Annotated in this window: 42 protein-coding genes, 1 tRNA gene, 1 rRNA gene and 1 pseudogene; 24 read left to right on the top strand and 21 right to left on the bottom strand. The window is 38.6% G+C overall.

Features of this window, described 5'->3' with window-relative positions; all coding sequences use genetic code 11:
* Nucleotides 1-95: 95 nt before the first annotated feature.
* Nucleotides 96-329, bottom strand: a complete 234-nt coding sequence (locus H0Z31_14330) for a DUF378 domain-containing protein (protein ID MBO8178606.1) — start codon at nucleotides 327-329, stop codon at nucleotides 96-98.
* Between the two features lie 149 nt (nucleotides 330-478).
* Here H0Z31_14330 and H0Z31_14325 point away from each other — a divergent pair, with 149 nt between their 5' ends.
* The 4 genes from H0Z31_14325 to H0Z31_14310 all read left to right on the top strand — a co-directional run bounded on the left by H0Z31_14325 (nucleotide 479) and on the right by H0Z31_14310 (nucleotide 4,100).
* A complete protein-coding gene (locus tag H0Z31_14325) occupies nucleotides 479-1,642 on the top strand; it encodes an iron-containing alcohol dehydrogenase (GenBank protein ID MBO8178605.1) in 1,164 nt (387 codons plus the stop codon).
* Nucleotides 1,643-1,849: 207 nt separating this feature from the next.
* Nucleotides 1,850-2,047 carry a cold-shock protein gene (locus H0Z31_14320; GenBank protein MBO8178604.1) on the top strand — a complete coding sequence of 66 codons (198 nt, stop codon included), beginning with the start codon at nucleotides 1,850-1,852 and terminating at the stop codon, nucleotides 2,045-2,047.
* A gap of 189 nt (nucleotides 2,048-2,236) precedes the next feature.
* Entirely contained in the window at nucleotides 2,237-3,586 is a 1,350-nt protein-coding gene (locus tag H0Z31_14315; protein MBO8178603.1) for a glucose-6-phosphate isomerase, read from the top strand.
* 106 nt (nucleotides 3,587-3,692) lie between these two features.
* On the top strand, nucleotides 3,693-4,100 hold the full coding sequence (locus H0Z31_14310; protein ID MBO8178602.1) for a YugN-like family protein: 408 nt from the start codon (nucleotides 3,693-3,695) through the stop codon (nucleotides 4,098-4,100).
* On the opposite strand, the gene H0Z31_14305 is transcribed toward H0Z31_14310, so the two are convergent.
* On the bottom strand, nucleotides 4,101-5,102 hold the full coding sequence (locus tag H0Z31_14305; GenBank protein MBO8178601.1) for a potassium channel protein: 1,002 nt from the start codon (nucleotides 5,100-5,102) through the stop codon (nucleotides 4,101-4,103).
* Between the two features lie 791 nt (nucleotides 5,103-5,893).
* On the opposite strand from H0Z31_14305, the gene H0Z31_14300 reads away from it, so the two are divergent.
* Nucleotides 5,894-6,802, top strand: coding sequence for a tyrosine-type recombinase/integrase (locus H0Z31_14300; protein MBO8178600.1), 909 nt, complete (start codon nucleotides 5,894-5,896; stop codon nucleotides 6,800-6,802).
* Between the two features lie 134 nt (nucleotides 6,803-6,936).
* Here the strand turns inward: H0Z31_14300 and H0Z31_14295 are convergent, their stop codons facing one another.
* On the bottom strand, nucleotides 6,937-8,115 hold the full coding sequence (locus H0Z31_14295; GenBank protein MBO8178599.1) for a PD-(D/E)XK nuclease family protein: 1,179 nt from the start codon (nucleotides 8,113-8,115) through the stop codon (nucleotides 6,937-6,939).
* 617 nt (nucleotides 8,116-8,732) lie between these two features.
* On the opposite strand from H0Z31_14295, the gene H0Z31_14290 reads away from it, so the two are divergent.
* Nucleotides 8,733-9,059: a hypothetical protein gene (locus H0Z31_14290; protein MBO8178598.1), complete on the top strand. Its 327-nt coding sequence runs from the start codon at nucleotides 8,733-8,735 to the stop codon at nucleotides 9,057-9,059.
* Here the strand turns inward: H0Z31_14290 and H0Z31_14285 are convergent.
* On the bottom strand, nucleotides 9,049-9,249 hold the full coding sequence (locus tag H0Z31_14285) for a transposase (GenBank protein MBO8178597.1): 201 nt from the start codon (nucleotides 9,247-9,249) through the stop codon (nucleotides 9,049-9,051). The two genes, H0Z31_14290 and H0Z31_14285, sit on opposite strands and share 11 nt — an antisense overlap.
* Nucleotides 9,250-9,450: 201 nt before the next feature.
* A complete protein-coding gene (locus tag H0Z31_14280; GenBank protein ID MBO8178596.1) occupies nucleotides 9,451-10,488 on the bottom strand; it encodes a DNA adenine methylase in 1,038 nt (345 codons plus the stop codon).
* Nucleotides 10,489-10,665: 177 nt separating this feature from the next.
* On the opposite strand from H0Z31_14280, the gene H0Z31_14275 reads away from it, so the two are divergent.
* The 4 genes and pseudogenes from H0Z31_14275 (at nucleotide 10,666) to H0Z31_14260 (ending at nucleotide 15,369) form a co-directional block, all read left to right on the top strand.
* Nucleotides 10,666-12,636 carry an ATP-binding protein gene (locus H0Z31_14275; protein MBO8178595.1) on the top strand — a complete coding sequence of 657 codons (1,971 nt, stop codon included), beginning with the start codon at nucleotides 10,666-10,668 and terminating at the stop codon, nucleotides 12,634-12,636.
* A 63-nt stretch (nucleotides 12,637-12,699) separates the two neighbouring features.
* Complete coding sequence (locus H0Z31_14270) at nucleotides 12,700-14,124, top strand: DNA double-strand break repair nuclease NurA (protein ID MBO8178594.1); 1,425 nt, start codon at nucleotides 12,700-12,702, stop codon at nucleotides 14,122-14,124.
* A gap of 661 nt (nucleotides 14,125-14,785) precedes the next feature.
* Nucleotides 14,786-15,113, top strand: a pseudogene (locus H0Z31_14265) (HNH endonuclease).
* A 183-nt stretch (nucleotides 15,114-15,296) separates the two neighbouring features.
* Nucleotides 15,297-15,369, top strand: a tRNA-Ala gene (locus tag H0Z31_14260).
* A 295-nt stretch (nucleotides 15,370-15,664) separates the two neighbouring features.
* On the opposite strand, the gene H0Z31_14255 is transcribed toward H0Z31_14260, so the two are convergent.
* The 6 genes from H0Z31_14255 to H0Z31_14230 form a co-directional block, all read right to left on the bottom strand.
* Nucleotides 15,665-17,242 carry a SagB family peptide dehydrogenase gene (locus H0Z31_14255; GenBank protein MBO8178593.1) on the bottom strand — a complete coding sequence of 526 codons (1,578 nt, stop codon included), beginning with the start codon at nucleotides 17,240-17,242 and terminating at the stop codon, nucleotides 15,665-15,667.
* A 22-nt stretch (nucleotides 17,243-17,264) separates the two neighbouring features.
* Nucleotides 17,265-19,208, bottom strand: a complete 1,944-nt coding sequence (locus H0Z31_14250) for a TOMM precursor leader peptide-binding protein (GenBank protein MBO8178592.1) — start codon at nucleotides 19,206-19,208, stop codon at nucleotides 17,265-17,267.
* Complete coding sequence (locus H0Z31_14245) at nucleotides 19,205-21,160, bottom strand: putative thiazole-containing bacteriocin maturation protein (protein MBO8178591.1); 1,956 nt, start codon at nucleotides 21,158-21,160, stop codon at nucleotides 19,205-19,207. The genes H0Z31_14250 and H0Z31_14245 overlap by 4 nt, the downstream gene beginning before the upstream one ends.
* A 170-nt stretch (nucleotides 21,161-21,330) precedes the next feature.
* Nucleotides 21,331-21,603, bottom strand: a complete 273-nt coding sequence (locus H0Z31_14240) for a heterocycloanthracin/sonorensin family bacteriocin (GenBank protein MBO8178590.1) — start codon at nucleotides 21,601-21,603, stop codon at nucleotides 21,331-21,333.
* Nucleotides 21,604-22,267: 664 nt separating this feature from the next.
* Entirely contained in the window at nucleotides 22,268-22,672 is a 405-nt protein-coding gene (locus H0Z31_14235) for an ion transporter (GenBank protein MBO8178589.1), read from the bottom strand.
* A 91-nt stretch (nucleotides 22,673-22,763) separates the two neighbouring features.
* Nucleotides 22,764-23,132, bottom strand: coding sequence for a VOC family protein (locus H0Z31_14230; protein ID MBO8178588.1), 369 nt, complete (start codon nucleotides 23,130-23,132; stop codon nucleotides 22,764-22,766).
* A gap of 333 nt (nucleotides 23,133-23,465) precedes the next feature.
* On the opposite strand from H0Z31_14230, the gene H0Z31_14225 reads away from it, so the two are divergent.
* The 12 genes from H0Z31_14225 (at nucleotide 23,466) to H0Z31_14170 (ending at nucleotide 37,303) form a co-directional block, all read left to right on the top strand.
* Nucleotides 23,466-24,206 (top strand): amino acid transporter, encoded by a 741-nt coding sequence (locus H0Z31_14225; GenBank protein MBO8178587.1) that lies wholly within the window; start codon nucleotides 23,466-23,468, stop codon nucleotides 24,204-24,206.
* Between the two features lie 180 nt (nucleotides 24,207-24,386).
* Nucleotides 24,387-25,661, top strand: coding sequence for an MFS transporter (locus tag H0Z31_14220; protein ID MBO8178586.1), 1,275 nt, complete (start codon nucleotides 24,387-24,389; stop codon nucleotides 25,659-25,661).
* Nucleotides 25,662-26,408: 747 nt separating this feature from the next.
* Nucleotides 26,409-26,858, top strand: coding sequence for an Lrp/AsnC family transcriptional regulator (locus H0Z31_14215; protein MBO8178585.1), 450 nt, complete (start codon nucleotides 26,409-26,411; stop codon nucleotides 26,856-26,858).
* Nucleotides 26,859-27,219: 361 nt separating this feature from the next.
* Entirely contained in the window at nucleotides 27,220-28,161 is a 942-nt protein-coding gene (locus H0Z31_14210; protein MBO8178584.1) for an ABC transporter permease, read from the top strand.
* Nucleotides 28,161-29,087, top strand: a complete 927-nt coding sequence (locus tag H0Z31_14205; protein ID MBO8178583.1) for an ABC transporter permease — start codon at nucleotides 28,161-28,163, stop codon at nucleotides 29,085-29,087. The genes H0Z31_14210 and H0Z31_14205 overlap by 1 nt, the downstream gene beginning before the upstream one ends.
* Before the next feature lie 22 nt (nucleotides 29,088-29,109).
* On the top strand, nucleotides 29,110-30,642 hold the full coding sequence (locus H0Z31_14200; protein MBO8178582.1) for a glutathione ABC transporter substrate-binding protein: 1,533 nt from the start codon (nucleotides 29,110-29,112) through the stop codon (nucleotides 30,640-30,642).
* 8 nt (nucleotides 30,643-30,650) lie between these two features.
* The gene (locus H0Z31_14195) at nucleotides 30,651-31,658 is read left to right on the top strand and encodes an ABC transporter ATP-binding protein (protein ID MBO8178581.1); all 1,008 of its coding nucleotides are present in this window, start codon (nucleotides 30,651-30,653) and stop codon (nucleotides 31,656-31,658) included.
* The gene (locus H0Z31_14190) at nucleotides 31,624-32,625 is read left to right on the top strand and encodes a dipeptide ABC transporter ATP-binding protein (GenBank protein MBO8178580.1); all 1,002 of its coding nucleotides are present in this window, start codon (nucleotides 31,624-31,626) and stop codon (nucleotides 32,623-32,625) included. Before H0Z31_14195 ends, H0Z31_14190 begins: the two co-directional genes overlap by 35 nt.
* Nucleotides 32,622-34,232 (top strand): gamma-glutamyltransferase family protein, encoded by a 1,611-nt coding sequence (locus H0Z31_14185; GenBank protein ID MBO8178579.1) that lies wholly within the window; start codon nucleotides 32,622-32,624, stop codon nucleotides 34,230-34,232. The genes H0Z31_14190 and H0Z31_14185 overlap by 4 nt, the downstream gene beginning before the upstream one ends.
* A 37-nt stretch (nucleotides 34,233-34,269) precedes the next feature.
* Nucleotides 34,270-34,830, top strand: a complete 561-nt coding sequence (locus tag H0Z31_14180; protein MBO8178578.1) for a chromate transporter — start codon at nucleotides 34,270-34,272, stop codon at nucleotides 34,828-34,830.
* Nucleotides 34,827-35,357: a chromate transporter gene (locus H0Z31_14175; protein ID MBO8178577.1), complete on the top strand. Its 531-nt coding sequence runs from the start codon at nucleotides 34,827-34,829 to the stop codon at nucleotides 35,355-35,357. The genes H0Z31_14180 and H0Z31_14175 overlap by 4 nt, the downstream gene beginning before the upstream one ends.
* Before the next feature lie 668 nt (nucleotides 35,358-36,025).
* Nucleotides 36,026-37,303: a peptidase gene (locus H0Z31_14170; GenBank protein MBO8178576.1), complete on the top strand. Its 1,278-nt coding sequence runs from the start codon at nucleotides 36,026-36,028 to the stop codon at nucleotides 37,301-37,303.
* Between the two features lie 42 nt (nucleotides 37,304-37,345).
* On the opposite strand, the gene H0Z31_14165 is transcribed toward H0Z31_14170, so the two are convergent.
* From H0Z31_14165 to H0Z31_14125, 9 genes are all read right to left on the bottom strand, one after another.
* Nucleotides 37,346-37,996 carry a DUF1906 domain-containing protein gene (locus tag H0Z31_14165; GenBank protein MBO8178575.1) on the bottom strand — a complete coding sequence of 217 codons (651 nt, stop codon included), beginning with the start codon at nucleotides 37,994-37,996 and terminating at the stop codon, nucleotides 37,346-37,348.
* Nucleotides 37,997-38,136: 140 nt separating this feature from the next.
* Entirely contained in the window at nucleotides 38,137-38,322 is a 186-nt protein-coding gene (locus tag H0Z31_14160) for a DUF4083 domain-containing protein (GenBank protein ID MBO8178574.1), read from the bottom strand.
* 114 nt (nucleotides 38,323-38,436) lie between these two features.
* Nucleotides 38,437-39,246: a tryptophan synthase subunit alpha gene (locus H0Z31_14155; protein ID MBO8178573.1), complete on the bottom strand. Its 810-nt coding sequence runs from the start codon at nucleotides 39,244-39,246 to the stop codon at nucleotides 38,437-38,439.
* Entirely contained in the window at nucleotides 39,227-40,441 is a 1,215-nt protein-coding gene (gene trpB, locus H0Z31_14150) for a tryptophan synthase subunit beta (GenBank protein MBO8178572.1), read from the bottom strand. Before trpB ends, H0Z31_14155 begins: the two co-directional genes overlap by 20 nt.
* Entirely contained in the window at nucleotides 40,422-41,075 is a 654-nt protein-coding gene (locus H0Z31_14145) for a phosphoribosylanthranilate isomerase (protein MBO8178571.1), read from the bottom strand. Before H0Z31_14145 ends, trpB begins: the two co-directional genes overlap by 20 nt.
* Nucleotides 41,059-41,823 (bottom strand): indole-3-glycerol phosphate synthase TrpC, encoded by a 765-nt coding sequence (gene trpC / locus H0Z31_14140; protein ID MBO8178570.1) that lies wholly within the window; start codon nucleotides 41,821-41,823, stop codon nucleotides 41,059-41,061. The genes H0Z31_14145 and trpC overlap by 17 nt, the downstream gene beginning before the upstream one ends.
* Nucleotides 41,804-42,829: an anthranilate phosphoribosyltransferase gene (trpD, locus tag H0Z31_14135; protein ID MBO8178569.1), complete on the bottom strand. Its 1,026-nt coding sequence runs from the start codon at nucleotides 42,827-42,829 to the stop codon at nucleotides 41,804-41,806. Before trpD ends, trpC begins: the two co-directional genes overlap by 20 nt.
* Nucleotides 42,826-44,337, bottom strand: coding sequence for an anthranilate synthase component I (locus H0Z31_14130; GenBank protein ID MBO8178568.1), 1,512 nt, complete (start codon nucleotides 44,335-44,337; stop codon nucleotides 42,826-42,828). The genes trpD and H0Z31_14130 overlap by 4 nt, the downstream gene beginning before the upstream one ends.
* 251 nt (nucleotides 44,338-44,588) lie before the next feature.
* The gene (locus H0Z31_14125; protein ID MBO8178567.1) at nucleotides 44,589-45,272 is read right to left on the bottom strand and encodes an MgtC/SapB family protein; all 684 of its coding nucleotides are present in this window, start codon (nucleotides 45,270-45,272) and stop codon (nucleotides 44,589-44,591) included.
* Between the two features lie 141 nt (nucleotides 45,273-45,413).
* Between H0Z31_14125 and H0Z31_14120 the strand changes: the two genes are divergently transcribed.
* Entirely contained in the window at nucleotides 45,414-46,331 is a 918-nt protein-coding gene (locus tag H0Z31_14120; GenBank protein MBO8178566.1) for a DMT family transporter, read from the top strand.
* Between the two features lie 40 nt (nucleotides 46,332-46,371).
* Here H0Z31_14120 and H0Z31_14115 read toward each other — a convergent pair whose 3' ends face one another.
* Entirely contained in the window at nucleotides 46,372-46,548 is a 177-nt protein-coding gene (locus H0Z31_14115) for a hypothetical protein (GenBank protein MBO8178565.1), read from the bottom strand.
* Between the two features lie 318 nt (nucleotides 46,549-46,866).
* Between H0Z31_14115 and H0Z31_14110 the strand changes: the two genes are divergently transcribed.
* Nucleotides 46,867-46,938: ribosomal RNA gene (locus tag H0Z31_14110) — 16S ribosomal RNA — on the top strand; the annotation flags it as partial.

Below are 46,938 nucleotides of genomic sequence, written 5' to 3'. Positions count from 1 at the left end.
TGTGTATTTTTTTAATAAATAAAAAATGAAGAGGGGCTCCAAAAAGTCAGTTACCCTGACTTTTTGGACAGCCCCTTGGTTATTTCAATATGATATTAACGTGTTGGTTTTGCTTGCGCTTCACGTTCTAATCCCTCATTAGGCTTAAAGAGTAAACCAAGGTTGATTAAGCCGGCAATTCCTACTAAGCCATAAATGACTCTTGCTAGGGCACTATCTTGGCCACCGAAAATAGCAGCTACAAGATCAAATTGAAAGAATCCGATTAGTCCCCAGTTAATGGCGCCAATAATAGTAAGAACTAGTGCAATACGTTGAATCGTGCTCATGTTGATTTCCTCCTTTAAGATGATTCGTTTACTATCATGTGTGTTTCTTCAAAAAATATACATGTGAAATTGTAAATTTTCTCAAGTAAGCAAAAAATTTTGTCACATCGTTCCAAATAGACCATAATAAAAGAGAGGAGGGATCATTAATGAATCAATTTACGTTTCACAATCCAACGAAATTAATTTTTGGAAAAGGTCAATTAGAACAATTAAAAACTGAAGTACCACAATACGGGAAAAAAGTATTGCTTGTTTATGGTGGAGGAAGTATTAAACGAAACGGTTTATACGATGAAGTACGTACATACTTAGACGAAATTGGTGCAGAAGTGTTCGAATTATCAGGCGTCGAGCCAAATCCACGCCTTTCCACTGTGAAAAAAGGTGTAGAGATTTGTAAACAAGAAGGCATTGAATTTTTATTAGCTGTTGGTGGCGGAAGTGTCATCGATTGTACGAAGGCGATCGCTGCGGGTGCGAAATACGATGGCGATCCATGGGATTTCGTCATTAAAAAAGCCGAAGTGAAAGAAGCATTACCTTTAGGAACGGTATTAACGTTAGCCGCAACCGGCTCAGAAATGAACAAAGGTTCCGTCATTACGAACTGGGAAACAAAAGAAAAGCACGGTTGGGGAAGTCCAGTAGTGTTCCCGAAATTCTCTATATTAGATCCGACCTACACGAAGACGGTACCGAAGGAGCATACGGTGTATGGCATTGTTGATATGATGTCCCATGTGTTTGAACAATATTTCCACAACGTAGAAAATACACCGCTTCAAGACCGGATGTGCGAAAGCGTATTAAAAACTGTCATCGAAGCAGCTCCGAAGCTTGTGAATGACTTAGAAAATTATGAGCTTCGTGAAACGATTATGTATAGTGGTACCATCGCATTAAACGGGATGCTTTCCATGGGGGTTCAAGGGGACTGGGCGACCCATAACATTGAGCATGCGGTTTCGGCTGTGTATGATATCCCACATGCTGGAGGACTTGCGATTCTCTTCCCGAACTGGATGAAGCATGTGTTACATGTGAATCCGCAACGCTTTAAGCAGTTAGCCGTTAATGTATTTGATGTAGATCCAGCAAGAAAAACAGATGAAGAAGTAGCTTTAGAAGGAATCGAAAAACTTCGTGCATTCTGGACAAGTATCGGTGCTCCGTCTCGCTTAGCGGATTACGGTATTGATGATAGTCAATTAGAACTGATGGCCGAAAAAGCGACCGTATTTGGCGAATTCGGTCACTTTAAAAAATTAAACAAGGAAGATGTACTCGCGATTTTACGTGCATCGTTATAGAAAAAAAGAGGAAGGCGTATGCTTTCCTCTTTTTTTGAAAAAAATCATAAAAGTTCCTTGTGTTTTATGATGAACTATGGTAACATTAATTTAATGTTTTTGTTCGAATCATTTGAAAGAGTAAGGCATTTATCGCTTTTCGTCTTGAAAGTTGAGGCAGAACAGAAATAAATATTTTTTATGTGTTTACATTTAGGAGGAAATGAAATGGTAACAGGTAAAGTAAAATGGTTTAATTCTGAAAAAGGCTACGGATTTATTGCTGTAGAAGGGAAAGACGATGTATTCGTTCATTATTCTGCCATTCAAGGCGAAGGGTTCAAAACGTTAGAAGAAGGTCAAACGGTCAGATTCGAAATCGAGCAAGGTGCTCGTGGCCCACAAGCTGCAAACGTACAACTATAAGTGAACTTGAAGGAAAAGCTGTTCACCCAATTGGGGGTTGGACAGCTTTTTTGATGTCCTGACAAATAGAAAAAGGAAAATGGAAGAAAAATATTATTGGATACGCTTACATTTAGTCGCCTTTCTTGATAATTGGAGGCCATTTCGATAAAGTGAAAGGAGAAGAAAACTTTAGTTGGAGGAAAGAAAATGACACATATTCGTTTTGATTATTCGAAAGCGTTGTCGTTTTTCGGAGAGCATGAACTTACATATTTACGTGACGCTGTAAAAGTCGCTCACCATTCGTTACATGAAAAAACGGGAGCAGGAAACGACTTTTTAGGATGGATTGATTTACCTGTGAACTATGATAAAGAAGAATTTGCCCGTATTTTAAAAGCGGCCGAAAAAATTAAAAACGATTCCGATGTGCTTGTAGTCATTGGGATCGGTGGTTCCTACTTAGGGGCGCGTGCAGCAATTGAAATGTTAAACCACAGTTTTTATAATGCCCTTCCAAGTGAAAAACGCCAAACTCCACAAGTGTTATTCGTTGGAAACAACATCAGCTCTACGTACATGCGCGATGTAATGGACTTATTAGAAGGAAAAGACTGGTCCATTAACGTTATCTCAAAATCAGGTACGACAACTGAACCAGCGATTGCCTTCCGTATTTTCCGCAAATTATTAGAAGATAAATATGGCAAAGAAGAAGCGCGTCAACGTATTTATGCAACAACGGACCGTCAAAAAGGTGCGTTAAAAACATTGGCTAATGAAGAAGGCTATGAGTCATTCATCATTCCTGATGATGTCGGGGGACGTTATTCTGTGTTAACAGCGGTTGGTTTGCTACCGATAGCGGTTAGTGGAATCGACATCGAAGCGATGATGAAAGGAGCCCAAAAAGCTCGTGAAGATTTCAGCCATTCTGAGCTAGAAGACAACTTAGCATACCAATACGCCGCGGTTCGTAACATTTTATACAACAAAGGAAAAACAATCGAAATGCTCATTAACTATGAGCCAGGCTTACAATACTTTGCCGAATGGTGGAAACAATTATTCGGCGAAAGTGAAGGAAAAGACCAAAAAGGAATTTTCCCAGCATCTGCGAATTTCTCTACGGACTTACACTCTTTAGGTCAATATATCCAAGAAGGTCGTCGTGACTTATTTGAAACGATCATTAAAGTAAATAACCCACGTCACGAGCTCGTTATTGAAGAAGAGGAAAGCAATCTCGACGGCTTAAACTATTTAGCTGGAAAAACAGTCGACTTCGTGAACAACAAAGCGTTCGAAGGAACACTTCTTGCGCACACTGACGGAGGCGTACCGAACTTAGTGGTAGAAATTCCAGCGATGGATGCGTACACATTTGGTTATTTAGTCTACTTCTTCGAAAAAGCATGTGCAATGAGCGGTTACTTATTAGGGGTTAACCCATTTGACCAACCTGGTGTAGAAGCATATAAAGTCAACATGTTTGCCCTACTTGGAAAACCAGGATACGAAGAGAAAAAAGCGGAACTTGAAGAGCGCTTAAAATAAACGAAAAGGACCTGCTCCTTGAAGGGAGAGGTCCTTTTTATATGTACGGATGAAATAACCGAAAATGAGGGAAACTAATCTCACAAAAGGTGAGGAGGTACAAAAAATGATTGAAATTCCCTCAGAACTAGAAGGTCGGCATTTTGATTTATATAAGCTCGAAAAATTAATGAAACCGCTTGGTTATGAGATTGGCGGTAACTGGGACTACGACCACGGTTCGTTTGATTACAAAATTGCGGATGAAGTAGGCTATCAGTTTTTACGTGTACCGTTTCAAGCGGTCGATGGTCAATTAGATTCCCGGGGAACCGTTGTGGAGTTCAAACGACCGTACTTGCTTTCTCATAGGTATCAGCGAGGGTTAGACGACTATGCGAATACAGGAACATTTTCGGGTTCAATTAATCAATTTTCCGAACCGGCCGATTCGGATGCACAGTTTCCGGAAAAGTATATTGAAACTGGGAAACAACTTGTCAAAGATCTTGAACAAATGCTGTTAAACGAATAATTACACATTCGAAATGATAAGGAGTTCATCACATTTTGACATTTGGATCGAAAGCGGGGGATTGATGTATGTCTGTCCCTCTTTTTTGACGCCTAATAGTAATATTTGTTGTTCGAGTAAATGCGAGCTCAATTCTTGAAACGATAAAGGTTGCCACTCTTCCTTTACCGGAATGAATTTAATTTTGCTTCCTTTTAATTGATCTAAAATTGATAATATCGTGTTCGAAATCCCGTTCGATAAAATACTATTGAGCATGAAAAAGCTTGATTGCTTGTTTGTTTGAATAATTTCATCCGCTCCCGCCCGCTTAGCATTCGTTGTATTTTCTTCTTTTAAAATTTCTACAATGCAATATAAGTCACGTTTCAACCCTTTAGCGGCTAATAATGTTAAAATGGAATACATATCTGCTTGGTGCTCGTCTTTATTTTGATCGGCCGTAATCAATAATATCGACGCATGACGAATGTTGGCTTTTAACAAGGAGGTGTCTAAATTTGGTTTTCCTTTAATAAAATGTACATGATGGTCTGTGTACGGATTTTTATCGAGCGTCTCATCGATCAACGTAATCATCGTTCCGTTCTTTAAAAGAAGCAGTTGATCTATGACCTCTTTCGCCCGCTCGTTCCAACCAACGATGACCGTATGATTTTTTCCTCGAAACATTCCTTTTCCCTCCAATTGGGCATTTTGTGTCGCCACCGCCGCACTCGCCAGCGATACAAAATACGTTGTCAAAAACCCGACTCCACTTAAGATGACAAGCATAGCGATTAACCGACCGAGAATTGACTCGGGTACATAATCGCCATATCCAACGGTCGACATCGTCACGATTGCCCACCAAACACCGTCAAACACCGTCGGAAACTTCTCTGGCTCAATGAGATGGATAACGCCCCCAAACAAAAAAATAATTGCCATTGCTATTAAAAAAACACGTAATGATATTGGAAATCGTAAAAATATTTGATAAACCAGATGCATCACGCTCATCTCCTTCAAACCATCCCATTGTTACAGTATGGACGAAAGGTAGACTCCACAAACATAGGTATGGTAAAATTAACCATATACGATAGGACAGAGTGAAGAAACTGCATAAGAAAGACGGGAAAGTGCAAAACAGAGGCTGGGAACTGCAAAAGAGTAGCGTCAAACTGCAAAAAGATGTGCAAAACAGCAAACCAAAGGTAGGTAAATGCAAATCAGAGGTGGAAAAGTGCAAAACAAAAGGTTGAGACCTTCTAAAGTAAAGTGGCAAACTGAAAAAGAGGTGACAATCTCGAATTATTGATGTTAAACCTAAATATGGGCGAAACCGAGAAAAAATCATCGGAACTTAATGAACAGCGTCAAACCAGTAATAAAGTTGGTTAACTGGAAAAAATACTTTAAACTGGTAATAATTCCGATTGAATTCGAAAAAAATAATCCAACTGTAATAAAGGAGGTTCGTATATTATCTATTAAACGTTAATATAGTCGTGAATGTAATATTTTTAAGTAATAATATAACAGGTATTTTGCTTTTTATTATTTCCTCTTGCCAATGACAGTTATAAAACGTTATAATATTCCTGACGCAATGAGGGAAAATGTTAAAAAAATAATACGGGGCATTAGCTCAGTTGGGAGAGCGCTACGCTGGCAGTCGTTCGGTTGCTTAAATCTCTCTCATTTGCTGGGATAATAGGCTCCAATGTCTAAATCAGCTAAACAATCATTTATAGACCATAATTGAGACAGTAATTGACCTTCTTACGAAATCGTAAGGAGGTTTTTTAATGCTTATTGAAATGGCTTTTAAGGAATTAATTGCGGAGAAAAAATTTCAAGGTTTAACTGAAAACAGTCTTAAATCATATGTAACCTTATTCAGCGTTTTAGGTGAATGGTTCAGAACTCAAAAAATTGAACACACTCAAGACCTATCCCCTGCTGTAATAAAATCATTCTTACGACACTGTATGGAAAAAGGTAATAAGCCTAAAACCATTAATTCTAAATTGAAACTACTTAGAGCATGGTCGAAATGGATGGTTGAAGAAGGAATTATCGAAAATGACATTTGTAAAGGAATCAAATTAATTCGAGAAGATGATGCTCCAAAAATTGTACGGGAAGAAGATATTCAACTTGCTTTAAGGCACTTGAGGAGAAAAAAGAGATGTGAAGACAGCTTTTACTCCATTCGTAATTACACTATCATGGTTACTCTCATTGGCTCAGGTTTAAGGGTAAATGAGCTTGTAAATCTAGATTGGGATGATATTAATTTTGCTGACAGCTTAATCATTATTCGTAAAAGTAAAAGCAGAAAACAAGGTTCAGTCCCTCTTTCCGAATCCTTAGCCAAAGAACTTAGCTCATGGAAGACTTATATTGAAAATAAACTCGGGGAAACACCCGTACCTGTGTTTGTTAACCTTAAAGGCGAACGATTAACTAAAAACGGGGTACAACTTTTCATTAAAAGATTGAAGCGGGACTTGGGAATACAGGGACATTTTTCACCGCATGCTATGAGAAATGTTTTTATTAAGCGGTTGTTGATGAATAAAGCGAATTTAAGGGAGATTCAGCTACTTGCAAGGCATTCTAAAATTGAAGTGACAAGACAATATATCGGATACTTTCAGCATGAATTAAAGGATGTGTTAGATGAGCACGACCCGCTCAGGGGATTAATTTAGCCTTACAGTTATGAGCTGTGATTTATAAAACGAAGCACTTGCAAAAGCAAGTGCTTTCCTATGTGTTACGAATTAACCAACAAGATTAGTCAGTTAAAAATTGCATCATAAGATACTACATTGAAACTGTTTATCTATAAATTATTTGCTATTACCTCTTCAATCCCAATTAGGTCATCTTTAATAAAGCTATTCATCTCATTTTGAATCTTTTCTTTTATTAATTCAAAATCATATTTCTCTGAATAATTTTTCTGTAGTATTTCCTTTTTATAAATCGTTGTATATTGTACCCCTAAGCTATTAGAACTTCCTTTGAATATCCCTTTATACTTTTGGCTAATATTAAACAGCTTTTCTCGCCATAAACGCTCTCCAGGTCCAATAATCAGTTTTAATACAAGTTTTTCGTCTTTATTTTGAAACTCCCATAGTAATATTCTTTTACTATTTGTCCATCCCTCTCCTACTTTTGGAATAAGGTCGTCTAGTTTATTCGTTGTAAAACGTATAAAGCTTTTGTTCGAAACATCCATTATTAACTTTATGTTTTTATTTAAAAGGTTTTCGAGATAATTGTACACATCAGAATATATATCAGGTTTATACTGGAAAATTAAATCTAGAGCCTTCTGATGTTTATAATAAATTTCTCTACATAACTTTTCTAACTCTTTGTCCCCCACAATATACCTCCTCAATACTTGGATATATTGTTCTATAAAGAACTGTACACTGCTATTTAAGATATTCTGCTTAAATTTCAAAGCCTTTTCTACGATATCTAATATAGTAGTATAGTCTATGCTTATCCAGTTTTCTCCATCACTTGCTTCGTCTCCATATGGAGTTAAAAATATAAACATCTTGCGGTATGTAGGATATTCCTCGTTGACAGTCTTAAAGTATTTATTTAATTGGTTTTTAGATTCTTTACTCCAAATTTTATTCTCAATTACTAAAACAAACTCATCTTCATCAGAGACAGCTAAAATATCTATATTTCTCCATTCTCTTCTAGTATGGAAATTATAATAATCCATTAGAGAAACATCATATAATGAAATTTCTTTAAAAGAATCTTTGTATTGGTGGTAAACAGTTTGAATAAATTTCTTTAAAACAAAATCTCCTAGTCCATGATTTTCCTTAGGAGAAAGAAGCCATGCTAGCACATTGCTGTGGCGTATCTCTGTATTTACTATTCCTAAAGTTTCGAATGCATTAAAGTTAGCTAATTTTGATTCGATCTTATCTAATACTTCAATGTCTAATAGTAGCCTAGAAATTGCATCATAGTTTTCATTCATCATAACCCCTCCGCACTTCTCTTTAAAAGCTACTCACGACTCCGAATAACCTTATAGCTTCTCCTTTTTTTCTTTACCTCCCCTATCTAAACTATTAAAAACATCATATAACCTTATATTACCAAATTAATCACAAAAAGTAATATAGTCTGCCTTTTATATCCATAAATAGTTACTAGACATTTAGGAAATAAGTTATTAAGATTTTTTTGCAATTCTAGGAAGCCTAATTTCTCTTCCAGCTATATGTTGTTTTCACTAATACTTTTTTTAGTAAAATTACCATATACTTTCTTGTCACACTAGGTAAAAAATTAGACTACATTACCACAAGTAATGTAGTCTAACCTTTCCTTCTATGACATGAACATAACCTATCACGAGCGGGGGATACTTTACAGTAATATCATTTTTACCATCAGCGATTACCGTATGAACAGTTCCAGCCACAAAAGCGACACAAATATATTAGCGATACGAACGAATATGTTTATTATTAACTGCGAAAATAGTTTTACCGATGAAAAAAGTCTATTAAAAAAGAACAATATTGATTTTTATATTATGTTAAAATACATTTTAGGCTCTATAGTTAACAATAAAAGAGGTAGGTAAAAAATATGTTCAATTTCTTTAAGAAGAAATGGAACCATACTTCTTATAAAATGGAAGCAGAAATTCATGCCGACCCTATTTGGTGTGCAAAATGCGGAAAAAATCTTGATATTGATGATTTTCCTTTTTCACAAGAATTAAAAGAGGAACTTTTTGAATGGGTACGCCAATACGGTAAAATTTTAGAGGAATCTGATTATGTTGCTTACATTACAGAAGAAACTCGCAACGCCATAAAAGAACACAATGATAAAGGTTTAATCTTATTTAATAAAGTTAAACAGGAACTTGGTGAAAACTTTAACATAGAATACGTACCAACTACTCTGTAAAGGGAATGCCCTGTTTTCTCTCCAGACCTTTCATTCCTTCATTTTCGTAGTATTTACCCCAACAACGTACCATAGAATGGCCAATCCCTAATTCTTTAGAAACAGTTTTATAACCCGTGCCCTCTTGAATATATAAATCTACAGCTTTCTTTTTAAGCTTTACATCATATGTTTTTCGTATTTTTCCCATAGAAAAATCCCCACCATAGTAAACCGATTAATTGGCTTTCTTTTTTCTGTCTACTATGAGGGGATCATATCATTTTTAAGGGTGGTCTTTAATTTGTTTAATATCAACAATGAGCTTTAACAGACACTCATACCAATAATAATTGGCACATCGATGAATCGAATAACCTTAGAAGTTATCCGCAGTTATTCAGAGTAGAATCTATATTTTAAAATTTGAAATAAACAACTCTTTTCCCACTCGGTCCTTTTTATTAGGATTGATTGAATAAATCCAACTTTCCTGGTTTATATAAAAGTTTTCTTTTCCATATATATTCCTTACTTCTGGACAATCGTCGATTGTTAATAGAAAGTTGTGTTTTGTTTCTGCAAGTAAACGTGCTAGTTTAACATGCTCATCATGGGACATACTAACTGGATATAGCCTATCCCCTTGTTTATAGTATGGTGGATCAATAATCAATAATACATCATCACCTGGAGCTAACAATACATCAACAAAATCTAGGTTAGTTATTTTCACCCCTTGTAATTTTTTAGAACAATCTAACACTCTTTTACATAGTGTTTCTGCATTCCAACGACAATCGATTCGGTATGCTGAGTTTTGTTCCATACCTCCTAGTGGATTAGCAGTATATATTCCTGAAAAATTTGTTCGGTTAAAAAATAGGAAGTCAAAGGCTCGATCCACAATATTATCATATTCCGTTCTCTTCCTTTTTTCTTTCCAAAGTTCTAAGGAAGGCTTTGTTTGTAGTATCTTCTTACATAACTGTTCAGGGTAATCTCTCATTGATACAAAGAAAGCATAAACGTTTGGATCCTTATCATTTAACCAATTATTACTCACCTTGTCTTTTCCAAAAAAGATTGATCCGCCACCAACGAATGGTTCTCTATATTCAACATGAGATTTATTGAAATAGGGATAAAAACGTTTAAGGACTCTACTTTTAGAACCGGGAAAACGCAGAGGTGAGGTTGGAAATGTATTTTTTTTGGTGTTATTTATCTTTAAACTAGCTAAAGCTAGTTTTATATCTGTGTCCCTAAGACCTTTTTGTTTTAATTTCTTTATTTGTAAAAGTGTATCAATTGTTTTATCACTATAGTAATTTTTTCTCCCAACTGCTTTTTCTACAGTTATGAAATCTTTGTATGTTTCTAACCATCTATATAAAGTACCTTTTGGGATTCCAGTTTTAGTAAGTAGATCTTTTGCCGATATTTTCATCCTTAGATCACACCCATTATGAGAACATTGAAGTATCCCTTAGCAAAAAGTTAACTACTCATTGAATTTTAGCATAAAAGTTTCACTTTGGCCATAGAATAGATACACTTTAATTGGTATAATTTGTATTGTGATATAAAATTTGGGGGGATTTTTGTGAGAGCAAATTTTAACCAAATGTTAAAAAGTGACCCGCTAGTTAAGATTGTACAAAAGGATTCTTTTGTTGGCTGGGTCTATTCAATAGAATATGATGTTGCTTATGTAATGACAAATGACTTATGGAAGAATAATGCTCTAGGTATACCACATAATTCATTCTTAATTGCAACTTCCCTAGACCCAGAGAATTATAGTAGTGCAACAAGTGAGGATAAGCAGGTTATATTATTACGAGTAATAGGATCAGCTAAACTACCTCAAGATGATGATATAGTAAAAATGAAGATAGATTATTTCCAGAATCAAACTGATATAAACTTAAATGAAGATTATGATGACATAACAAAAAACCAGGTTCAGTTTGGTGGTTTGAAATGTAGGGTTATTGGGACATTTTACACCAAAGACGGAGAGCTATTTCTTGGAAGCGATTTAGAATCATTCTATATGTCTACTAGGTTATCAGTTTTTAGACCAAGAAAAAAAGCGCTTGAGATGATTGTAAATCATATTGATCCTATACAGAAAAAAAAATCTATTGATGATGCCAAAGAACAAGGCTTTGAAAAGCCTTTAGATCCTTTTCAAATCGGAACGGTTAGATATACTTCAACAGATAGACTGCATAGAGGATCAGAAGAGGAACTTGTTCCATTTACTATCTCACCTTACGATTTTCTTGCTCGCAGAACAGCAGTGTTAGGAATGACTCGTACAGGTAAATCTAACATGATTAAGAAAACCGTTTCCGTAGTGAAAAAAATAGCAGATGCGGGAAATGTAAATATAGGTCAAATTATCTTTGATATTAATGGTGAATATGCCAATGCAAATAAACAAGATAAGGGTTCTATTGCTGATGTTTATCCAGAAGATACTATTAGATATAGAATGCTAGAGACAGAAGGATTTGAAGATTTAAGAAATAACTTCTATTATCGAACTGTTGAAGGCTTCAACACTATTGTAAGAGACCTTAAGGCTGCAAATAAACTTGATTCAAACTACATAAGAGAGTTTGTAAATATGTCACTTGAACGGCCTGAAGGCAATGATTACACGGATGATGTGAAAAATTGGATGAAAAGGGTAGCAGCCTACAAAGTATTATTATATAAGGCCTCCTTTAAGCCTCCAGCAAACTATACAGTTTCTTTTTACGCTAATAGCAATATAAGGAATGCTGTTAAAGAGAAGTTGGGTGAGGTAGAATTACCTTCATTAGATGTCAATCCTAAAAATGGAAAAGTAACCATGAATTTAGTGGATGCATATAGATGGTTCATCGCATTAAGAGAGGCTAATAATGAACAAAAACTAAGAGCGTCTAATGGTGAGGATTGGGTTGATGATAGTTTAAGTAATTTGCTAGATATGATAGCCCAAAAGTCTCCTGCAGGTACTTTTATTAGCGGATATAAAATTTTAGCGGATTCACGAAAGTATCACTCACCTTCTAGAACTAGCAATGAAGTTGCACGGGAAATTTATGACCATTTAAAAAATGGAAAGATAGTAATTTTAGATTTATCTGTTGGCGATCCAACTGTAAGAGAGACAATTAGTACAGAAATTGCAAAGGAAATTTTTAATAGATCAATGGGAACCTTTATTGAAGGAGAAATGCCTCCAAATATAGTGGTTTATATAGAAGAGGCGCACAACCTAATCGGGAAAAAACTAGATTTAACAGAAACATGGCCAAGACTTGCTAAAGAGGGAGCAAAATACAGAATAGCTTTGGTATATGCTACACAAGAGCCTTCGTCTGTACACCCCAATATATTAGCTAATACTGAAAATTGGTTTGTTACTCATTTAAATAATGAAACAGAAGTGAAGGAGCTAGCAAAATTTTATGATTTCAGTGATTTTAGTAAATCGTTATTAAAAGCACAAGATGTTGGATTTGCTAGGGTTAAAACCTTTTCAAGTCCATATGTCGTACCGGTTCAAATTGATAAATTCGATCCAAATAATGCTTGATTTAAATAAGGGGAAAAATCTTTCCCCTATTTTCTATGATAATTTCTAAGATGGAGTGATTTTATGCCTTACGAAAATCAGTATGCAGATAAGTCATCGCATTCTAATTTGATAAAAAGTCCAGATGTGCATAACTTTCTTGCTAGATGTCAAACGTTAACTGAACCTAGTTTAGAGGAAGCTGAAAGATTAGCAACTCACTTTAAAGAAGTAGATATTAATCATGAAGAATTACCTGAGAGTATAGTAGCTGTTGATGGAAGTTTATATGAGGCTAGTATTGATGAATTTCTCCCAAGTACAAAAATTGGCTATGTAAAAATCGGGAGTCTACTAATAAATCTTTCACAGTTTAGATCATTACGGACTAGTAACAACAAATTTGTGAATCCCTTTGCAGTGGCAAAACTTCAAGAAAACAATGATTCAATTCCTTTTCCTCTTCCAAGCGCAAATGTAATTTTAGAGGGGTTTAATTCTGTTAGAGATAGCTTTAGAGCTGAGGTTGATAAGAGATTATATGAATACCGAATTGATGATAATGACCCAAATACTAGTCTAAGAACTACCTTATTTCATTTAGCATCTAGACGACCAGTAGGTGACAAGGATGATCAACTTGGGACAAATGATCCTGACAAATTATATATACACAAATGTCCTAATGAAAATTGTGATGAAAAGAAAATAGAAGTATTAAATATTGAGGAACAACAAACCTGCCCTAAATGTAAAGAACCTATATTTCCTTCTGATTGCTTGCGATTATGGGAAGAGGTATATGAATATCAATCCAATACAACAGCTTTATCAAGGTTTATGCAAGTAGTCGAGCATTTAATACCAATTCATTATATTAGATGTCTGTATGAAACTGGCTCCCTTAGTGTGATAGGAAAAATAGCTTTTATAGTGGACGGTCCTTTAGCTATATTTGGTCCACCAGCATGGTTACACGCAACAATATTGAAATTTATTCATGATATTAATAATACTTTACGAGAAAAAAATTACGAAGAAGCTTTTATAATGGGCATTCAAAAGACTGGACAAGTAGTTGAATACATGAAGTTAATAGATAAATATATTCCTAAAAATAGAATATTTGCAGTTAGTGACGATTTTAGATATAAATATATTAGTCCTGGTCGTGAAAAGGCGAAAAATGGATATGGATATGAAACTTATTATGGTCAAGACATCGTTTATAAGACATCTACAAATCGAACTTTTGTTTTTAATTTAATATATCCCTTTCCAGATAAATCATCAATAAAAAGAGACTCTTTTATTCAAGAAAAATCAAATTTAAATAATTATAAACAGTTGAATAAAGCTTTAAACATTATACGAGAGTTTGAGTTTGATTTATACGAAAATGCTGTAATCCCTGTTGCACTTGCTCATAGATATACGGCAATTAGTTTAAAACCAGGTGGGAAAGTATTAGATCTTCTTACTAAAAGCGCTTTTAATAATAAGAGATAAAAAATGTTAACTATTGATATTTATCAGATATTTGTTGTAACGTATAAAAAATTTTATTCATATTAGGTCTGGCAATGTGGCCGGCTCTCGTATCTTGTGCTAAATTCTTTATATGTTGTAATTCGCTAATAACTAAATCAGCTAATTCAGAAACATATTTTGATTCTCTTTCAATGTGATATTTCTCATGTCGAATTAATCCAATAAGATATTCAAGTATTTCGTTACGGTTATTAGTAGAATCTATTTATTAAGCTCTCCAGTACTTTTAATGTGCTTAGAAAGCTTATCACCTCAACCTTTAGAGGACTTTTTTCTGGTGCCATAATTAGTGCCAAGTTTCGTGCCGAAATGGTGCCATTCGATTTATTCGGTATAACCTATCATATTTAAGATTTGGAGAAACTTTGATATATCAACCTTTTTCAAATATTGATGGTCTTACCTATAATCAATAAAATTATAAAAATCGCTTATTTCGCTTTGACAGGATAGAAGCCGTAGTGAGGACTTTTCTCCTTTTATTTATCTCTTGATCGAAAGGAAAAATTTATTTAATAGTACATAGCTTCCTATGAAGACATAGTGAGGTATTATTTTTGCTTCAAGATAAAGAATCTGAGGAAGTAGAGATATATGAACTAGAGTTGAGGGGACTCCTATAAATTATTATGGTAGAAAATATGAAAGAGATGGAACTAATCGTAAAAATGTATTGAAATTTTTTGTTTAAACTGTGTCGCTTGTGGATTCAATTTTAAGAAGTTTTATGGTGAGCGGGGAAAAGATTTTATTGAGGTTCATCATGTAAAACCGCTAAGCACGATTAAAGAAGAAGTGGAAATTAACACTGAAACAGACTTAGTTCCTGTTTGTGCTAACTGTCATAGGATGATACACAGAAAGACGATATTTACAGTATTGAAGCAATGAGGGCTATTATAAAAAAAAATTTGATTAAGGTTTATAATAATTCAATCAATTTGTAATCTTTAGGTCTTGCTATATGCAAGACCTCTCTTGTCTCGATACTAACACTCTTGACATATCCTAACACAACGCTATACAATACAGACAGACTACATTACATTAAAATTTCTGAAAAATTCCTGTAAGAAGGTCAAAATGTTTCAATTGTTGGTCAAAATATTGATATATCAATATTTATCCATGGGGCATTAGCTCAGTTGGGAGAGCGCTACGCTGGCAGCGTAGAGGTCACCGGTTCGAGCCCGGTATGCTCCATACTTATACACAAGCGAAAAAAACCTTGATATATCAAGGTTTTTTCTTTTATTTTTGTTTATATAGCACATAGAAACTCTTGCTAAACTAACTCTTTGGTCATATACGTATTATTTAATAAATCCAACAATTTACTGTTCTTTACTAGACTTATAGCCTCTATTGTTTATCCTAAGGTGGTAGGACAGGAAGTGGATTCATTCAATCCATTAAAGTTTAGGGCTAATTTTTAACGGTGAAAGCTGAATAACACATTTACTCATAGCAGAACCAATGCTTTCATTCTTCTTCTTACTTAGCTATGCAAACTTCCCTTCAACCAAGCGCGAGGTCGATATGGACCGATCGGAATTTGGATTAGGGTGGTTTTTCCTTGTGAACCCATTTTGTAAATCGCATCACATAAGTTCGCATCAAACCCTAGGAGTGGGTGCCCCCCCAGCCCGAGGGCTGCCGCCGCTAACAATAACCGTTGCACGAGCATTCCAGCTTCCATCTGTTGGATACGATAACCTCTATATCCCAGTTCCGTTATGAAGTGATCCTTGTCCCCTGCTACATGTAGGCAGAGCGGTACTTGGAACAAATTCACATTATGTCCAGACATTCCGTATTGTAACTGGAGTCGATGATCTCCGAGATGTATCTGTCGTAATGTATGGGCAGCGCTATCATAATGATATGCACCATTCGGAATACCTTCAATATTATACAAACAGCCATACAATGAGACACGGGACTCATGCATCTTATGTGCTTCATCCAAATCATTTCGATACGAGAAGGAAGCCGTTGCCTCCTGAAGTAGTGCGGCCAATTGCAGTTGACTTACCTTTCCCAAAACGAAATCCATGTCCGGTGAATATCGTATTCGACAGACCGACGCCAAATCATAAGATAGCCGCTTCACGTGAGGTAGAGCCACCGATTCACCTTCACTATTCATCCTTTCCTTCGCCTTGATCTGTCGAAACGATCGCGTTGATTCCAGTATGGATGCTTCATTCATTTTAGTTAACATCGGATAGTCGATAATCCTCCGTGACCGGACATAGTGATTACAATGAATTGCTGTCAACTCTTGGCATAATTCGTCGGAAGAAACAATCTCGTCTATATTACTCCTGTTCGTAAACAAGACTGTAGGTTCCACCGATAGCGGAATAACCGTATACACGCTCTCTTCCTGTTCGGATAGCCCAAGGAGATGGTTGATGGCCCGATCAAGAAATTGGAAGTACACCCCCGATGCAAAGCCGAACCGTTTTGCCACTTCTAGTAACTGTCCAATCAGCACACCAGCATCCAGTCCTTGCAGACGGTAGGCAAAGTTATTGTATTTAAAGAAATTTTTCCAAAACATAGTCGACACAAACACAGTACCGAAACAAGCAGACACGTCACAGCGATTACCGAGAGCACGGGCAATATATGAATCGAATTTCCCTTCTCGTAACAATACCAAGCGATGATGCGCTACATCATAATGGTACACTCCAGCAGGCAAATCCTCTATCTTTAGATATACGTACAATTCGTTTGGATATAACGCCCCGCCGGAAGGAACAAATCGTCGATATGACTGCATGAGGTCGGCCTCTTGTTCTGTCGAATCCAAAGGAAAGACTGACTGACAAAATTGAGTGAGACCGTATACATACCAGAGAAAATGACCGATTTCACGAAGGTCAGGCGTTGCGGGAACTTTTCGTCCTTCAAGCGTCATTGGTACTTCCAGAGAAAGAGGAACTACAGGCAAACCGCGATAGAGCTTATACGCAAGCGGTGCATCTTTCCAATCCACTTCCCAGTCCGGTGGGCTTGCCTTCTCAATGTCAAAATGTAGATTGTGTAGAAATGCTTCAAGACTCATCCTCGTACCTCCTAGTCTCCACTTATGGAAACGGATGCGGATATGGATTGAGCTGTTCAAGTGTCAGTGGTTGTTTCGCATACCCGAGTTCCATTGGTACCTTCAACACCCTTTCCAGCCCTATTAATCGAGTAAGGTGATGTCCAAATGTCATCGGCAACATCCCCGGAATCAGCACTTTCACACAATACAATCCGTTTCTTAAGGTTTCCGATGTGGTCTGGTCCACCACAATCACATCAAGGTTCAATCCACGAAATACCTGAAGAATGTCCTGTAGATCATCGGTCAGGTCTGTATGTCTCGCCTTCCACTTAAATTCCTCGTGAAACGTTCGCAACGGACGACTATCATCCAGCAAAAACTGTAGGCGCTCTTCCGCTTGTGGTAAACCGTACAGCATTCCATGATCATCCATCTTCTGGACAAGGGAAGAATCTTGTAACATTCGCACATACTCCTCCTGGTTGGCTTCTAATTTCTCGTCAAGCGTCAGCATCATACCAGCCAACTCGTGAACCGCACTTTTCACCGCCCGTACCGGGTCTGGATGAGCTCCAGCCGCACAAATGATATTCAATCCCTTTTGCTTCCTATTTTTCGCTAACGCCCAAACGCTTGGAATTCCATGCTCCATCGTCGAGTTAAACAAATGCAGATCATATCCCGCCACCGCCCTTACACGGTCGACCATCAACTGCAATTCTTGATCGTTAGCAGAATAAGGGTCAAGACGCGGGAGAGACAGCTGCGCGTACCAAGTCATCAGGAACGAATCACGTTCCACCACTTCCAAAATACCGTAGAAAATAGCCTCCTCCAAACTCCCGCCTAACGCGCATCCGTTGGACGTTTCATAGACAAACCCCTGCCCGCAGCCCAAGCTGTAATAGGCAAGCAACTCTGGAACCAGAATCGGACGCTCTTGTAAAAACGAATAGCCCCATACCCAATTCATTGGGCGATCAGGATGAAACGGTTTAAATGGAAAACCGGGCTGTTCATACTGTTCCTTCGCGTGTACCCCTACTTTGACAGGATTGAGAGCTTGATCTCTCAGATTACGGAAACTATCATGCACCACTGTCCGTTTTCCACGGGGGGCGATACCGCAGGACCGCTCCAAGCCTTCCAAAATGGCAGTTAACTCGCTTACCGCATATGAATGAGTCCGGCCTGCTACTCCCTCATCTGCCGTGAACAAAGGTAGGTTTACGATGACATCAGCAAACGGCGTCGCGAATTCATATATTTTACCATTCAAAAATCCGGTCCGGTGATCTAGATAGTCTTTACGCAGAACTTTATTGAGATCGTCCATCGTACGGCAACGGTAACTATCGGGGCTGATTTTTGGACTTGGTTTCAGTGAAATTTGGGCTGCTGTCGATGAATCGTCAGGTAAAGGACTACAGACTGCACACAACGAATCGGGTAGAATAAAGTGGCATGAGTTCTCCAGTGTTTTTAGGTTGAGCAAAAACACCCGTCCTTCCGAGCGGGGCAAGCTGCCTTGTAAGATCCTCTGTGCCTCCTCCGCTAGCAGGTAAGCCACCTGCAAAAGTCCCGTGCGAGATACCCACGCGTCACACGATATTCCTCCTTGCTTCGCCAGCTTCTGTTGCATCTCCCACATCTCTTTACGGTCGCGTCCTGCCATTAGTAGACGCGTGTCTGCACACTGGGAGCACCCCGGCGTACCCGGGCTTACCAGTGGACCAATCACCCCCTCACCAAATGAAACAAAGCCTCGCAGCCAAGGGATACCGATTGGTCGTAACACCTCTTCCGCTTTTTTATGAACCGATGGATTCCAGCCATCGTGCAATACTAGAACCAAATCGGTTGCTTCCGGTACGCCTGCCTCGAAATCGGTTCGACGAACTACCTGGTATTGGGTAGGCAGTTTTTCGCACACAAAATCAGCCAATAACCCTTCTCCGACAACCACCACTGTAGCACTCACCGGGATTCCTCCTCTCGCACCAATACACCAAACACTCCTGCCAATTCCTTTCTCAAAAATGGTTCCAGCGCTAGTTCAAAGACCAAGAGCCGCTTGTGGTTCCGTTCCAACACCTGCATTGCGGACTGTAAGACCTCAGATTGTGTCGTCTCTTCACACGTAGGGATTAAAAGGCTTAGCGGCACCTTTTTTTCCAAAGGTACGGATGAAACCTCCAAAGCTTGTATCGTGAGACAATCCACTTCGTTTTGTGCTTTCATAAGTGCCTGTTGTAGCGCTTTCTGTAACGCCAATGTTATATTCAAACCTACACTACCATACCAGCGACCATTCGTTCCAACCCATACCACAGGGAAGCCGGCCACTTTCTCTCCTAAGCCGATTATTGGTGCTCCCTGCATTGTTGTCAGTGCTTGCAAATAAAACCGGCAGCGCTCATCTTCTACCGTACTCAACTGCACCCGAGAGACAGGATTCTTCTGAGCGATCTGTTGCTTACTAAGTTCCTCAGCCAAATATTTTTGTAACCCACGGCAAACACCTTCCGCAAACGTTTCACCCGCTCCAACACCAATAAATTCCTGGGGTTCTACCATAGTACGCTGTTGTGGAGGTAGAACCGTAACGAGCTCACTGATCATTCGCGACACATACGCTTCAATTCCGGCCAGGCCGGCTTCTCGACGTGCCTCCTGATGTGTCAGACCTGTACATACAATACTTGGCAACAGCTCAGCCGGTCCCTCCGATAACGGGTCAATTGTCTGAACGCGGCACTGGGCTAACGGCAGCTGCTTTAAATTCCCTTCCTCCCAAATATGGAAAATCCCCGATTTCTCCGATGTCAACTGGCTAAAGTAAAGAAACAATTCGCTCGGTTCACCTCGGCTTGCTCTCTGTTCGAGCCGCAAATCGAAATCTTGAACCCATTCGGCTGTCACACGTCCAGTCACCAACGGATGAGGCATGAACGAATGCCAGTTTCCTTCCAATGTATCCAAATCAAGCAGGAAGAATTGATTCTTTTGTTCCGATTCGATCACTCCGGTAACCTTTTTAAACAATTCAAACACAATCACATTGGCCAGCATCGCTCCTGCTGTTGAAGAGAAAGTGTCTAATGGCTGATCTTTGCTAAGCGCGGATTGGTGCAGGCAGCGCCATGCAGACTCCCAACATCCTTCAGAGTCTGGGGAGACTAGCGGACCTGCCAGTCCCACCTGCTTCAGACATATGGCGGGGAGGAACATCTTCTTCTCTTCTCTACAAACCGTATGAAGAAGTCGTAGTTCCTCTACATCGCGATCCTGCGACACATACAAAATTGAATCAAACGGCTGCACAATCTGCCGCCAAGAACGTTCCCCCTCCTTCTGCAGTGTGACCTCTTCTATCACTACCTCGGGGTCCGTTTTACGGGCATGTAACACCAGTTCCACTATCCGCTGCCGATTAGTCGGCACAGTTTCCGTAACCAACACGTGAAACTTGGACAATCCAGATTCAATCAACGCAAAAACCAACGAGATAAAAAAAGGGCCAGAGCCGATCGCCAACACTTTGGCCTGACGATAGGCTTGAAAACGGTACGCGCCCGAATCACCGAAACTGTCCAAAAATTCAATTTGAGAAGCATACTTTTTAAGAATCTGATCCGCTAATTGATGCGGACGGTCTTGGCTCACGTCCCTAACAAACCCGTTTCGGTACAGCACTTCTGCAATTTCATACACCCGATCCCGATATGGTCCCGGCAATCCGTCTGTCAAATCCCCCAACGTGTACTCCCCATTGAACATCGGTATCAGTTTTTCAATCCACTTATCGATCATACTGCCTTTCATACGGAACGAACTTAAGTTGTTTCGAATATACACACCGCTGTTTGAATCAGGGAGAAAAAACGTATCCCTTTTCACTTTCAGACGCATAGAAGGGGTCAAATTTGTCATTCTGCTCCTCCTTACCTGTAAGCTGTTCTCGAATCTGCATCAATTACTTTCACTATCATCCTATGAACCGCATTTTGTCTGTTATGTCTAAACTTAAAGAGAAGAGCCCCTGCAACAACTCATGCAGGGGCTTCTTAGGCAATAAGGTTTTCTTTAGAAAACTGGAATGATTAACCACCGCAGCGATTGCCACAACGACCACCGCAGCGATCACCGCAACGACCACCACATCGATCACCGCAACGACCGCCGCAACGAAAACAATTAGAGCAGTTAAAGCAAAAAAAGCAACTAAAAAAGCAACTAAAAAAGCAACGACCAAAACCACCGCATTGTCGAGCCGAATCAATATAATAGTTTTGGTTCCAAGGAACTGCCTCACTCGCCTGGAAATCACCAACATTCAACATTTGAAGTTCCCTATGGAAATTATTCATTTTCATACCTCCGTATTTAAATTCATAAGGGTTGCCAGCAACACGAAAAGGGAAACAGAGCGAATATCCTCTGAAAAACAATTGTTTAACAGATAAATCTGACAATACTTCGAGTACTCTCCCCAACAAAATATGTATGATAATTGGGTATTGTTACTGATAGAAAGGCCTATTTTTACTGAGTTTTCGTAAAACAGTACAAAATGGAAATGAGATGGGGATGATCACATGATCAATAAGGCTGCAGATTTTCAGAAAAACCAAGACTAAGTTAGTAAGCCTGGGGATACAAGTAACTTATTTCAACGTCTAATGTGGGGCATCTTTAAATTCTTATGTAATCGATTATCAAGCTTTGGCACAAACCTCATTTACTTATGATACGGTTCTCCTTAATCTCTCTAACAATGATTTATTATTATTATTAGTGATTACTTTTCATAAAATAGCGAAGACCATAAAAACTTGGGAAGCTCATATTTTATAATACTTTTAACACCTTATAAAACCAAAAGCAGAGAGTACGAACCATAAAATCAAGAACATTAATAAAAAAGACCTTCCAATTAATAAAGCCAACCACGGTATACAAAAAGCTAGTGGTAGTCACCACTAGCTTGATTCCTATTTTGTAAGGGATCCGACCTTTGCATCTTTACAATCAACCGTTTTAATTCGGAATTTCGTTTCGTAAAGCAGCTGATTCTTCCTCTGGAGATGTTGTTTTTTTAGCATCTGTTTCATCATTCATGTCATGTGCTTTTTCAACATTATTGACAATAACTCCGACGAACAAGTTAAAAATAATAAAAGTACCAAACAAGATAAAGGTGACAAAATACAGCCAAGACCATGGAATTTCCTCAAAAATCGGTCTCATTCCACCGCTAGCCCATGATTCCAATGTCACCACTTGGAACAACGTTAGTAAACTTAAGTCTAGTGACCCCAAATATTCTTTTGACACCTTAGCAAACAGAATTGTTCCTAACACAGAATAAATGTAGAAAAATAGTCCAAGAAGGAGCAGAATATTTCCCATTGCCGGTATCGTTAATAAAAGTGCATTCACCATCCGGATTACTTATAAATAGGGATGAAGTTTCTAAACACAAAAAAACTGCAGAAGTATCCTACAGTAGTTAACCTTTTATAAATATAATTTTTTAATTATGGACTTGAAGCTTGTTACCAGTTGGGTCATAAAAGTAAAAAAAGTGATGTCCATTATCCATTTGTATTTCATCAACTTCTATACCGTGATCAGATAAATGTTTATGTAATTTTTCGATTTCTGAAGTCGTGAACCCTACTGAAAATTCAGGTTGGTCATTTATAGTAAAATGCCCGCGGGAATCTTTATCTGCTTGAACCAAAACTAACAATGGACCCGTCTTTAACTCCAAAACAGCTAAGTCGCCTCTATTATGTCTTAATTTGAAACCTAAGCATTCCGTATACCACTTTACGGATTCACCTAAATCAATAACAGGAATTCTAAAGTAGTGGATTCCATTGATTAAAGATTCGCTCATTAAAACATCCTCCTTTGGGAATTGTTTACTGTTATTTCCTATAATATGGTTTGAAATCCTTTATATTCAGAATTAATTGTTTTAACATGTTTACCGAAAAGTCTCCCACCTCTAAGCGAAGTGTAGATAGGAGAGGTTCATTCAGTACGTACAGATATGATGATGCATTAATGGTAACTGAAAGAAAACCATAATAGAAGACTATTTAAAGAGAGAAATTATCGCCAAAAACATTTTGTTTAGTAGGTAATAAATCTGTAGAAAGTTCCCCAGTTCCTAATCTATAATATCTTCAAATTCAACTTTATAAAAAAACATTTAAAAGGTGATTATATGCTGGAGCCTATTGTACATGGAGTACTATTAGCTTTTGGGCTTATTTTACCATTAGGTGCCCAAAATGTTTTTGTATTTAACCAGGGGGCAACACTAAAGCCTTTTATCAGGACTGTACCCGTCGTATTAGTTGCATCATTATGTGACACGTTACTTATTTCTTTAGCTGTTTTAGGAGTTTCTGTGGTTGTTCTTACATTTGCTTGGCTAAAACTAGGAATTTTTATAATCGGTTTCTTATTTTTACTTTATATGGGTTGGAGCATTTGGAACAGTGATCCTTCATCAACAGATAATAATCACCGCCAAATGACAATAAAGCAACAAATACTGTTTGCTATGTCTGTTTCTTTACTAAATCCTCACGCTATTTTAGATACGATTGGTGTTATTGGTACAAGTTCATTAAATTATGAGGGACCGCAAAAGTTAGCTTTCAGCTTAGCCTGTATTTTTGTATCCTGGTTATGGTTTTTAGGGTTAGCTGTTGCTGGTTATGTAATTGGGAGAATTGATACACAGGGAACATGGTTAAGACGGTTAAATAAGGTTTCAGGAATCATCATTTGGGGAGTAGGATTATATATCGGAATTCAAGTAATGACTTCATTTGAAGTAAATAAACTCGTATCTATTTTGATATTATTTATCATCATTTTTGCGTTTATAGGTCATATGATTTTTCTTAATGCTAAAGCTAATGGTAAAAAGATGGAAAAAGATATTCATTTACCTTAATTGTTTGAAGTGTAGGGAGATATCAAGCTAAAAGAAAAGTAGATAAAGAACACACTCTAGCTAAGTTTAGATGATTACTTGGGATAATTTAAATTAAAAACAAAGAGTTAGCAAAATTTTCTTTGTCTGATTATTTTATTATAATAATTTTGTTAAATTTTGAAGATAGTGAGTGAGCGTATGAATCGTATTCATTATAGTTGGATTATTTTAATCATTACATTTTTTTCTATTATTGTAGCTGGAATTGTTAGGTCATCCTCTGGGGTATTTATCGTACCGTTTGAAAATGAGTTTGGCTGGGATCGTTCTGTTATTTCTTTGGCCTTTGCCATAAGTTTGTTTCTATATGGAATATCAGGTCCGTTTATGGCGGCATTAATTGAAGCGTTTGGATTAAAGAAAATGATGATGGCTGCTATGGTCACTTTATTGACAGGAATTGTACTTACCTTTTTCATGCAGCAATCGTGGCATCTCATTCTCATTTGGGGCATTATTATCGGACTAGGTTCAGGACTATTTTTAACGGTATTAAGTCCCTATGTAGCGAATCGTTGGTTTGAGAAAAGAAGAGGGCTTGCAGTCGGAATATTGACAGCCAGTACGGCGACTGGTCAGTTAATCTTACTACCGGTCTTAGCCATTGTTATTGAAAATTATTCATGGCGCTGGGCGATTGGCTTAATTCTGTTACTTAGTATTATCATGCTGGTTATCATTCTATTATTTATGAAAAATAGTCCGAGGGAAGTTGGTATTTTTCCATATGGCCTTGAGGAAGAACCAAAAGAGACTACTGTAGTTCAAAAGAAAAATCCGATTGTTATCGCGTTCCAGTCTTTATTTGAGGCTGTAAAAGTGAAGGAATTTTGGCTGTTAGCGGGTAGTTTTTTTATTTGTGGGCTTTCAACGAGTGGTTTAATTGGGACGCATTTTGTTTCTTACTGTATTAGCTACGGAATACCTGTTGTAACAGCAGCTTCTTTGCTTTCATTTATGGGAATCTTTGATTTAATTGGAACAACTATATCTGGATGGTTATCAGACCGACTCGATAACCGGTGGTTGTTGTTTTGGTATTACGGTCTAAGAGGAGCTTCTCTAGTATTACTCACTTATGCGCTAAAAGAAGGCTCTATCATCCTACTAGTGATCTTCTCTGTCTTTTACGGTTTAGATTGGATTGCGACTGTGCCCCCAACGATCAGTATTTCAAGACAAGTCTTTGGAATAGAGAAAAGTGGGATTATTTACGGGTGGATTTTTGCGTCTCACCAAGCAGGTGCAGCAGTCGCCGCATACGGTGGAGGTCTTATCTATAAGATATTTAATTCTTACACATGGGCATTCTTTTTAGCGGGAATCTTTTGCTTATTGGCGAGTTTATTTGTAATCATAATTAAAAAACAAAAGTCGGAATTAGTTATTAAAGAAAATGTAATGAAGATATAAAAATGCTAAAGCTGAAAAAGGTTTAGAAATAGAAACTGATTTTTCGTGTCAACCGTAAGTGAATCATATCGTTATCCTAGTTTGAATAACTTTAAAATTTAACAAACAGGCGCAAACCTGTAATATGGATTATGTCCTTTTTTACATTTTTGGGTAATGCTGATGAGGATCGTTTATTCAGTTACTAAGTCTCTTGTAGTTTATTGCTATAGCGATTGCTGCAATAGGTGAACCGATTACAGATATAAGGGCAAAAATAAGAGAACCATTGCTTAATGAATCATTTAACATACGGGTAATTCCAAAGACAAAAAGAAGTAAACAACCGATAAACCCTATGATCAATCGATTTTTAATTTCATCAGTAACCTCCCCTGAAAATAATGTTAATTCAATATCAATGGTAACACATCTATATTAAAATTTTGAAATAAAAGAAATTATTTCATATTACTAGTTAAGATAAGCTAATTGTAAATTCTATAATCGGGCTCGTTTTTTGAAGATACTTAGGTTTTAAAATAACTTTATCTGCTAATAATCACTTTTGATTAAATATATTGGAGTAGAATCTAAAAAAATATAACGTCTGATACTTAATGCGCAGTATTTAAAAGATAATAGGAATAATATATATTTTTTAAAGAATTTTTGTAAAATTCTGATCCGGACTTTTCACCTATCTTGAATATAGGTATAATGAATTTACTTGTGAAATTAGGAGACGGGCAAAATGGAGGAGTAGAAATGAAAATTGATGAAATTGATCGTAAAATATTGCAATTGTTAACAGAAAATGGCCGTCTTTCTTATGCGGAAATTGGAAAGCGCTTAAATCTATCTCGTGTATCGGTGCGTGAGCGTGTGAATCAACTAATCGAGAGTGGTGTAATTGAACGTTTTAGTGTTGTTATCAACTCTGAAAAGTTTGGAAAAAAAGTATCTGCCTTCTTTGAAGTTGATTGTGAACCCGCTTATTTAGTAAAGGTAGCTCAAACGTTAGCTGATAATCCGAGTGTTGCAAGCTGTTATCAAATGACAGGACCAAGTACGTTACATATGCACGTACTAGTAGAAGATTTTGCTGCATTAGAGAAATTTGTAAATAATGAACTTTACTCCTTAGAAGGAATTACAAGAGTAGAAAGTCATATTTTATTAAGGCGATTTAAAAGTAGAAATGGCCTTAAACTATAGGAGAAGAGCTTAACCATATTGATAAGCTCTTTTTTTTTGTGCTTTTTAAGCTTTGTAAAAATAATCATTTTTGATTGTAGATGAATAGAAAGGGATTTGTCTTCTAAATCAAATAAACATGCCAACCCCTTTACAGTGGTAGTGGGATGAAGCAACGTCTTACTAATTATGAAAGTGATATTATTGATTATTAATAATATATAAAATTTTTGAAAAATTTATAGATTTTTCTTTTGTCATCCGATATAATCGGTAATAACAAATTTTTAGTTCCGTTTGTTAAGGTATTTTTAACATTTGGTTAACAAACGAAGTCTTGAATGGTGATTATTTTAATTTAAAGGAGGTTGTTTATTTTGTCATGATTGCCCTGATTGTACGGCGGTTTATCCAGCTTATTCTTTTGCTCATTGGGATTTCTTTTCTCGTATTTGCTAGCATGCATATTGCTCCAGGTGATCCAGCAGCAATTATTGGTGGACCAACTGCAACAGAATCAGACATTGCTGCTATTAGAGAAAATTTAGGTCTTAATGATCCCTTTTTGGTTCAGTATTGGAACTACTTGAAGGGGACCTTGCAAGGGGATTTGGGCTACTCCTACCAAACAAAACAGTCTGTTGCTGAGGCCATTGCTATAAGGTTCCCGAACACTCTTAACTTGGCGATAGCCAGTATGATTGTAGCAGTCGTGATTGGGGTTATGGCTGGTATTATTTCCGCTCTAAAACAAAATTCTTGGTTAGATGTGACGAGTACAGTTTTCGCTTTAGCCGGAATTTCTATTCCAAATTTTTGGCTCGGAACGATCTTGATTCTCGTCTTTGCAGTTAATTTGCAAGTTCTTCCGGTTGGTGGATTAGACGCACCATTTTGGACGTTAGAAGGAATGAAACAACTGATTTTACCAGCTATTACTTTAGGAACAGGATCTGCAGCCATGATTGCAAGGATGAGCCGCTCTTCCATGCTTGAAGTCATTCGAGCCGATTACATACGTACAGCAAGAGCAAAAGGTTTAAAAGAAAAGTCAATTATTGGGATTCATGCTCTTAAAAACGCTATGATTCCTATCATTACAGTAATCGGGTTAAATTTTGGATTTTTATTAGGTGGAACGATTATTACAGAACAGGTATTTGCTATCAACGGAATAGGACGCCTCATGATCGATGCCATCGCAGCAAGAGATTTTCCAATGGTACAGGGTTCCGTATTATTAGTTGCCACTCTTTTTGTATTAGTCAATCTAATTGTTGATATCATTTATGTCTTTATCGATCCAAGAATCAGCTATGACTAATGAGGAAAGGGGGAAGTTCATTGTCAGCTGAAGTGGTTACAAATAAAAACGTCACAAGTTCTGTTCAGTCAAAAACGAAAGAAAAGTATCTTATTACAACGGCGAAGAGGTTATTGAAAAATAAGCTAGCTGTTATAGGACTCGTAATTATCACTATTCAAATTTTTCTTGCTATTGCTGCACCATTTATTACGGCTTATGACCCAGTACAGCAGGATTTATCATCGAGTGAACTTCCGGTCTTCTCTGAAGGACATTGGCTTGGAACAGATAATCTAGGAAGAGATATGTGGAGCAGAATCGTATATGGGGCTAGAATTTCCTTAGTTGTTGGGATTACAGCTGTCAGTCTTGGCCTTATTGGAGGCGTAATCCTTGGTTTACTTTCAGGATATTACCAAAGACTCGATGGATTGATTATGAGAGTGGTAGATTTACTTTTTGCCTTTCCCGGAATTTTGCTTGCAATGCTTATTATAGCAATTCTTGGAACAAGCTTATTGAATGTAGCTATTGCGATCAGTATTTGGTCCATTCCAACTTGTGCTCGTATTGTAAGAGGCTCTGTGTTAAGTATCAAAAAACAGGAGTATATTCAAGCGATGAAATCATTGGGAGCTAGTGATCTACGAATCTTAGTCAAACATATTCTTCCTAACTGTTTAGCTCCGATTATTGTATTTGCCACCATGAGAATGGCAACGGCAATTTTGTCGACATCAGCTCTTAGCTATTTAGGATTAGGTGCACAGCCACCGACTCCTGAATGGGGAGCGATGATTGCCCAAGGACAAAATTTTATGTGGACTTCTCCACATATGACGATTGTACCAGGAATTGCAATCATGCTCATTGTTTTTGCTTTTAACGTCGTAGGTGATGGATTAAGAGATGCTCTCGATCCAAATATGGATTTGAATCAATAAAATATTAAAGGAGGATAATAAAGTGAAGAAATGGTTGGTAGCAATAGTAGCTTTATTAGTTTTGATATCAACAGGTTGTTCAAGTAGTTCAAGTGGTAATGAAAGTAAAACTGGTGGAAACGTACCACAAGAAATTACATACGCAACAACTTCAGATGTCGTGGGACTTTCTCCTATTTTAACCAATGATTCCGTTTCCTCGAATGTCATTAATCAAGTCTATGAAACTCTTTTCACAAGAAATCCAGAAACAATGGAAATTGAACCATTATTAGCAGAATCCTATGAAACACCTGACGACACTACATGGATTATCAAATTAAAAGAGGGGATTAAGTTCCATGATGGGACTGATTTTAATGCTGAAGCGGTAAAATATACGTTCGATAAATTTAGGGATCCAAAAACGGCTGCACCAAGAGCTTCTCTTTTAGAACCAGTTGAATCCGTTACAGTAATAGATGATTATACTGTAGAAATTAAAACAAAATATCCATACGGTCCGCTATTAGCAGCATTATCACATACAAACGCTTCAATTGTGAGTCCAAAAGCGGATCAATCACAAGACCTTATGAAAGAACCAGTTGGAACTGGACCATTCAAATTCGTCAGTTGGACACCTGGTGATCAAGTGGTGCTTGAAAAGAATGAAGAATACTGGCAAGGTGCTCCTAAGCTGGACAAAGTAGTGTTTAAAGTTGTGCCAGAAGTAACAACTGCCATTTCCATGCTTCAAACAGGGAAAGTACACTTCATTGATGCCATTCCAACGGAGCAATTGAAGCGTGTCGAATCTCTTAAAAATGTTGAAGTGATTAAGAAAGAAGGAACTCCTGTTTACTACATGGGCTTCAATATGGAAAAAGAACCAATGAATAATCCGGAATTTCGTCAGGCAGTAGCTTATGCTCTTGATCGAGAGGCATATGTAAACAAACTAAACGGACTAGGTGTAAAAGGAAACAGTGTCATTGGACCGAAAGTATTTGGATTTGATGAATTAGCAGATAAAGCCGGTTATGAGTATAACCTTGAAAAAGCAAAGAAACTCGTAAAGAAAAATAACTTTGGAGACAAAGAATTAACCATTTTAGTAGCGAACCGTGATAGCTATATGCTTATGGCGGAAATTGCACAATCTCAATTAACAGAAGCAGGACTTAAAGTGTCAATTGAAACAATGGAATGGGGAACGTTTCTCGACACAGCTCGTGAAGGTAATTACGACATTACGTTCCTTGGTTGGTCCAATGTAACAGCGGACGGCAGTGAGTTACTTTATCCTAACTTCCATTCTGATAATATCGGTGCTTCCAATCGAGTCCGTTACAACAATCCTGAATTTGATCAATTAGTAGAAGAATCAAGAATGAATATCGATCAAGACGTTCGTAAACAAAAGCTAAATGAAGCAAATCAATTGTTGGTCAAAGATGCGCCGATTATAGTGATGAACCATGGTGTTGTAACAGCCGCTTTTGATCAATCTGTCAAAGGTTTGCAATTAGATCCAACAGGTCAATGGTCACTTTATAACGTTTACAGAGAGTAGGTGTATTAATGACAAGAAATCTATTATCTGTAAAAAATTTAGTTACTGCCTTTCGGACGTCAGACGGGGAATTGTCTGCCGTCCGGGGCATATCCTTTTCCATAAGCCAAGGTGAAACGCTATGTATTGTTGGAGAATCTGGATGCGGAAAAAGTATCACGTCTCTTTCCATCATGGGATTATTACCTAGTAATGGGTATATAAAGGAAGGAAGTATTTATTTTGATAATCAGGATTTAACAAAATTATCTCCTGAAAGAATGAGAAAAATCCGTGGTAAAGATATTTCGATGATTTTCCAAGAGCCAATGACAGCACTTAATCCAGTTCTTACAATAGGCTATCAGCTAAGAGAACCGTTAATGCTCCATCATCGCCTCAGTAAATCTGAAGCCCATAAAAAGGGAATAGAATTATTACAGCAGGTAGGGATCCCTTATCCTGAAAAAAGAATGAAACAATATCCCCATGAATTAAGTGGTGGGATGAGACAACGTGTGATGATTGCTATTGCTCTTGCATGTCATCCTCGTTTGTTAATTGCAGATGAACCGACGACAGCATTAGATGTCACTATTCAAGCTCAAATTCTTGATCTAATTCAAGAATTGAAAGAAAAGCTTGGAATGGGAGTTATAATGATTACTCACGATATGGGAGTTGTAGCTGAGGTAGCGGATCGAGTGATGGTGATGTATGCCGGTGAAAAAGTAGAAGAAGGTACGGTTGAGCAAATTTTTGAAAATCCTCAGCATCCTTATACAAAAGGACTTTTAGCTTCTGTGCCAAATATTGATGAGCCCGACTTTGAGCTTGAAGCCATCCCTGGTTCTTTACCAAGTTTGAATGAAGAAATTAGTGGATGTCGCTTTCACCCTCGTTGTCCTTATGTGATGAAGAAGTGCATAAATAAAGTACCTAAAGAGTTTGATGTTGACGAAGGTCATAAAGTGAAGTGTTGGCTTCAGGAGGTGGATAAAGATGCAGACAGCCATCAAAACGTCGTCCATTCTTAGATTAGAAGGGGTAAAAAAATACTATCCAATTAAAGGTGGAATCCTTAAACGTATTCAAGGACATGTAAAAGCCGTTGAAAATGTTAGTTTAGAGGTTTTTGAAGGAGAAAGTTTAGGAATTGTTGGAGAATCAGGTTGCGGAAAATCAACTTTAGGTAGGACGATTATTGGTTTGGAAGATGTAACCAAAGGAAAGGTTATTTTCCGAAATAAAGAAATTCAGCATCTTTCCGATCGACAGCGTTTGCCTTTTAAAAAAGAAATACAAATGATTTTCCAAGACCCTTACGCCTCCCTTAATCCACGTCAACGGATTGGTGATGCCCTTGAAGAAGTGTTCGTTATTCATACTAAGCTATCGAGTAAAGAAAGAAGAGAAAAAGTAGTAGAACTTCTAAAAGAAGTAGGTTTGAAGGAAGAGCATTACAACCGATACCCACATGAGTTTAGTGGTGGACAACGACAACGAATTGGTATTGCTCGTGCGATTGCCCTCAATCCGTCCATTATCATCTGCGATGAAGCAGTTTCTGCACTAGATGTATCGGTGCAGGCTCAGGTTTTAAAACTCTTAAAAAAATTACAGACAAAATATGGTTTGACATATTTATTTATCTCCCATGATCTCGGAGTTGTCCGTTATTTTTGCGATCGTGTGTTGGTGATGTATTTAGGAAATACAGCTGAGCTAGCGCCGACAAAACAACTTTATGAAAACCCTTTACATCCTTATACTAGAGCATTATTATCCTCTATTCCTCGTCCGAAAGTAGGAAGAAATCATCAGAGAATTCATTTGCTAGGTGAAATTCCCAATCCAGCCAATCCACCATCTGGGTGTGCTTTTCATACACGCTGTCCATTAGCGACAGAGGTATGTAAACAAGTAAAACCGGAATGGAGAAATAAGGGGAATAATCATTTTGTCGCATGCCATCATGTAGAAAAAGGAAGTGAACTTTCATGAAAATGGATTATTTATTTCAGCCTTATCCGTCCATTCGGAATACGGTGTTTGCTAAAAAAGGTATGGTAGCGACGTCTCAGCCATTAGCCGCTCAGGCGGGGTTAGAGATTTTGCAAAAAGGTGGGAATGCGATTGATGCAGCGATCGCAACAGCGGCTGCCTTAACAGTTGTCGAACCTACCTCGAATGGAATTGGAGGCGATGCGTTTGCACTCGTTTGGGTAAAAAAGAAATTACATGGACTTAACGCCAGTGGACCTTCTCCAAAATCCATTTCCATTGAAGCGGTAAAAGAACTAGGCAATGAGTCCATGCCGGTCCATGGAGTGATCCCTATTACGGTTCCTGGTGCCCCAGCAGCATGGGTAGAGCTTTCGAAAAAATTTGGAAAACTCCCTTTGAAAGAAGTGTTAGCTCCATCCATTCGTTATGCTGAAGAAGGATATCCCATTAGCCCGACCCTAGGAAAGTATTGGGGACTATCCTATAAAAAATTTAAAGCGTTGTTGAAAGGAAAAGAATTTCAACCTTGGTTTGACACATTTGCTCCAAAGAACAGAGCCCCTTTTATTGGGGAAATGTGGTCTTCTGCTGGTCATGCATCGACATTAACATCGATTGCAGAAACGGAAGGAGAAAGTTTTTACAGAGGAGAGCTAGCTGAAAAAATTTCTTCCTATATTAAAAAATATGGTGGATTTTTGTCCGAAGATGACTTAGCTGAATACAAGGCAGAATGGGTAAAGCCAATTTCAACGAATTATAGAGGATACGATGTATGGGAAATCCCACCAAATGGTCAAGGACTTGTGGCTTTAATGGCACTTAATATTGTAAAAGGCTTCGATTTTTATGAGAAGGACGCCGTGGATACATATCACAAGCAAATTGAATCGATGAAACTTGCATTTACAGATGGAAAAGCGTTTATTACAGAAGAAAAAGATATGCCACTATCCGTAGAAGAATTATTGTCTGAAAAATACGCAAAAAAAAGAAGAGATCTTATCGGAGAAGAGGCTCTTTTACCACAAGCTTATGAACCTCCTAAAGGGGGAACTGTGTATTTAGCTGCAGCAGATGAAGAAGGAAATATGATTTCTTATATACAGAGCAATTATATGGGATTCGGTTCAGGTATTGTCATCCCAGGAACAGGAATTGCCCTACAGAACCGGGGGCATGATTTCTCGCTCAATCCGGAACATCCGAATGCACTGAAGCCAGGCAAGAAAACGTATCACACCATTATTCCTGGATTTTTAACAAAAGGGGACGAAGCTATCGGACCGTTTGGTGTCATGGGGGGCTACATGCAACCTCAAGGTCATTTCCAAGTGATTATGAATACGATTGATTTTCATTTTAACCCCCAAGCGGCATTAGATGCTCCAAGATGGCAGTGGATGAAAGAGAGGAAAGTATTAGTTGAACCTCATTTCCCAAATCATATTGCGCAAGCTCTTGCGAGAAAAGGACATGATATTCAAGTAGCCACCGACCATGGCGCATTTGGACGTGGCCAGATTATTTGGAGAGACTGGCAAACGGGAGTACTAATGGGTGGAACAGAATCGCGTACAGATGGAGCAATTGCCGCCTGGTAAAAAATTTATTTATTAAGTATAAAAAAGGGTGACAACGTTGACACAATGGCATATTTTTATAGCTTTTTTTCGCGTTGGTATATTAGGGTATGGAGGAGGACCTTCCTCCATTCCGCTAGTTTATAAAGAAGTAGTTGAAAAATATAAATGGATGAATGATGATGACTTCTCAGATGTTCTAGCGCTTGGAAATGCATTGCCTGGTCCAATTGCCACTAAGATGGCCGGTTATATTGGCTGGAGAGTTGGCGGTGCGTTCGGAATGATCAACGCGGTATTAGCTAGTATCCTACCAACCATAATTCTCATGGTGTTTTTCCTTTCTGTATTAAATTCATATAAAGACAAACCGTGGGTACAAGGGATGTCTCAAGCAGTCGTTCCTGTCGTAGGTGTCATGCTCGGCGTTCTTACCTGGGATTTTGTGAAGAAATCACAAAAGAGCCTTGGTTGGAAACGAACAATTACTTTATTAGTAGGATGTGTATTGTTACTGTCCGTCTTAGGCATACACCCTGCAATTGTGATTTTGGCTTTACTATTATTCGCTCTTCTCTCGCGAACATCAAGAGAAGAAAAGCAGGTGAAAGCTTCATGATTTATGTTCAAATTTTTTTAGCCTTTTTTATTCCAGGGATACTAGGGTACGGTGGAGGTCCAGCATCTATTCCACTTGTTGAAAATGAAGTGGTTGACCGGTATGGATGGCTAACGGTAAATGAATTTAGTGAGGTTTTGGCTCTGGCGAACGCGTTACCTGGTCCAATTGCCACCAAGATGGCTGGATATATTGGGTACCATCAAGCAGGGATTCTAGGAGCTGCTGTCGGAGTTTTTGCAACGGTCGCCCCTTCATTAATAATGATGCTTCTGTTGCTTAGTCTCTTAATGAAGTATAAAGATTCTCCAAAAGTGAAGAAGTTGACGAATCTCGTGCGCCCAGCAATTGCCGTACTACTAGGGATCATGACTATTAGTTTTTTTAGTACGGCTTACAATGGAATTGGACTTTGGCAAACCGTCATCATTGGAGTCGTAAGTTTCTTCCTCTTAGAAAAATGGAAGATTCACCCTGTTTATGTTATAAGTAGTGCGTTGATTTATGGGGCTATTTTTCTTGGATGAGGTTTCAACCAATGTGATGGAGAAATGGTCCCTTATATTAAAAAAATATATATAAACAATTGCACGTAGAGGTCACCAGTTCGAGCACGATATGCTCCATAATAAGAGGGCTGGCTCAAAAGGTTGTTCTCATTCAAACAGGATAAAATATTTAGACGTGTTATCAATGTTATGTTCGTATAAATGGTATCAAATAAGGGAGCCCTTTACTTATGGGACACCCTAAAAAATTTCATAAAAGTTGTTATTAATATATTTTCCGCAAAAATGTTCCTAATCCTCCAATAAAAAATAGTATAAAACTTTCGATAATAACGAACACAAGTGTTTCTAAGCTAACAAAAATTTGGAGTAGCATTTTACGAAACGGACCAAAGTGACCCCGTTTTACCATGACTACAAATATCGTAGGGGACAACGTTTACTCCACCGATGTAAACTTAGAGGAGATTTTTAATAAGTATTATGTATTGGGGACCACAATCGTATAAAAAAGGAAGACTTAAACAGCTTCCCCCCACTCTATCCCCCTTATCATTCTTTTTGTGTTTCTGGTTTACATTGCTCTAGGCGACTTTAAAGGCGGTTTCATCTTTTCAATTTTTCGGTGTCTTGATTACCAAATTTTATAAAATATATATTGATATTCAGGAAAAGGGGAAGGGAAGATGTACTCAGCCATTTTTGAAGAAATCGTCTCGATTATGCATAACGATTATGCTGGTTGCTTAGACAAGAAAGGGTGGGATGATCCGAATAAATATGCTGAAAAAATTAAGAGGTTAGAAGAAAATGATTCACTTACACCAGAACAATTTGTCGAGATCGTTCAAGATTATTTGCTCGATTTTAAAGATCCGCATATGTACTTTCAATTAGTAAACAGCCATAAGCAGAAACGGTATGATTGTGGTTTTCAAGTTAGAAGGTATGGCGACCATTTATTTATTACCCATGTAGGGAAAGAAAAACGGGTAAAAGTAGGAGAACGGATTATTTCACTGGACGACAAGTCGATTCCCGAACTGGCCCAATTACATCAAAGAGCCCTCTTTGAACATCACCCCGAACGTGAAAAGTGGAGCAAGATCCTACCTCAATTTCACACGTGTGAAGTGGAGGATCGAAATGGGAATCATCGTACTTTAAAGCTGAAACGATACGAAATAGAACCGTATGTGCAAAAGTACACATTGGAGAAGTTACAAGACGACTTGTTGCTCATGACCCTCACCGACTTTACAAATCCAGATGCGATTAACCAGTTAATAAAAGATCATGTAGAAGAACTCGACCAAAGTCAACAGTTAATTATCGATGTCAGGGTGAATCGTGGTGGTAGTGATTCCGCGTATTTTTCTTTATTACCTTATCTTTTTGAGGAGCGATTCGTTAATTTAAGTGATAAAAGCGAATCAAGGATGCTCTTCAATTGTACGGAGCGAAATTATCAGCTAGCTGTCAAAGAGTTGGATGATATTTTGAAATCGGTAAAAGATCCAAATATGCAAAAGGTATTGCGTGTGTTCCGAAACGAATGGGAAAAGCATCGTGGGAAAGGGTTTGTGCCCTTTGATTTTTCTGAAGTAGCGGAGCAGGTCATTTTTAAGGGAAAAGCATCACCAAAACAAGTGGTCGTTTTAACAGATGTGACTTGTGGCAGTGCGGGGGATTCATTTGTCGAGCTTTGTAAAACATCCGCCAAAGTCACAGTCATAGGCCGGCCTACTGCTGGACTCAACGACTACTCCAATCTTGTAGGAATGAAATGGAAAGACACGTTCGAATTATGGTACCCAACATCAAGGCTAACAAGGATTGATAAAGGGGAAGGAATGACCAATGTCGGTATTCTACCTGATATTTATATCCCGTGGACACCGGCGCATCTTGTAGAAGATGTGGATATACAAAAGGCGATTCAATTGTTGAAACAAAACGTGTGAAAAAACCTCAACCGAATCCACGAATGAATTCGGTTGGGGACTTTACCACAATTTTTCGTACAATTCTTTTGTCGCTAAATTCGTGTCAATAGGGCATGTTTTGGCGTCCCTCCCGTATTGCCAAGCCCAGACGTTACCATTACATGGTGGTTTCTTTGGATTGAATGTAGGAGCTTCTCTTGCCTTCGTAACGCCTGGTTCGGGTTCAGCACTCCATAAAATCGAATGGGTCAGTAATTGTGGATTTTCAGTGGCAGCTGAACAAAAGGCGTCACTAAAATTCCCTTCCGTCGGGTCGAGGTAATAACCAGGTAGGTAGGGACTTAGGATCAATCGGTCGAACCACCCGAGTATCCATGAACTGTTCACATCAAAAAAGCGTTCGACATTGGCAATAAGAGGCGTCCCTTTTGGAACATTTAACCGGCGCGCGTGAAAAATCGCGTTTTGGGCTGTAATGCGCCCGGTTTGGTAGCCGATCGAAGACGTGAAATTATTATAAATGGGTAGAATTTTGGTCCCGCTGTTATGGAGAAGGTCGATTTCTTCTTGGGTAAGTCCTTCTGATGCCCCAGTAACCGTGGATAAATATCGTCCCCAAAACAAAGGTTTGCCAAAATTATTCAACACACAGTTGTATAAATTCTTTGTGACCACTTCCGCTGAATCAACACCCCAATAAATTTCGGGCACAGGCAAACATCCTTTCTCTTTAATGCTATCATCATATATATTGTTTGGTTACCTGTCCTGTGCACCGCTTTGTAAAAAATAAACGCCTTTATTTCCAGCAATAGAAACAAGTCGTTAGTTGGATAGCTGTACGTTTTTGACTATTCCTCATTTTTCTTTTCCAACAGCTCAATGATTCGGTCGAGCTTTTGCTCTAGATGTTTACTTGATTGAACTTTTTGTCGTTGGTTTTTTAATAATGATGAAATAAAAAAGGCAAAGGAAACAAAAATTAAAATAAGCATAAGAAAAATGTATAGTTGAAATATAACATCCCCCATATGCATAAAAATCACCCTCTATCTATCTTTACTTTTTAATAAAATTATTCTACAAAAACGCATTAATTTCCTTTTTAATACAAAAAAAGCTTGAGGGATTCACACCTCAAGCATACTACTTTATCTATTAAACGTATCCATCGCCAGAATCGGAGCAATTAACTCACGAACAAACTGCCGGAATTGATGAACCGCTTCAGGTCGCGTGGCCGGTTCATATAACAAGTCGTGTAATTCTTCAATACGACGAATGAGCGCACTACCGATGACGATGCCGTCACTAAACGTCAAAAGATGGGCGATTTGCTCTTGTTTAGACACGCCGAAGCCGACGACGACGGGAACAGGGCTGTATTTTTTAGCTGTATCGACAAAAGATTTTAGTTCCTTCGAAAATGTGTTACGGGTACCGGTTACTCCGAGAGAGGAAATACAATATAAAAATCCTTCGGCTTCGTTAGCGATTTTTTCAATACGTGATTGTGAGGTTGGGGCGACTAATGAAATGTACGCAAGCCCATGGTTCCGACAAATATTTCGAAAAGCAGCCCCCTCTTCATAAGGGAGGTCTGGAACGAGAACACCGTTTGCACCTACTTGTTTGGCGACATTGGCAAACCGTTCTTCTCCAAAGGCGAGAATTGGGTTGTAATAAGTGAATAGAACAATAGGGAGGTGTACCCCACGTTTACGCATCGTGCCAACCAGTTCGAGCGTTCGGGAGAGTGTCATTCCTTGTTTTAAGGCACGACTGGAAGCCCGTTGGATGACAGGTCCATCAGCAAGCGGGTCGGTGTAGGGGACCCCAAGCTCTAACACAGCGGCACCTTCTGCTTGCAAGGCAAGTGCTAATTCAATGGTCGCCTCTGGATGAGGGTCGCCTGCTGTAATAAACGGGATAAAGTACGGTTTAGATACGGGTATGTGCATCGTTTTCCCCTCCATTCAATTCCTTCATTAACGTATAAACGTCTTTGTCTCCACGACCCGATAAGCAAACAAGAATCGTATCCCCTGGAGGGAGTTTTTTCGCTAACGCAAAAGCTTTTGCGAGGGCGTGGGCCGATTCAATTGCTGGTAAAATTCCTTCAAATTTTGTCAGCATCAGTAACGCTTCTAACGCTTCTGTATCGGTCACGGTTTCATACGACACGCGGCCCCTTTCGGCTAGATAGGCGTGTTCCGGGCCGACCCCCGGATAGTCGAGTCCAGCCGAGATAGAATACGGCTCTTGGATTTGGCCGTGTTCATCTTGGAGTAACATCGTCATCGAACCGTGAATCACTCCATTTGAACCTTTCGTCATTGTCGCGGCATGAAGCGGCGTCTCGATTCCTTTTCCTCCTGCTTCTACACCAACGAGCTGTACGTCATCTTCAATGAAAGGGGTGAAAATACCAATCGCGTTACTGCCGCCGCCCACACAGGCCACAACGGTGTGTGGTAACTTCCCTTCGTAGGCTAAAAATTGGGCTTTTGCTTCGTCGCCAATGATACGTTGAAAATCACGAACCATTTTCGGATATGGATGAGGCCCCACAACGGAACCAATCATATAGTAATGATCCTCACAGTGCTGTACCCAATAGCGAATCGCTTCATTCGTGGCGTCTTTTAACGTTCGAGTTCCGCTTGTGACAGGAATGACTTCCGCTCCAAGAAGCTGCATCCGAAACACGTTTAACGCTTGTCGCTTCGTATCTTCTTCTCCCATGAACACTTTACACGTCATTCCAAAGCGAGCCGCAACGGTAGCGGCGGCAATCCCATGCTGACCAGCGCCGGTTTCTGCAATTAAGCATTTCTTTCCCATCCGCTGAGCTAGTAGCGCTTGGCCGATGGCGTTGTTTAATTTATGGGCTCCAGTATGATTTAAATCTTCGCGTTTTAAATAAATTTTGGCACCGCCCAGTTCTTTCGTCACGTTTTTAGCAAAAGTTAACGCTGTTGGGCGCCCGCTGTACTCTTGAAGGGTTGCCCTATACGTATGAATAAATTGTTCGTCTTGCATTGCTTCTTCTAACGCTTGTTCAATTTCTTTTAGCGAGACCATTAACGTTTCTGGAACATATTGCCCTCCGAACGTTCCGAATCTTCCTCGTTTGTCAGGGAGTGTATACGTCATTTCGTTTCACCTTCCGTTCGATTACTTGAATTTTCATTCGATCTTTTTGTCCATTTTTTTCAATCCCACTTGAGACATCAATGCCATCTGGGGCGTACGTAAGTAAACCTTCCACATTCATAGCATGAATCCCACCGGCAATGAAACAAGGTACTTCCAGATGGTGAGATTCCTTAATATATACGGGAACATGCGTCCAGTCGAACGATTGACCAGTACCGCCAAATGCCCCTTTTACCTTTGTATCAATTAAAAATCCGTCAACGAATCCGTGATATTTTTTCATCAAAGGCATCGTATTCGGTCCATGGGGAAGTGCCTTCCAAATCGAAAGATTGAATCGTTTTTTTACCTTCTGAACAACAGTAGGAATCTCATTGCCGTGCAGCTGCAATACATCCAACGGAACCGAGTGTAGGACTTGGGCAATCTCGGTTTCCTCTGCATTAACAAATACCCCGACTAATTTTTTCTGATTGGTACCGATTCGTCTGACCCAATCTCCTACTTCTTCAGGATTTACTTTCCGTTTACTAGGAGCAAAAATAAAACCGATATAATCTGCTTGACTTTGTACTACTAAACCATAATCCGTCATCGTTTGAACACCGCAAAATTTAAGAAGCATCGGCATCCCCCATTAACCGTTGGATGGCAGCCACTTTGTCTTCCTCTCTCATTAACGCTTCTCCAACTAAGACTCCATCAGCTCCCGCTTGTTGTAATAGCTGAATGTCTATGTAGGATTGAATCCCACTTTCACTGATAAACAACGTATCTTTCGGAAGATAAGGAGCTACTTGCATCGTTTGGTCAATTGATGTTTCAAACGTATGCAAGTTACGATTGTTCACTCCGATCATTTTTGGCGTAAACACATCGAGGAGTTGCACAAGGGAAGAGACGGAATGGACTTCTACTAAACATTCGAGCCCTTGTTCGTGTGCTTGTACGTATAACTCTTGCAGCTGTTTTGGGGGCAATACTTCCGCAATGAGTAAAATCGCATCTGCCCCAATACGCACACTTTCTTCAATTTGCTTCGGATGAATAATAAAGTCTTTTCGTAAGACTGGAAGATTCACTTTTTGTTTAATCGTCGTCACGAGTTCTGGTGCTCCTTGAAAAAAGGTTCGATCCGTTAACACCGAAATCGCATCCGCCCCGCCTTGTTCATAGGCATGAGCAATTAATAACGGTTTAAACGAAGAGGTTAATTTTCCTTTTGAAGGAGAGGCCTGTTTAACTTCGGCTAACAAACCGACAGGACGTTTCCGGCGGATAAACGCTTTGTATAATGATCGGTGCGGTAAATTCGTTTTTTCTGGAAGAGTCAGTTGGGAGACTTCTTCTTTTTTCGTTTCAATAATTTGTTGCAGCATAACGTTCTTCCTTTCGTTGCATTTGTTTAAAATGTTGGTATGCACGTCCGGTGATGATGGCTTTACGGGCTTCATGGACGCCTTCTTGAATAGTGGAAACAGCCCCACTTACATAAATAGCGGCACCGGCATTGACTAACACGATGTTCATAGCACTTTCGTTTGCTTCGTTTTGTAACACGCGTTCAATAAGGGCGGCGCTTTCTTCCACCGACTGTACTTGGAGGTCGGTTAAAGCTCCTCGAGGGATGCCAATTTCCTCAGGTGTTATCGAGTACGATGCTAGGTGGCCGTCTTTTAGTTCAATGATGTTCGTAGCCGTTGTAACCGTTAGTTCATCTAATCCATCTTGACCGGTCACGAAAAGAACATGTTCTGCATCGGTTTGTTGCAAGGTTTTCGCCATTTTGTATGCCGCCTCGTTAGAAAACACGCCAATGACTTGACGCGTGCTACGAGCAGGGTTCGCAAGTGGCCCAAGCATATTAAAAACGGTACGAAAACCGATTTCTTTTCTGGGCTTGACGACATGCTTCATCGCTTGATGGTAAAGGGGAGCAAATAAAAAACACATGCGATGGTTTTTTAACGCTTGTTTTGCCTCTTCTGGAGTAGATTGGATAGGGAGTTGCAATTTTTCAAGTACATCGGCGCTCCCGCTTTTTGAAGAAATGGCTCGATTCCCATGCTTCGCCACTGGAATACCAAGTGAAGAGACGACGAGCATGGCAGCGGTAGAAATGTTAAACGTGGACGTCCCGTCTCCACCCGTTCCACATACGTCGATGACAGGTTCGTCCCAATCGATTGTTTGCATATGGTGACGTATAGAACGTAAAAATCCAGTTAATTCGTCAACGGTTTCCCCGCGAAAACGAAGGATGGATAACAAGCTGGCCATTTGATTTGGGGTAGCTTTTCCTGTCATCATCAAGTCCATCGCATGTTCAGCTTCTTGAATGGATAGCGTTTCTCCGTTAATGCACCTAGAAAGTATAGCTTTCATTGATAGGTCTCCTCCTTTAGTGAAATGGTGTTGGCATACGTAATTGTGCGAATTAGTGCACTCGCTTTATTTCGTGTTTCTTTCCATTCAAGTTCCGGTTTGGAATCGGCGACAATTCCAGCTCCGGCTTGAACATAAGCTGTGCCATTTTTTACGACTATCGTCCGAATGGCGATACACGAATCGATATTTCCGTCAAACCCGATGTAGGCAATGGCCCCGGCGTATAAATTCCGAGCGGTAGGTTCAAGTTCTCGAATAATTTCCATTGCGCGAAATTTTGGCGCTCCTGAGACAGTCCCGGCAGGAAAAGAGGCCAACAGTGCTTCTATTGGATGTACATCAGAGCGCAACGTTGCAGTCACTTTAGAGACTAAATGCATCACATGCGAAAATCGTTTTAATTCCATTAACATAGGTACGCGGACCGAACCGTACTCGGCAATGCGCCCGATGTCATTACGCGCTAAATCAACGAGCATGTAATGTTCGGCTTGTTCTTTTTCATCATTGGTTAAGTCGTTAGCTAACCGCTCGTCTTCAGATTTCGTTTTTCCGCGTCGCCTTGTTCCGGCAATCGGATGAATTTCGACGTGATGCCCTTCAACTAATAAGAGTCGTTCAGGTGAGCTTCCGACTATTTCAACATCTGCAAAAGGTAAGTAAAACAAATAGGGTGAAGGATTAATGATGCGCAAATATCGATATAAATCAAATCCCGATGTTTTGACCGGAACGGCAAACCGTTGCGAGATGACCCCTTGAAAAATGTCTCCGCTAGTGATGTACTGTTTCACTTTATTGACATGTGATAAAAATACGTCCTGGTTGTAATTCGATGTAACGATACCCCAATCGATTTCTACAGTTTGATGGGGAAGAAGAAATGCAGGGAATGTTGAAGGATGCTGTAATTGCATGGCGACCTGATTAATTATGTTGATTCCGTGGTCGTATCTTTCTTTTAGCGCTCTCTCGGTTTCATCCCCTTTTAAACGCACCCATTGAATAACGGTTAATTCTTTTGTTTGATGACAAAAAGCAATGACGGTTTCGGCGTAGACAAATTGATACATCGGCATGTGTAGGTCATTTTGCGGGTGTGGCGGTATTTTTTCGAACGTGGAAACCGCATCGTATCCGATGTAACCGACCGCCCCTCCAATGAATGGTAAGGTTGTTTTTGGAATTTTGATCTGTAACCAATCGCTGACACGTTGAATCGCTTTTTGGAGCGATGAAACCTTGAATCGATTTTTCATAATCGTATCCACAATGAGGAGATGGCCATCTTTCTCCGTTATTTTCATCATCGGATTCAGTCCGATAAATGAATAGCGCGACCAAGGGGAGGATTCGTCTTTACTTTCAAGAATGTAAGCTGCATCGTGTTGCAGTTTTCGAAACATGTGAATGGGTGTAAACAAATCGGCGTAAAAAGTTTGAATGATCGGAATTGTACGATACCTTTGCGCATCTTTAACAAATGAAGTAAAGGATGGTTCCATTATTCATTCCTCCAAACGGGTTGGAGAGAACAATGGCGGAGGATCATTTGAGGATTTATGAGTGGAATAAAAAAACCCAAAGTGAACACACTTTGGGTAGACGTTCATCATTCATTCCTCAACTCCGCTCTGCTCTACTCATCTACCCTAAACTCATCTCAACTCTAACTCAATTACTAAATCTAAACTCAAAAGAAAGTTGTCACTATCATATTTTAAAAATAGGAAAATGTCAAATAGAAATGGAAAAATTATAAACTCTCGACTTCAACACTTTCAACGCCTTTTATATTGGAAATGGTGTAGTATACATCCGTTGTTCTTTTGCGGTAATCAACCGCAATATTTAGCTCAGCGAAATGCGTTTGGTTTTTTAAATCTTTAATATGTATGTGTTGAATTGACATGTCCTGTTGTTGCACTTGATTAATAATATGAGCAATATCTTTTTTCTCTGTCACAATAATTTTTAACAATAGCTCTTTTTCCCGTAATCTCTTTGGACCAACAAGCGTAAACAGGGCTGGTAAGAACTCTACACTAATAATTAATAAAAAAACGCCGAACATTGCTTCGATATAAAATCCAGCACCTACTGCAACACCAATTCCGGCTGCTCCCCAAATCATGGCAGCAGTCGTTAATCCGGAAATACTATCATTTCCACGTCTTAAAATCACCCCAGCTCCAAGAAAACCGATTCCTGAAATAATTTGTGCGGCTAAACGAAGCGGATCCATCGTAATGTTGACATCTTCATCGCTTGGAAAAATGTAAGCCGATTCAATGGACACAATTGTTAATAAACAACTGACAATCGATATGACAAGACTTGTTTTTAATCCAACGGGTTTTCGTTTTAATTCTCGTTCCAAACCAATAATAAGTCCAAGAACAGCAGAAATACCTAATTTTATCAAGATAGAGATATCAATTAATTCCAATTTACAATACCCTCCTTTTTTAAGAGTGAGAAATAATAAAACATAGATTAATTGTTTCAAAGGATGTAAAATGGTTGTTGATTATTTTCACTATTTTACCATATTTTTTCTAAATGGATAGGGGGAGCGGATATGGGAGGACCGAAATTAAATCCATATGTAGCATTAGCCATTGGTGTCATATCTGTTTCAACATCCGCCATTTTAGTAAAAGTCTCAGCGGCGGATTCGGGGGTAATTGCGTTTTATCGTTTATTTTTTGCCGTTCTTTTTATGGTACCTATTTTCCTTATGAAGTACGTTCATGAGTTGAAAAACATTACAAAAAAGGATTGGCTGTTTTCGATTATTGCTGGAGTGTTTTTAGCGTTCCACTTTATTTTGTGGTTTGAATCACTTCACTATACTTCCGTTACAAGCTCAACGGTTCTTGTAACACTACAACCACTTTTTGCGTTTGTTGGAACGTTTTTATTTTTTAAAGAAAAAATATCATTAAAAGCTATTTTGTGTGGTATTGCAGCTATTGTCGGAAGTGTCATTATTAGTTGGGGCGACTTTCAAATTAGTGGAATGGCTTTATTTGGTGATTTCTTAGCTCTATTAGCCTGTGCATTAGTCACAGCTTATTTATTGTTTGGTCAAAATGTTAGAAAAAGATTATCTCTCGTCACATATACGACCGTTGTTTATACAATCAGTGCCATCGTGTTGTTCCTATACGTTCTAGTCATTGGAGAACAACTTTATCCATATCCTGTAGCAGAATGGGCTTATTTCGTTCTTCTGGCGTTAGTACCTACCTTGTTAGGTCATAGTTTATTCAATTGGTCGTTAAAATGGTTGAGTACTTCTACGATCTCCATGGCTATTTTATTTGAGCCTATTGGAGCATCTGTTTTAGCGTATTTTTTATTAGGCGAACCTATTTTATTTACCCAAGTTATCGGTGGAGGAATTGTCATCATAGGTGTATCGTTGTTCTTATTAGATGAACGAAAAAGTAAAGCGATGCTTCGTCCAAAAGGAAAAATAATGATAAATGATTAATGAAAAACCGAGCTCCATTCAAAAAAATGAGCTCGGTTACTTATAAGAATACATAAGTCAATCCAGAAAAGACAAACGCCATGGTGACGGAAAAAATAAATGTACCACCGTATACGTGATCATCTGACTCGCTTATTTTTAAGCCTTCAACGAAAGAGTACGAAAATAAATAAATTGCCATCATCAATGAAAGGTATAGTGCTAGGGACGTTAGCATGAAACGACGATCGCTCCCATCTTAATTGGAATAGTTAATGGATATGTATGAAAGAAAATATGGTTTTATGAACGTTGGGAAACACATCAAAAAATTTTTTGATAAATTTTTTTAAAAAAGTATTGCTAAGATAATTTTCTCGTGCTATATTTATAAACGTCGCTGCGAGAGACAAGCGATGGAACAAAAAATAAAAAAGTAGTTGACTTCTTTCGACAAGTTATGATATATTGAAGAAGTCGCTGTTAAAAAGTGATTGTTCCTTGAAAACTAAACAAAACGAAGCGTCAACGTCAATGAATTTGAGTCTTATTCAAACTTTTTCGGAGAGTTTGATCCTGGCTCAGGACGAACGCTGGCGGCGTGCCTAATACATGCAAGTCGAGCGAA

The organism is Bacillus sp. (in: firmicutes), from assembly GCA_017656295.1.
Taxonomy (GTDB): domain Bacteria; phylum Bacillota; class Bacilli; order Bacillales; family JACDOC01; genus JACDOC01.
This window is presented reverse-complemented; position numbering and strand designations above follow the sequence as displayed.

What these genes read in the sequence shown, in the direction of transcription:
- H0Z31_14330 (MBO8178606.1), bottom strand. Translation starts at nt 329, where the DNA reads ATGAGCACGATTCAACGTATTGCACTAGTTCTTACTATTATTGGCGCC.
- H0Z31_14325 (MBO8178605.1), top strand. Translation starts at nt 479, where the DNA reads ATGAATCAATTTACGTTTCACAATCCAACGAAATTAATTTTTGGAAAA.
- H0Z31_14320 (MBO8178604.1), top strand. Translation starts at nt 1,850, where the DNA reads ATGGTAACAGGTAAAGTAAAATGGTTTAATTCTGAAAAAGGCTACGGA.
- H0Z31_14315 (MBO8178603.1), top strand. Translation starts at nt 2,237, where the DNA reads ATGACACATATTCGTTTTGATTATTCGAAAGCGTTGTCGTTTTTCGGA.
- H0Z31_14310 (MBO8178602.1), top strand. Translation starts at nt 3,693, where the DNA reads ATGATTGAAATTCCCTCAGAACTAGAAGGTCGGCATTTTGATTTATAT.
- H0Z31_14305 (MBO8178601.1), bottom strand. Translation starts at nt 5,102, where the DNA reads ATGAGCGTGATGCATCTGGTTTATCAAATATTTTTACGATTTCCAATA.
- H0Z31_14300 (MBO8178600.1), top strand. Translation starts at nt 5,894, where the DNA reads ATGCTTATTGAAATGGCTTTTAAGGAATTAATTGCGGAGAAAAAATTT.
- H0Z31_14295 (MBO8178599.1), bottom strand. Translation starts at nt 8,115, where the DNA reads ATGATGAATGAAAACTATGATGCAATTTCTAGGCTACTATTAGACATT.
- H0Z31_14290 (MBO8178598.1), top strand. Translation starts at nt 8,733, where the DNA reads ATGTTCAATTTCTTTAAGAAGAAATGGAACCATACTTCTTATAAAATG.
- H0Z31_14285 (MBO8178597.1), bottom strand. Translation starts at nt 9,249, where the DNA reads ATGGGAAAAATACGAAAAACATATGATGTAAAGCTTAAAAAGAAAGCT.
- H0Z31_14280 (MBO8178596.1), bottom strand. Translation starts at nt 10,488, where the DNA reads ATGAAAATATCGGCAAAAGATCTACTTACTAAAACTGGAATCCCAAAA.
- H0Z31_14275 (MBO8178595.1), top strand. Translation starts at nt 10,666, where the DNA reads ATGTTAAAAAGTGACCCGCTAGTTAAGATTGTACAAAAGGATTCTTTT.
- H0Z31_14270 (MBO8178594.1), top strand. Translation starts at nt 12,700, where the DNA reads ATGCCTTACGAAAATCAGTATGCAGATAAGTCATCGCATTCTAATTTG.
- H0Z31_14255 (MBO8178593.1), bottom strand. Translation starts at nt 17,242, where the DNA reads ATGAGTCTTGAAGCATTTCTACACAATCTACATTTTGACATTGAGAAG.
- H0Z31_14245 (MBO8178591.1), bottom strand. Translation starts at nt 21,160, where the DNA reads ATGACAAATTTGACCCCTTCTATGCGTCTGAAAGTGAAAAGGGATACG.
- H0Z31_14240 (MBO8178590.1), bottom strand. Translation starts at nt 21,603, where the DNA reads ATGAAAATGAATAATTTCCATAGGGAACTTCAAATGTTGAATGTTGGT.
- H0Z31_14235 (MBO8178589.1), bottom strand. Translation starts at nt 22,672, where the DNA reads ATGGTGAATGCACTTTTATTAACGATACCGGCAATGGGAAATATTCTG.
- H0Z31_14230 (MBO8178588.1), bottom strand. Translation starts at nt 23,132, where the DNA reads ATGAGCGAATCTTTAATCAATGGAATCCACTACTTTAGAATTCCTGTT.
- H0Z31_14225 (MBO8178587.1), top strand. Translation starts at nt 23,466, where the DNA reads ATGCTGGAGCCTATTGTACATGGAGTACTATTAGCTTTTGGGCTTATT.
- H0Z31_14220 (MBO8178586.1), top strand. Translation starts at nt 24,387, where the DNA reads ATGAATCGTATTCATTATAGTTGGATTATTTTAATCATTACATTTTTT.
- H0Z31_14215 (MBO8178585.1), top strand. Translation starts at nt 26,409, where the DNA reads ATGAAAATTGATGAAATTGATCGTAAAATATTGCAATTGTTAACAGAA.
- H0Z31_14210 (MBO8178584.1), top strand. Translation starts at nt 27,220, where the DNA reads ATGATTGCCCTGATTGTACGGCGGTTTATCCAGCTTATTCTTTTGCTC.
- H0Z31_14205 (MBO8178583.1), top strand. Translation starts at nt 28,161, where the DNA reads ATGAGGAAAGGGGGAAGTTCATTGTCAGCTGAAGTGGTTACAAATAAA.
- H0Z31_14195 (MBO8178581.1), top strand. Translation starts at nt 30,651, where the DNA reads ATGACAAGAAATCTATTATCTGTAAAAAATTTAGTTACTGCCTTTCGG.
- H0Z31_14190 (MBO8178580.1), top strand. Translation starts at nt 31,624, where the DNA reads ATGCAGACAGCCATCAAAACGTCGTCCATTCTTAGATTAGAAGGGGTA.
- H0Z31_14185 (MBO8178579.1), top strand. Translation starts at nt 32,622, where the DNA reads ATGAAAATGGATTATTTATTTCAGCCTTATCCGTCCATTCGGAATACG.
- H0Z31_14175 (MBO8178577.1), top strand. Translation starts at nt 34,827, where the DNA reads ATGATTTATGTTCAAATTTTTTTAGCCTTTTTTATTCCAGGGATACTA.
- H0Z31_14170 (MBO8178576.1), top strand. Translation starts at nt 36,026, where the DNA reads ATGTACTCAGCCATTTTTGAAGAAATCGTCTCGATTATGCATAACGAT.
- H0Z31_14160 (MBO8178574.1), bottom strand. Translation starts at nt 38,322, where the DNA reads ATGCATATGGGGGATGTTATATTTCAACTATACATTTTTCTTATGCTT.
- H0Z31_14155 (MBO8178573.1), bottom strand. Translation starts at nt 39,246, where the DNA reads ATGCACATACCCGTATCTAAACCGTACTTTATCCCGTTTATTACAGCA.
- trpB (MBO8178572.1), bottom strand. Translation starts at nt 40,441, where the DNA reads ATGACGTATACACTCCCTGACAAACGAGGAAGATTCGGAACGTTCGGA.
- H0Z31_14145 (MBO8178571.1), bottom strand. Translation starts at nt 41,075, where the DNA reads ATGCCGATGCTTCTTAAATTTTGCGGTGTTCAAACGATGACGGATTAT.
- trpC (MBO8178570.1), bottom strand. Translation starts at nt 41,823, where the DNA reads ATGCTGCAACAAATTATTGAAACGAAAAAAGAAGAAGTCTCCCAACTG.
- trpD (MBO8178569.1), bottom strand. Translation starts at nt 42,829, where the DNA reads ATGAAAGCTATACTTTCTAGGTGCATTAACGGAGAAACGCTATCCATT.
- H0Z31_14130 (MBO8178568.1), bottom strand. Translation starts at nt 44,337, where the DNA reads ATGGAACCATCCTTTACTTCATTTGTTAAAGATGCGCAAAGGTATCGT.
- H0Z31_14120 (MBO8178566.1), top strand. Translation starts at nt 45,414, where the DNA reads ATGGGAGGACCGAAATTAAATCCATATGTAGCATTAGCCATTGGTGTC.
- H0Z31_14115 (MBO8178565.1), bottom strand. Translation starts at nt 46,548, where the DNA reads ATGCTAACGTCCCTAGCACTATACCTTTCATTGATGATGGCAATTTAT.